The following is a 57,671-nucleotide window of genomic DNA, read 5'->3' as shown; positions in this document are numbered from 1 at the left end:
ACCCAGCTCGCCCTGGAACGGAACGGCTTCGCGGTCACCGCCATGCCGGACGGGCTGTCGGGCCTGGAGGCGTTCCGGGCCGACCGGCCGGACATCGCGCTCCTGGACGTGATGGTGCCCGGCCTGGACGGCGTCAGCCTGTGCCGCCGGATCCGCGACGAGTCGACGGTCCCCGTGATCATGCTGTCGGCCCGCGCGGACTCCATCGATGTCGTCCTGGGGCTGGAGGCGGGCGCCGACGACTACGTCACCAAGCCGTTCGACGGGGCCGTCCTGGTCGCCCGGATCCGCGCGGTGCTGCGCCGGTTCGGACACGCGGGCGGCGGGCGTGCCGCGGAGACCGCGCCGCAGGAGGGCGGCACCCTCGTCTTCGGCGAGCTGGAGGTCGACACGGAGGGCATGGAGGTACGGCGGGCCGGACGGCCGGTGGCGCTCACCCCCACCGAGATGCGGCTGCTGCTGGAGTTCTCCGCCGCGCCCGGCACGGTACTGTCCCGCGACAAGCTGCTGGAACGGGTGTGGGACTACGGCTGGGGCGGTGACACCCGGGTCGTCGACGTCCATGTGCAGCGGCTGCGTACGAAGATCGGCCAGGACCGGATCGAGACGGTCCGGGGCTTCGGCTACAAGCTGAAGGCGTGAGCGGGACGGAAGGGGGCGGGCGGGCGATGGGACACACGACGGAACGTACGGCAGGACGGACAGCGGCACAGGTCGCGAGACGTACGGTCAGACGTGTGATCCGGCTGCTCCCGGACCGGCTGGAGCGCCATCTGGTGCGGCAGCTGCGGCGGCACCCGGGGGACGGCGGGATACGCACCGGTCTGCGCTGGAAGCTCAGCGCGGCGATCGCGCTGGTCGGCGCGCTGGTGGCGGTCGCGCTCAGTCTCGTCGTGCACAACGCGGCCCGGGTCTCGATGCTCGACAACGCCCGCGACCTGGCCGTCGAACGTCTCCAGATCGGCCAGCGCAACTACGAGCAGACCAAGCGGCCCAACTTCCCCAAGACCGAGCTCGACGACCCGCTGCTGCCGGTCGCGCTGCACGAGAAGGTCGAGGAGGGGCGGGTGGCGACCTACGTCACCGACCACGGCGGTGACGTGCCGGACATCTGGGCGGCCGTCCCGCTCAAGGACGGGCATGTGCTGTCCCTGCACACCCATCTCACCGACCGCACCACGGACGTGATGAAGGACCTCGACCAGGCCCTGGTCATCGGCTCCATCGCGGTCGTCCTCGGCGGCAGCGCACTCGGCGTGCTCATAGGCGGCCAGCTGTCCCGGCGGCTGCGCAAGGCGGCCAGCGCGGCGAACCAGGTCGCCCGGGGCGAGACCGACGTACGGGTGCGGGACGCCATCGGCGGCGTCGTACGGGACGAGACCGACGACCTCGCGCGTGCGGTGGACGCCATGGCGGACGCGCTCCAGCAGCGACTCGAGGCCGAACGCCGGGTCACCGCGGACATCGCGCACGAGCTGCGCACCCCGGTGACCGGGCTGCTGACGGCCGCCGAACTGCTGCCGCCCGGCCGCCCCACGGAACTGGTCCTCGACCGCGCCAAGGCGATGCGCAAACTCGTCGAGGACGTTCTCGAAGTGGCCCGGCTCGACAGCGCCTCGGAGCGGGCCGAGCTCCAGGACATCATGCTGGGCGAGTTCGTGGCCCGGCGGGTGGCGGCCCGGGACCCCGAGGTGGAGGTACGGGTGGTGCACGAGTCGGAGGTCACCACCGACCCCCGGCGGCTGGAACGGGTCCTGTTCAACCTGCTGGCCAACGCCGCACGGCACGGCAGGCCGCCCATCGAGGTGACCGTCGAGGGCCGCGTGATCCGGGTGCGCGACCACGGTCCCGGGTTCCCGGAGGACCTGCTCGCCGAGGGGCCGAGCCGGTTCCGCACCGGCAGCAAGGACCGCGCCGGGCACGGCCACGGGCTGGGGCTGACCATCGCGGCGGGGCAGGCCCGGGTTCTGGGCGCCCGCCTCACCTTCCGCAACGTCCGCCCGGCGGGAGCCCCGGACCACATCCCGGGGGAGGGCGCGGTGGCGGTCCTGTGGCTCCCGGAGCACGCCCCGACCAGCACCGGCAGCTATCCGCTGCTCCCCAGCACCGCGGGGACGTAGTGCCTCACCAGCCCAGGAGGGGCTGGCTTTCAGCCTGTCCGGCGTTTGAGGACGAGGCCCGAAGGGCCGACAGGGGGGTCTGGGGGCGCAGCCCCCAGGGACGGGACGGGAAGGGGCGGCGGGGGCGAGGCAGGCCATGCCGAAGGCCCCCGGGGCGGACACCGCCGGGGGCCTTCGGTCGGATCGGGCTCGGCCGAGCCTCAGACGGCTTCGGTGACCGGCGCCGCCACCCGGCCCCCGTCCTCGGCGCCCGCCACAGGCCCACCCTCGGCGTCCGGCTTCGAGGTCGCGCCCTTCAGCGGGACCTCCTTGACGAACAGGGCCGCCACCAGCACGACCACCGCGATCACGGAGCCGAGCAGGAAGGCCGAGTGGGTGCCGGCGGACACCGCGTGCTGGTAGGCCTCACGGGCCGCGGCGGGCAGCTTGGCCAGGCTGGCGGCGTCCAGCTGCGCGGACTGCTCGGTGAGTTTCGAGCCCAGCGACCCGGCCCGCTGGGCCATGACGTCCTGGACCCGGTGGTTGAACAGCGCGCCCATGATGGCCACGCCGAAGGACGAACCGAGCGTACGGAACAGGGTGGTGGAGGAGGACGCGACGCCCATGTCCTTCATCTGCACGCTGTTCTGCGCGACCAGCATGGTGATCTGCATCAGGCAGCCCATGCCCAGGCCGAGGACGGCCATGTACACGCCGGAGGTGAACCGGCTGGTCCCGGTGTCCATCAGGGACAGCAGATACAGCCCGGTGATCATCAGGACGCCGCCCGCGATCGGGAAGATCTTGTAGCGGCCGGTGCTGGTGGTGACCCGGCCGGCGATCATCGAGGTCACCAGCATCGCGCCGAGCATCGGCAGGAGCAGCAGACCGGAGTTGGTCGCGGAGGCACCCTGCACGGACTGCTGGTAGAGCGGCAGGAAGAGCGTCGCGCCGAACATCACGAAGCCGGTGATGAAGCCGATCACGGACATCAGGGTGAAGTTGCGGCTGCGGAAGATGTGCAGCGGTACGACCGGCTCGGCGGCCCTGGTCTGCCAGAACACGAAGCCGACCAGCGAGGCGACACCGATGGCGGTGAGTTCCATGATCCGCGCGGACGTCCAGGCGTACTCGCTGCCGCCCCAGGTGGTGACCAGCACGATGGAGGTGATGCCGAGGGTGAGCAGGACGACGCCGAGGTAGTCGATGCCCGCCTTGGACCGCTTCTTCGGCAGGTGCAGCACCACGCTGATCGCGGCCAGCGCTATCGCACCGAGGGGCAGGTTGATGTAGAAGGACCAGCGCCAGCCCCAGTTGTCGGTGATGGTGCCGCCGACCAGCGGGCCGCCGATCATCGCCAGCGCCATGACGCCGGCCATCATGCCCTGGTACTTGCCGCGCTCCCGCGGCGGGACGAGGTCACCGATGATCGCCATGACACCGACCATCAGTCCGCCGGCGCCGAGGCCCTGCACGGCGCGGAAGCCGATCAGCTGGCCCATGTCCTGGGCCATGCCGCTGAGCGCCGACCCGATCAGGAAGATCACGATCGAGGTCATGAAGGTGGCCTTGCGGCCGTACATGTCGCCGAGCTTGCCCCAGACCGGGGTGGCCGCGGCCGTCGCCAGGGTGTAACCCGTCACCACCCACGAGAGGTGTTCCAGGCCGCCCAGCTCACCGACGATCGTCGGCATCGCGGTGCCCACGATCATGTTGTCCAGCATCGCGAGCATCATCGCGATCATGAGCGCGAGGATGACCACCCGCACGCTCCGCTGCGGTTTGCCGGATTCGGTCAGTTCCGCCCCGGCTGTCTGTGTGTCCGCCATTTCTTTCCTTCTCCCCCTGCGGCTGGTACTTACTTGCCGCCCGGCTAGTGACTACACTCGGAAGGTAGACCGGGAACTAGCCGGGCGTCAAGTAAGTTTATCTAGTCGGGCGGCAAGTAAGTTTCCGCGGGAGCAGGAGGAGTACGAGGATGGGCGTCACGATGGACGGCACCAGGCACCAGCGCCGCGGGAACACCCGCCAGCGCATCCAGGACGTGGCACTCGACCTCTTCGCGGAGCACGGGTACGAGAAGACCTCCCTGCGGGAGATCGCCGAGCACCTCGACATCACCAAGGCCGCGCTGTACTACCACTTCAAGACCAAGGAACAGATCATCGTCAGCCTCTTCGAGGACCTGACGCAGCCGATCGAGGACCTGATCGAGTGGGGCAAGGTCCAGCCGCACACCCTGGACACCAAGCTGGAGCTGCTGCGCCGCTACGGCCAGGCGCTCACCGACGCGGCACCGCTCTTCCGGTTCATGCACGAGAACCAGGCGACCATCCGCGACCTGCGGATCGGTGAGGCGTTCAAGGACCGGATGAAGGGGATGCGGGACATCCTCATCGACCCCGACGCCGAGCTGGTGGACCAGATCCGCTGCGTCAGTGCCTTGTTCACCCTGCACGCGGGGATGTTCGTGATGCAGGACATCGAGGCCGATCCCGAGGAGCGCCAGAAGGCGGTCATGGAGGTCGCCGTGGGCCTGGTCACCCAGGCCCACGGCAGCCGTACCGCCGCCCGCTGACGTCCGGTTCCCGCCGGTCCCGGGGCCCCGTCGGACCGCTCCCGCCGGCGACCGACCGCCCCGGGGCAGCCGCCACCGGGAAGCACCGCCGCCGGCGCGCGCGCCGTTGCCGTGAAGCACCGCCGCCGGCCCTGAACGAAGAAGGGGGCTGCCCCGGGACCGAAGTCCCGGGGCAGCCCCCTTCTCACCGCTGGGCGGATCCCCGGAGGGTCACGCCTCCTTGCTCAGGTTGGGCCCGGCGCCGCCGGCCGCCTGCTCGATCGGCGGGACGTCCGGCAGAGCCGACTTCTCCTCACCGCGGAAGGTGAAGGTCTTGGTCTCGCCCTCGCCCTCCGTGCCGACGACCACGATGTGACCGGGGCGCAGCTCGCCGAAGAGGATCTTCTCCGACAGCGTGTCCTCGATCTCGCGCTGGATGGTGCGGCGCAGCGGCCGGGCGCCCAGCACGGGGTCGTAGCCCTTCTGGGAGAGCAGTTCCTTGGCGGACTGGGAGAGCTCGATGCCCATGTCCCGGTCCCTGAGGCGCTCGTCCACCTTGCCGATCATCAGGTCGACGATCCGCAGGATGTCGGCCTGGGTCAGCTGCGGGAAGACGACCACGTCGTCGACGCGGTTGAGGAACTCGGGCCGGAAGTGCTGCTTGAGCTCGTCCTGGACCTTGTTCTTCATGCGCTCGTAGTTGGTCTTCGTGTCGCCCGAGGCCGCGAAGCCCAGGTTGAAGCCCTTGGAGATGTCCCGGGTGCCGAGGTTGGTCGTCATGATGATGACCGTGTTCTTGAAGTCCACGACCCGGCCCTGGGAGTCGGTCAGGCGACCGTCCTCCAGGATCTGCAGCAGCGAGTTGAAGATGTCCGGGTGGGCCTTCTCCACCTCGTCGAACAGGACAACGGAGAACGGCTTGCGGCGCACCTTCTCGGTCAGCTGGCCGCCCTCCTCGTAGCCCACGTAGCCGGGGGGCGAACCGAAGAGACGCGAGACCGTGTGCTTCTCGCTGAACTCCGACATGTCGAGGGAGATCAGCGCGTCCTCGTCACCGAAGAGGAACTCGGCGAGCGCCTTGGACAGCTCGGTCTTACCGACACCGGACGGACCGGCGAAGATGAACGAACCACCCGGACGCTTCGGGTCCTTCAGGCCCGCGCGCGTACGGCGGATCGCCTTCGACAGCGCCTTGACGGCGTCGACCTGGCCGATGACCCGCTTGTGGAGCTCGTCCTCCATGCGGAGCAGGCGGCTGGACTCCTCCTCGGTCAGCTTGAAGACCGGGATGCCGGTGGCCGTGGCGAGGACCTCGGCGATCAGCTCGCCGTCGACCTCCGCGACGACGTCCATGTCGCCGGCCTTCCACTCCTTCTCCCGCTTGGCCTTGCCGGCCAGGAGCTGCTTCTCCTTGTCGCGGAGGGAGGCGGCCTTCTCGAAGTCCTGCGAGTCGATCGCGGACTCCTTGTCCCGGCGGACACCGGCGATCTTCTCGTCGAACTCGCGCAGGTCCGGCGGCGCGGTCATCCGGCGGATACGCATCCGGGAACCGGCCTCGTCGATCAGGTCGATCGCCTTGTCCGGCAGGAAGCGGTCCGAGATGTACCGGTCGGCCAGGGTGGCGGCCTGGACCAGCGCCTCGTCCGTGATGGAGACCCGGTGGTGGGCCTCGTAGCGGTCACGCAGACCCTTGAGGATCTCGATGGTGTGCTGCAGCGACGGCTCGGCGACCTGGATGGGCTGGAAGCGGCGCTCGAGGGCCGCGTCCTTCTCCAGGTGCTTGCGGTACTCGTCCAGCGTGGTGGCGCCGATGGTCTGCAGTTCACCGCGGGCCAGCATCGGCTTGAGGATGCTCGCCGCGTCGATGGCGCCCTCGGCGGCGCCCGCACCGACCAGCGTGTGCAGCTCGTCGATGAACAGGATGATGTCGCCGCGGGTGCGGATCTCCTTGAGGACCTTCTTCAGGCGCTCCTCGAAGTCACCGCGGTAGCGGGAGCCGGCGACCAGCGCGCCGAGGTCCAGGGTGTAGAGGTGCTTGTCCTTGAGGGTCTCGGGCACCTCGCCCTTGACGATGGCCTGCGCGAGGCCCTCGACGACGGCGGTCTTGCCGACGCCGGGCTCACCGATCAGCACCGGGTTGTTCTTGGTGCGGCGGGACAGCACCTGCATGACCCGCTCGATCTCCTTCTCGCGCCCGATGACCGGGTCGAGCTTGGACTCACGGGCGGCCTGGGTGAGGTTCCGGCCGAACTGGTCGAGCACCAGGGACGTGGAGGGGGTGCCCTCGGCAGGACCGCCACTGGCGCCGGCGGTCTCCTTGCCCTGGTAACCGGAGAGCAGCTGGATCACCTGCTGCCGCACCCGGTTGAGGTCGGCGCCCAGCTTGACCAGGACCTGGGCGGCGACGCCCTCGCCCTCACGGATCAGGCCGAGCAGGATGTGCTCCGTGCCGATGTAGTTGTGGCCCAGCTGAAGGGCCTCGCGGAGCGACAGCTCCAGGACCTTCTTGGCACGGGGGGTGAAGGGGATGTGCCCGGACGGGGCCTGCTGGCCCTGGCCGATGATCTCCTCCACCTGCTGGCGGACCGCCTCGAGCGAAATCCCGAGGCTCTCAAGGGCCTTGGCGGCGACACCCTCACCCTCGTGGATCAGGCCCAGGAGGATGTGCTCGGTGCCGATGTAGTTGTGGTTGAGCATCCGGGCTTCTTCCTGAGCCAGGACGACAACCCGCCGCGCGCGGTCGGTGAACCTCTCGAACATCGTTAATCGCTCCTCAGAGCGGTCAGGCAGTAAGGGGAACTTCCCCTCCCTGTCCTTCCGCAGCTTAGTCCCGCAAGCGGGGACCGCTCATTCCAACTGCCGACACCGTCCTTGGCCCTCCTGACCCCGAACGCCGACATCTGTCCCAACCCGATGGTGCGAGACGATGTTCCCGCAGGCCAGGCAGTTACCTCCACCATCGCTACGCCGATGGCGAACGTGACACCCCCCTGCCCTGCGTGTCGCCCCCTCCCACTAGGGATGTCTTACCCGTACGGACTGACACTCCATGCCGCGCGTACCGATCCGCTCCGCTATGGGCGAACAACCTTGCGCCGGACCCGGTGACCGCGGGGCTCCGTTTTCAGGACTCTGCGCAGCTGTGCGAATACCCAGCGTAACGCCCGGGGTGCCGAGACGGAAGGTGCGGCTTGAACGGAGAGCGCAGGGAGTGGCGGGGCCGGGGGCGGGGCCCCGGGGCGGCGGCGGTGGTGGGAGTGAGGGGCCGGACCCACAGGGCCGGGCTTGCGGGGCCGGGCTGCGGGGCCGGGCCTGCGGGGAACGGTCCGGAGGGCCGCTGCGCGGAGGAGAGCCGCGGAACCCCTTGCGGGAGGCGACGGCCGCAAGTGCCGCCTGCAGGGGGCCGCCGTGTGGACACGGCCCCCTGGGCACGGGTGCCCGGGCGTGAGGCGGATCCCTCGGACGCCCGCCGGTGCTGCCGGTGCTGCCGGTTCAGGGGGCGAGGAGAGTCCCCCTGATCTCGTACGACCCGGTCCGGATCCGGAGTCAGCCGTTCTTCTGCTCGTAGGCCTCGCGGATCTGTGCCGGGACACGGCCGCGGTCGTTGACCTCCAGGCCCTGTTCCTTCGCCCAGGCGCGGATCTTCGCGGTGTCCTCGCTGCCGCCCGAGACCGCCCGCGTCTTTCCGCGTGCGCCCGCCGTCCGGCCTCCGGTGCGGCGGCCGCCCTTCACATAGGGCTCGAGAAGGCTGCGCAGCTTGTCCGCATTGCCAGTGGTGAGATCGATCTCGTAGGTCTTGCCGTCCAACGCGAACGTGACGGTCTCGTCCGCCTCGCCGCCGTCGATGTCATCGACAAGAAGGACCTGAACCTTCTGTGCCACCGGATTTCCTTTCATTCATGACTCGAGGGCCGGGGGTCCGCGGCGTCCGCCGTTTCGCCGCCCCCTGTTATATGCAGTACTGCAGTACGTCGGAAAGCAAACCGCTTTTGCCGGAAAAACACAAACCCCCGGGAGAGACTCAGGCCCGACCCCCGTCCGGAAACATGGCGTTTCGGACATAGGGCACCCGGTCATGCCCGTCCGGCCCTAATACCGGGCTCCGGATGATCACAGATGCAGAAGCATCCGGCTGTTGCCCAGGGTGTTCGGTTTCACTCGTTCGAGTCCCAGGAACTCGGCGACGCCCTCGTCATAGGAACGCATCAGCTCCGTGTACACATCCGTGTCGACGGGTGTCTCGCCGATCTCCACGAAGCCGTGACTGCCGAAGAAGTCGACTTCGAAGGTCAGGCAGAAAACCCGGCGAACGCCGAGCCAGCGCGCGGTGTGCAGCAACTTCTCCAGCAGGCGGTGACCGACTCCGGCGCCCTTCAGCCCGGGCTTGACCGCCAGCGTGCGGACTTCGGCGAGGTCTTCCCACATCACATGCAGTGCGCCGCACCCCACGACGTCCGCGTTGTCGTCCCGTTCGGCGACCCAGAACTCCTGGATGTCCTCGTAAAGCGTCACCGTGGCTTTGTCGAGCAGGATGCGTCGGCGGACGTAGGTGTCGAGGAGGCTGCGCACGGCCGGGACATCGGACGTCCTGGCCCGCCGGACGGTGATGGCTTTCGCGGTGACTTCGGGGCTCTCTGCTGACATGAGCGGACGCTATCGCCCGCTGTCGCCCCGCGCCGAGCCGGGGTTCTCCGCCTCCGGCGTTTCCGGTCCCTGGACCATGCGCACGGCGTCCGAGAGCGCCTGCCGCTGTTCGTCGCTCATCATGCCGAAGAAGGCGACGAGTGCGGCGGCGGGGTTGTCGCTCTGCGCCCAGGCCTCGTTCATCAGGGCCGCGGCGTAGGCGGCGCGGGTGGAGACCGCCTCATATCGATAGGCGCGGCCTTCCGCCTCGCGGCGCACCCAGCCCTTCTGATGGAGATTGTCCAAAACGGTCATCACCGTGGTGTAGGCGATGGACCGTTCCAGCTGAAGGTCTTCCAGGACTTCCCGAACGGTCACCGGACGGTTCCACTTCCACACCCGCGTCATGACCGCGTCTTCGAGTTCTCCCAATGGGCGAGGCACAGCTCAGAACAATAGTGGGAGATCCTGCCAATGGCGTGGCGGACGTGCGCTTCACCGGCGAACGGCACAAAAAGGGCGTACGCCATGGTGGCGCGGACTACCGCTCCGCACCACGTCGGCGTACGCCGGGAGCCCGTCGGGCGGGGATGCCGCCCGACGGGTCAGACGTCGCTGCCGCCGCGCTCGGCGCGCGCGAGGGCGGCGTCGACGGCCGCGTCCTCCTTGGCCTTGGCGGCGCCGCCCTGGGTCTTCACGATCACCCGGACCACACCGATGAAGAAGACGGCCATGACGACCGGGGGAACGAGCGCGGAGACATAGTCCATGCGCCCAGAGTAGCCACGCCCCTGCGACACCCGGCCGCCGGGGCCGCGCAGGGACCGGCCCGGGATCGCGCAGGGGTCGGGGCATTCCACCGCCTCGGGCTCGGGCGGGTGCGCCTCCGGGCGGACACGAACGCCGGCGCACCCCTGCCGCCGCCCGCCTCCTCAGCCCGCGGCCAGCCGCCGGAGGCCGCCCTGGGACGGCGGGGCGGGCTTGCGGCGCGGGAAGACCTCACCGGGGGTCGGGACCGGGCGCGAGGGCTGCGGAGCGGGCGCGGGGGCGGGGCGGGAGGGCCGCTCGGCGGGCTTCTCGGGGGGCGTGTTCCCCGGGGTGCGTCCGGGCCCGGGGGCGGGCTTGCGCTCCGGGGTCCGGCCGGGCGAATGAGCGGGCGCCCGCTCGGGAGACCGCCCGGGCGGGTGCTCCGGCGAGAGTCCCGGAACGGCTCCCGGCACTGCTCCGGGCACCGCTCCGGGCGCTGTCCCCGGAGCGCGTCCCGGTGCCTGTCGCGGGGCGCGCCCCGACGCTGTCCCCGGCGTGTGCGCGGGCGTCGCGCCCGGCATCGCCCCGGCGGCCCTCTCCGGCCGTTCTCCCGGCTGCGGTCCGCCGCGGGCCACGACGGGCTCACGGCCGCCGGGGAGGGCCAGCAGACGGGTGCGGGAGGCGGGAACGACCGGGGTGACCGTGCCGACGGCCGCGGGCACGTCGGCGTGACGGCGCCGGCCGCCGGCGAGCCGGGCCCGTACGTCCTGCTCCGCGAGGACCCGGCAGCGGTCCAGGAGCAGGGCCGCGACCGGGTTGCCGCGCAGGGCGCGGAGGGCGGCGAGGTCGTCGGGGCCCGGACGGTACCCGGCGCCGAGCGCCTCCTCCAGGAGCGTGAAGTACCCCGTGGCGGTCCCGGGCAGGGCGGCTCGGTATCTGACGAGGTCGGCCACCAGGAAGGCGCGCAGCCGGGCACCCTCGCGCATCGCCTCGTCGAGGGACTCGGCGAGCCGGAGACAGTCCTGGACGTCCTCGGCCGAGGCGGGGTCGGGATGGAGGGCGAGGGCGAGAGCGCGGCGGAGCACACGCAGCTCCGACACGCCGAACGCCATGCCGCCGCGGGATCCGTATGGCGTGGGCATGCGGCGACCATACGCGCTAATCAGACAAGATCGACATAACGGACGGGTGTGGCGCACCGGCACCACCCGCCCGGCCGGGGGCCGCGGCAGCCCGGGGGCCGGGGGTCGAGGGGGGAGTGGCTCGGCGCGGGTGAGTGAGGGGGTGGGGGGTGGGGGGTCGCCCCGCCGCCCCTTCCCGTTCCCGTCCCTGGGGCTGCGCCCCCAGACCCCCCTTGTCGCCGCCCCTGTCGCCCCCCTTGTCGGGCCCCCTTGTCGGTCAGAGCCGGGAGACGTTGCGTTCGTAGACCAGACGGAGACCGATCAGCGTCAGCCAGGGTTCGTGCTCGTCGATGACGGTGGCCTCGCCGAGGACCATGGGGGCCAGGCCGCCCGTCGCGATCACGCGCACCTCGTCCGGGTCGTCGGCCAGCTCGCGCGCCATGCGGCCGACCACGCCGTCGACCTGTCCGGCGAAGCCGAACACGATGCCGGACTGCATCGCCTCGACCGTGTTCTTGCCGATGACGCTGCGCGGCCGGGCCACCTCGATCTTGCGCAGCTGGGCGCCCTTGACGCCGAGGGCCTCGACGGAGATCTCGATGCCGGGCGCGATGACCCCGCCGACGTACTCCCCGCGCGCGCTGACCGCGTCGAACGTCGTCGCCGTGCCGAAGTCGACGACGATCGCCGGGCCGCCGTAGAGCTCGACGGCGGCGACCGCGTTGATGATGCGGTCGGCGCCGACCTCCTTGGGGTTGTCGGTGAGGATCGGCACGCCGGTCTTGACGCCCGGTTCGACCAGGACCGCGGGTACGTCGCCGTAGTAGCGCCGGGTCACCTCGCGCAGTTCGTGCAGCACCGACGGCACGGTGGCGCAGATCGCGATGCCGTCGATGCCGTCGCCCAGTTCGTCGCCGAGCAGCGGGTGCATGCCCATCAGGCCCTGCAACAGCACCGCGAGCTCGTCGGCCGTGCGGCGCGGGTCCGTGGAGATCCGCCAGTGCTCGACGATGTCCTCGCCGTCGAAGAGGCCGAGGACCGTCTGTGTGTTGCCCACGTCGATCGTCAGGAGCATGATCACTCCGCCCCGCGCAGGTCGAGCCCGATGTCCAGGATCGGCGAGGAGTGGGTGAGCGCGCCCACGGCGAGGAAGTCGACGCCGGTGGCGGCGTAGGCGGCGGCGTTGTCGAGGGTGAGCCTGCCGGACGCCTCCAGGAACGCACGGCCGCCGACGAGGGCGACGGCCTCCTCGCACTCGCCGGGGGTGAAGTTGTCCAGGAGGATCAGGTCGGCACCCGCGTCCACGACCTCGCGCAGCTGGTGCAGCGTGTCGACCTCGACCTCGATCGGCACGTCGGGGAAGGCGTCCCGGACGGCCTTGAACGCCTGGGAGACGCCGCCCGCGGCGACCACGTGGTTGTCCTTGACGAGCGCGGCGTCCGAGAGCGACATCCGGTGGTTGACGCCGCCGCCGCACCGCACCGCGTACTTCTCCAGGGCACGCAGCCCCGGCGTGGTCTTCCGCGTGTCGCGGACCTTCGCCCGGGTGCCCTCCAGGACGTCCGCCCACGCGCGCGTGGCGGTCGCGATGCCGGACAGCCGGCACAGGATGTTGAGGGCGCTGCGCTCGGCGGTGAGCAGGTCGCGGGTGCGGGTGGTGACCGACAGGAGCGTCTGCCCGGCGGCCACCCGGTCGCCGTCCTCGACGTGCCGTTCGACCTCGAACTCGTCCGCGCACACCACGGACAGCACGGCCTCGGCCACCCGCAGGCCGGCCACGACGCCCGCCTCCCGCGCGGTGAAGTCGCCGGTGGCGACGGCGTCCTCGGGGATCGTCGCGACGGTGGTCACGTCGACGCCGCCGGCCAGGTCCTCCTGGAGGGCGACATGGGCGACGTCCTCGACCTCGACCGGGTCGAGCCCGGCGTCGGCCAGGAGCTGGGCGAGCGCGGGGTCGAGCCCGCACTCCAGGTATTCCTCGTCTGTGTCCGCCCCGCAGGCACAGCCGTCGCCGCAGCCGCCGGTCGGGGCGAGGGGAAGGTCGTGGGTGCTCACTTGTGTCACTGCTCCTGGGGACGGGACGGGAGGGCCGGGGAAACGGTCTCGGGAAGGGTTGTTCCGGGAAGAGTCGGGGGGAAGTCTGCGGTGTCCGTGGTGTGCGCGGCCAGCGTCCGGTCCGGATTGAGCCGTACGACGATGTGGCGCCGCCAGTTCGTGTCGTCGCGGTCGGCGTGGTCCTCGCGCCAGTGGCAGCCGCGGGTCTCCTCACGGCGCTGCGCGGCGGCCACCAGGACGCGGGCCACGCACAGGAGGTTGGTGGCCTCCCAGGTGTCGGTGCCGGGCTCGGCGGTCTTGCCGTTCTCGGCGAGCGTGTCGCGCGCCTCCTTGTGGAGCCGCTCCAGCTGGTCGGCGGCCCGGGCGAGCGAGTCCGCCGAGCGGAGCACGCCCGCGCCCTCGGACATGATCCGCTGGATCGCGAAGCGCGCCTCGGGCGGCAGGAGGGGGTGCGCGGGGGTCTCGGACCGCTCCACCGGCGCGGGCACGCGCGCGTGCAGGCCGTTCCCGGCCCGGCCCGCGGCGATGTCGGCGGCGATGCTCTCGGCGTAGACGAGCCCTTCGAGCAGGGAGTTGGAGGCCAGCCGGTTGGCGCCGTGGACACCGGTGCAGGCGACCTCCCCGCACGCGTACAGGCCCGGCACGGTCGTCCGGCCCCGCGAGTCGGTGCGCACGCCGCCGGACGCGTAGTGGGCGGCCGGGGCGACCGGGACCGGGTCGTGGACCGGGTCGATGCCGTGGGCGCGGCAGGCGGCCAGGATGGTCGGGAAGCGGTGCTCCCACATGTCCGCGCCGAAGTGCCGGGCGTCGAGGAACATGTGCTCGGTGTCCTGCTCCTGCATGCGCCGCATGATGGCCTTGGCGACGATGTCGCGGGGCGCCAGCTCGGCCAGTTCGTGCTGCCCGGTCATGAAGCGGACGCCGTCGGCGTCGACCAGGTGGGCGCCCTCGCCGCGGACCGCCTCGGACACCAGCGGCTGCTGGCCCTCCGCGTCGGGGCCGAGGAACAGCACGGTCGGGTGGAACTGCACGAACTCCAGGTCGGAGACCTCGGCGCCCGCGCGCAGCGCCAGTGCCACGCCGTCGCCGGTGGACACCGACGGGTTGGTCGTCGCGGAGAAGACCTGCCCCATCCCGCCGGTCGCGAGGACCACGGCGGGCGCGTGCACGGCTCCCACGCCGTCGTGCTGGCCCTCGCCCATGACGTGCAGGCTGACGCCCGCCGTACGGCCGTCCGCGTCCGTCAGCAGATCGAGCACGAGGGCGTTCTCGACGGTGCGGAGCCCGCGCGCGCGGACCGCCTCCACGAGCGCCCGGGAGATCTCCGCGCCGGTGGCGTCGCCGCCCGCGTGCGCTATGCGGCGGCGGTGGTGGCCGCCCTCGCGGGTGAGCTGGATGCCGCCCTCGTCGTCGGTGTCGAAGTGGGCGCCCGTGGAGATCAGGCGCCGTACGGCGTCGGGGCCCTCGGTGACGAGGATGCGTACGGCCTCCTCGTCGCACAGGCCGGCGCCCGCGACCAGCGTGTCGTCCAGGTGCTGTCCGGGCGTGTCGCCCTCGCCGAGGGCGGCGGCGATACCGCCCTGCGCCCAGCGCGTGGAGCCGTCGTCGAGGCGTGCCTTGGTGACGACGACGGTGTCGAGGCCGGCGGCCTCGCAGCGCAGGGCCGCGGTGAGGCCGGCGACGCCGGAGCCGACGACCACGACGTCCGCGGTGAGGGACCAGCCGGGCGCGGGCGCGTGCAGTCGTATGCCTGTGGTGGTCACGAGGCGGCTCCGAGGGTTCCGAAGGTGAGGGGGAGGTTGTCGATCAGCCGGGTCGTACCGACCCGGGCGGCGACGGCGAGGACGGCCTCTCCGGTGAAGTCGTCGGTGATCTCGGTGAAGTCGGCCGGGTCGACCAGGGCCAGGTAGTCCAGGACGAGCGGCGGGTCGAGGCGGGCGGCCTCGTCGAGGACGAGACGGGCGGCGGCGCGCACGCCCGCCGGGCCGGCGGGCACCCCCCGGGCCACGGCGTTGGCGTCGGCGGCCAGTCGGGACTCGCCGAGGGCGCTGAGCGCCTCGGCACGCGCGCGCGTGGAGGGCACTTCGCGGGCCCGCGCGCGCAGCGCCTCCTGCGCGGCGTGGCGGTCGCTGCCCGCGAACAGGGCCTGTGACAGGGCGAGCGCGGTGCGCCGCTCGACGGCGGAGAGGTAGCGGTTGCGGCTGGACAGCGCCAGGCCGTCCTCCTCGCGGACGGTCGGCACGGCGACGATCTCGATGCCGAAGTTCAGGTCGCGCACCATACGGCGGATCAGGGCCAGCTGCTGGGCGTCCTTCTGGCCGAACAGGGCGACGTCGGGGCGGGTGAGGTGGAGCAGCTTGGCGACGACGGTGAGCACGCCGTCGAAGTGCCCCGGCCGGGAGGCGCCCTCCAGGCGCTCGCCCATGGCACCCGCGCTGACCCGCACCTGGGGCGGGCCACCGGGGTAGACCTCGTCGGCGGACGGCGCGAACACGGCGTCGGCACCGGCCTGTCCGGCGATCTCGAGGTCGGCCTCCAGGGCGCGCGGATAGCGGTCGAGGTCCTCGCCCTGCCCGAACTGGAGCGGGTTGACGAAGACGCTGACGACGACCTCGCCGTCAGCGCCGGCGAGGTCACGCGCGGCGCGGATCAGGGTGGCGTGGCCCTCGTGCAGGGCGCCCATGGTCATCACGACGGCACGGCGCCCGGTACGCGCGCGGGTGTACAGCTCGGCCGCGGTCCTCAACAGCACGGCAGTCACCGGCCACCTCCATCGGTCCCGTCGGCGGCACCGGCCGCATCCGTGCCGCCGGCCAATACACCGAACAGACCCCCGGCAAGCTCAGACATGAACACCCCACGAGCGGACACGCCGCCCGCATCGGTCCTCAACAGCACGGCAGTCACCGGCCACCTCCATCGGTCCCGTCGGCGGCACCGGCCGCATCCGTGCCGCCGGCGAGGACACCGAGCAGGTCCTCGGCGAGTTCCGGCTTGAGCAGCCCGTGCGCGAGCGCGCGGTCCGCCGTCGCGCGGGCCATCGCCAGGTAACCGGCGACGGTCTGCGGGGCGTGTCTGCGCAGCTCGGCGACGTGCGCGGCGACGGTGCCCGCGTCCCCCCGTGCCACCGGGCCCGTGAGGGCGGAGTCACCGGAGCGCAGGGCGTTGTCGAGGGCGGCGCCGAGCAGGGGGCCGAGCATCCGGTCGGGCGCCGTGACACCGGCCTCGCGCAGCAGCTCCATGGACTGGGCGACCAGGGTCACCAGGTGGTTGGCGCCCAGGGCGAGCGCCGCGTGGTAGAGCGGGCGGCGCTCCTCGGCGATCCACTCCGGTTCGCCGCCCATCTCGATGACCAGCGCCTCGGCGACCAGCCTCAGCTCGTCGGGCGCGGTGACCCCGAAGGAGCAGCCGGCGAGCCGCTGCACGTCCACCGCGGTGCCGGTGAAGGTCATCGCGGGGTGCAGGGCCAGTGGCAGCGCGCCCGCGCGCAGGGCGGGGTCCAGGACCCGGGTGCCGTAGCGCCCGGAGGTGTGCACGAGCAGCTGCCCGGGCCGTACGGCGCCGGTCCCGGCCAGCCCCTCGACCAGACCGGGCAGGGTGTCGTCGGGGACGGTCAGCAGCACCAGGTCGGCGCGCTGGAGGACCTCGGCGGGCGGCACGACGGGCACATCGGGCAGCAGCTCGGCGGCCCGCCGGACCGAGGTGTCGGAGACCGCGGACACGGCCACCGGGCGATGCCCGGCGAGCCGCAGCGACGCGGCGAGCGCGGGCCCCACCCGCCCGGCGCCGACGACGCCTACGGTGAGCCGCGCCGGGCGGTCCTTGGGATCTGACTCGTGGACTGTACTCACGCGAGGGTGGCCTTCCCGTTCCAGTCCGCTCTGGGTACCGGACGATTTCTCGTCATGTTAACGCGATCGCCCGGCCCTCCGACCCTCACCGTCCACAGCCTGTGGACATCTCGCCCGCGACTCCCCCGCCCGGCCCCGGTGACCGGCCCCGGCCGGCCGGCGGAACGGGGTCCGGGAGTCCGGGGGCCGGGGGTCCGGGGGCACAGCCCCCGGGGACGGGAACGGGAAGGGGCGGCGGGGGCGGAAAACCCGCGTGCCGCCCCGCCGCCGCCCGGGCATGATCCCGCACATGACTGATGCGACGGCGCAGCACCCGCAGCCGGCGGAGCGGGCACAGGACGAGCGGCACCCCGACGGCGAGGAGCACCGCAGGGCTCTCCTCCAGCGACGCGCGACCGCGCTGCACAAGGCGAGCCGCGCCCTGGAACGCCCGCCCTTCCTGAGCCCCCTCAGAGACCGCCTCGCCCTGTTCACCGACACGGAGGCCCTGTCCGCCCTGTACGACCTCGACGAACGGGGCGACCTCTACGGCGACGGCATCGTCACGGCCCTGGAGGAAAAGGTCGCCGCCCTCCTCGGCAAGGAGTCCGCCGCCTTCTTCCCCACGGGAACGATGGCCCAGCAGATCGCCCTGCGCTGCTGGGCGGCCCGTACCGGCAACCCCACGGTGGCCCTGCACGCCCTGGCCCACCCCGAGGTGCACGAGCGGCAGGCGCTCAGCCAGGTCGCCGGCCTCCGCCCGGTACGCATCGCGGGCAGGCCCCGGCAGCCCACCGCCGACGAGGTACGCGGCTTCGAGGAGCCCTTCGGCACGCTGATGCTCGAGCTTCCCCTCCGGGACGCCGGTTTCGTGCTGCCGACGTGGGACGAACTGTCGGCGGTGGTGGACGCGGCCCGGGAGCGCGACGCGGTGGTGCACTTCGACGGCGCGCGCCTGTGGGAGACCACCGTCCACTTCGGCCGCCCGCTCGACGAGATCGCCGACCTGGCCGACAGCGTGTACGTGTCGTTCTACAAGTCCCTCGAGGGACTCGGCGGCGCGGCACTGGCCGGTCCGGCGTCGCTGGTGGAGGAGGCGAAGACCTGGCGGCACCGCTACGGCGGCCTCGTCTTCCAGCAGTTCCCGACGGCGCTGTCGGCGCTCGCGGGCCTGGAGCGCGAGCTGCCGAGGCTGCCCGGTTACGTCCGCCACGCGCGCGTGGTGGCCACGGCACTGCGGGAGGCCTTCGACGGGTCACGCGTCCCGTGGGCCCGGGTGAACCCGGCCGAGCCGCACACCCAGGAGTTCCAGCTCTGGCTCCCCTACGAGGCCGAGGTGGCCGCGGAGGCCGCACTCCGCGCCGCCGAGGAGACGGGGTCGGCCCTGTTCACCAACGCCTGGGACGACGCGGGCCCCGGCGTGTCGTTCACGGAGCTCCGGGTACGGGCGGCGGGCCTGGAGTGGACGGCGGCGGACGTGCGGCAGGCGGTCACGGACTTCGTCACCAGGCTGCCGCGGTAGCCCCTTCCGGCCCGGCCGCAGCACCTCCGCCCGGTCCGTCCGGCCCGGCCGGAGGTCACCCGTGGCCGCCGCCCGCACGGACGAGCCCCGTCTCGTAGGCCAGGACCACCACCTGCACCCGGTCGCGCAGACCGAGCTTGGTCAGAATGCGGCCCACATGGGTCTTGACCGTCGCCTCCGACAGCACCAGACGGGCGGCGATCTCCCCGTTGGACAGCCCCTGGGCGACCAGCACCATGACCTCGCGCTCCCGTTCGGTCAGCCGCTCCAGTTCCTTGCGCTGGGGCGGCTTCCCGGCCGACGGCAGCATGGGCGCGAACCGGTCGAGGAGCCGGCGTGTCGTGGAGGGGGCGACCACGGCGTCTCCGCTGTGCACGGAGCGGATGGCGGCCAGGAGCTCCCCGGGCGGCACGTCCTTCAGCATGAAGCCGGAGGCACCCGCCTTGAGGCCGGAGAAGGCGTACTCGTCGAGGTCGAAGGTGGTGAGGATCAGCACCTTCGGCGCGTCGGGCTCGGCGCAGATACGGCGCGTGGCCTCGACGCCGTCCAGCTTCGGCATGCGGACGTCCATCAGGACGACGTCGACGGCCGCCCCGCGCAGCACCTGGAGGGCTTCGACGCCGTCCCCCGCCTCCGCGACGACCTCCATGTCCGGCTGGGCGGCCAGCACCATCCGGAACCCGGTGCGCAGCAGCACCTGGTCGTCGACGAGCATCACGCGGATCGTCATCGGGGCTCTCTTTCCGTATCGCGTCGGCGGGGCAGGGCCGGGGTCAGGTCGGGGCGGTCCGCTTCGGGAACAACGAGCGGTGGTGCGGAGGGTGGTACGTGTCAACAGAGGGCGTGCGCCGGTGTCAGTGCGCCGGTTTGAGCGGGAGCAGCGCGCTGATGCGGAATCCTCCGCCCGGGCGCGGCCCGGCGTCCAGCGTGCCGCCGACCATGCCGATCCGCTCCCGCATGCCGATCAGGCCGTGTCCGCGGCCGTCGACGCCGCCGTCCTCGTACAGCTCGTGCGGCGCGCCCTTGCCGTCGTCCTCGACGAGCAGCCCGAGACCGTCGTCGAAGTAGACCAGGCGGACGCTGGCGCCCGCGTTCGGGCCGCCGTGCTTGCGGGTGTTGGTGAGGGCCTCCTGCACGATGCGGTACGCCGTCAGCTCCACGCCGCTCGGCAGCGGGCGGGGCGTGCCCTCGACCTTGAAGTCGACGGGCAGGCCGGAACCGCGGCACTGCTCGACCAGGTCCTCGATCTGCTCGACGTCGGGCTGCGGCACGTACTCGCCGGCCTCCACGTGCTCGCCGGTACGCAGCACGCCCAGCAGGCGGCGCATCTCGGCGAGGGCCTGGCGGCCGGTGGAGGAGATCGTCTCCAGGGCCTGCTTGGCCTGGTCGGGCGCCGCGTCCAGGACGTAGGCGGCGCCGTCGGCCTGGACCACCATCACGGACACGTTGTGCGCGACCACGTCGTGCAGCTCGCGCGCGATGCGCGCGCGTTCGGCGGCGACGGCGACCTTGGACTGCGCCTCGCGCTCCTTCTCCAGCCGGGAGGCACGCTCCTCCAGCTGTTCGAAGTAGGCGCGCCGGGTGCGCATGGAGTCGCCGAGCACCCAGGCGAGGGCGAACGGCACGGTCTGGAAGACCACGATCGCCACCCGCCCCAGCAGGCTGGTCTCCAGGACCGGCCACCGTACCTGGGCGATCGCCGCGGCACCGAGCCCGCCGAACAGGGCGAGCCGGGACGACCAGCGGGCGCCGGTCGCCGCGACGGTGTAGATGATCACCAGCATCGAGAAGTTGGCCGCCGTCAGCTCGACGTCCAGAACCAGCTGCGCCACGCCGCCCGCGATCGTGAGCAGCAGCATCTTCTCGGGCATGAGCCTACGCAGCGCGACGACCAGGCTCATGGCGGCGCACAGCACCAGCGCGACGGCGAGCGACCCGTGGGTGTCACTCACCCCGTTCACCCGCGTGATGCTCACGCAGGCGATCCCGAACAGGATGAGGGCCCAGAAGCCGTCGACCCCGATGGGATGTCTGCGGAGGAAGTCGTAGAGGCGCTGCACGTAACCCAGAGTATTGAAGCGTGACGTGTGCACGGGTCACCCGGAGGGCCGATCCGTAGCGGGGGCGCGTACTCCGCAAGGTGGATGCCGTGATCACCTGTGCCCCTAATCTGGCCACGTGACGGAAGAGACCGGCCAGCACGGCGACACGGACGGCGGCACAGGCGGCAGCGCGGGCGGCGACCGGGACGGGGCGCACCGGTGGCGCGGGTGGCGGGAGGCCGCCGGGGCGGCGCTGTACGGGCCCGGCGGGTTCTACCGGCGGCCCGAGGGGCCCGCCGGGCACTTCCGTACGTCGGTGCACGCCTCGCCGCTGTTCGCGCGCGCGGTGGCCGGGCTGCTGTGCCGGGTCGACGACGCGCTCGGGCACCCCGCGCGACTGGACTTCGTGGACATGGCGGCCGGGCGGGGCGAGCTGGTCACGGCGGTGCTGGCCGCGCTGCCCGCCGACGTGGCCGCCCGCGCGCGCGGCTGCGCCGTGGAGATCGCCGGCCGTCCCGCCGGACTCGACCCGGGCGTGGCGTGGCTGCGCGAACCGCCGGCGGGGATCACCGGGCTGCTGTTCGCCAACGAGTGGCTGGACAACGTGCCCGTGGACGTCGCCGAGACGGATGCCGCGGGCGTGCCCCGGCTGGTGCTCGTCGGGGACGACGGGACCGAGCGGCTCGGGGCGCCGGTCGCGGGCGACGACGCGCGCTGGCTGGCGCGGTGGTGGCCGCTGCCCGCCGAGGAGGGCTTCCGGGCGGAGATCGGGCTGCCCCGGGACCTCGCCTGGGCGTCCGCCGTCTCCCGCGTGTCGCGCGGGCTCGCCGTGGCCGTGGACTACGCGCACGCCCTCGACGCCCGTCCGCCGTTCGGAACGCTCACCGGGTTCCGCGAGGGACGCGAGACGGTACCCGTGCCGGACGGCTCGTGCGACATCACGGCGCACGTCGCCCTGGACGCGTGCGCGGACACGGACACGGTCGCGAGCGATACGGGCGGCACAGGCGGCGGCACGCGTCTGCTGACGCAGCGCGCCGCTCTGCGCGCCCTGGGGATCGCGGGCACGCGCCCCCCGGTGGCACTGGCCACCGCCCGTCCCGCGGAGTACGTGCGGGCGCTCGCGAGCGCCGGGGAGGCCGCCGAACTCACCGCGCCGGGCGGGCTCGGCGACTTCGGCTGGCTGGTCCGGTCCGTCGGCGTCCCGGACGTGCTCGGTGACGCCTGAGCGGACCGGCCCCGCGGACCGCCCTGCCTGTCGCCCCGCTTGTCACCCCGTGTGCCGCCCTACTTGTCGATGTCCCCGACCACGAAGAACATCGACCCCAGGATCGACACCATGTCGGCGACCAGGGCACCCGGCAGCAGCTCGGTGAGCGCCTGGATGTTGTTGTAGGACGCCGAGCGGAGTTTGAGCCGGTACGGGGTCTTCTCGCCCTTGCTGACGAGGTAGTAGCCGTTGATGCCGAGCGGATTCTCGGTCCAGGCGTAGGTGTGCCCCTCGGGCGCCTTGAGGACCTTGGGCAGCCGCTGGTTGATCGGCCCCTGCGGCAGCTCCACGAGCCGGTCGAGACAAGCGTCGGCGAGGTCGAGGGCGTTGTAGGTCTGCTCCAGCAGGCACTCGAACCGGGCGAGACAGTCGCCCTCCTGACGGGTCACCACCTTCAGGGTGTCCTGGAGTTCGCCGTACGCCAGATACGGCTCGTCGCGCCGCAGGTCGAAGTCGACGCCCGAGGCGCGCGCGATGGGCCCGCTCACGCCGTACGCGTGCACGGCCGTGGCCGGGAGGACGCCGACACCCCGGGTGCGGCCGCGGAAGATCTCGTTGCCGAGGACCAGGTCGCCGAAGACGTCCGTGCGGGAGCGGACGGCGGCGACGGCGGCACGCGCGCGCGTGGTCCACCCGGCCGGGATGTCCTCCTTGAGGCCGCCGACCCGGTTGAACATGTAGTGCATCCGGCCGCCGGAGACCTCCTCCATGACGTGCTGGAGCACCTCGCGTTCCGTGAAGGCGTAGAACACGGGCGTGATGCCGCCGAGTTCCAGGGGGTACGAGCCGAGGAACATCAGGTGGTTGAGAACCCGGTTCAGCTCGGCGAGCAGGGTGCGCGTCCACACCGCGCGCACCGGCACCTCCATGCCGAGCATGCGCTCCACGGCGAGCACGACGCCGAGTTCGTTGGAGAACGCGGAGAGCCAGTCGTGGCGATTGGCCAGCATGACGATCTGACGGTAGTCACGCGCCTCGAACAGTTTCTCCGCGCCGCGGTGCATGTAGCCGATCACCGGCTCCGCGTGCGTGATGCGCTCACCGTCCAGCAGGAGGCGCAGCCGCAGCACGCCATGGGTGGACGGGTGCTGTGGTCCGATGTTGAGCACCATGTCGGTGCTCTCGGCTGCCCCGCCGATCCCGACCGTGGTCTCCGTCGTAGGAGTCATGGACACAGTCTCTCCTACGCACGCGGGCCCCGGGGAGACCGGCCGCCCGGCGGACGGCCCCGAAACGGCGGCGGACGGCCCCGGGACGACCGGTGCCCGGCCGCCTCCGAGGGCTGCCGGGCACCGGTCGTGACGTACTGCCCCGCTCAGGACGCCGCGGTCCTGAGGCCCTGGAGGTCTATGTGTTCCGTCTCGTCGTGGGCCGTCAGGTCGATGACCTGGCCGACGGCCCGGGTGCCCTCCTGGGCCGGCTTGTAGGACGCCTCGGACTCCGGCTTGTGGACGGCGAGCGCGTCCCGGCCCCCGCCGGGCGCCGGGTGCGCGTTCTGCGCGGACTCCATGGCGGGCGACTGCGCCGCCGCCTCCTTCTGCGTACCGAAGAAGTCGAAGCCGCCCTCGACGGTCGGGCGCCGGACGGGCGCGGCCGGTACGACCGCCACGGCGGTCGGCACGGTGAAGTGACCCGACGGCTGCCGGACCGGCAGGGCCGACTGGGCGGGCAGCAGTGACGGCAGGGCCGGGGCCGTCGCGAAGGCCGCCGAAGTGCCGGGCGCGGCCGCATGCCGGTGCTCGTCGGCCACCGCCTGCCGCGCCCCGGAAGCAGCCCCGGCGTCGGACCCGGCGTCGGACCCACCGTCGGCCTCGGCCTCCGTGCCGGACGAGGCGTCCGGCTGCGCGCCGGTCTCGGGCCCGGCTTCCGTAGCGGCGTCGCGGACAGCCGCCGCCTCGGGTTCGCCGCCGTCGGCCGGTTCGTCGATCAGTTCATCGGCCGGTTCGGTGTCCCGTTCCGTGGCCTGCCCGGCGTCCGGCCCGGTGCCGGACTCCTGGGAGGAGTCCTCGGCCGGTTCCCCCGCCGACGGCTCCTCGTCCGAGGCGTCCGGCGCCGTGTCCGCCTCCACGGTCCCGTCCGGCACCTCGGAGTTCCCGGCCCCGTCGTCTCCGACGCCCTGCTCGTCCCGGTCGTCCTGCCCGTCGAGCCTGGACAGGGCCACCGCGGCCCTCAGGAACAGCCGCGAGCCCTCGGCGGAGAACACCGCGACCGTGGTGAGCTCCCCGTCCCCGGCCCCGTCCCCGCCTTCGGCCTCGTCCGTCTCCGTCTTCGGGGCGGCCGGCCCGGACTCGGCCGGGGCAGCCACAGCCCCGGCCCGGTCCAGCGGCGCCTCGGCCTCGTCGTCCTCCTCGGAGTCGGGCACCGTGGCCTCGATCTCCAGCAGCCGCCGGCCCTCCAGCGCGGTCGCGCGCTCCGTCTCCGCCGTGGCGTACCGGCGCAGCAGGGCGGCGTGCTCGTTCCGCAGGGCCGCCAGTTCGGCACGCTTGGCACGCAGCCGCTGCTCCAGCTTGGCGCGCAGCTCGCGGGCCTCATCGAGGTCGGTCTCGAGCTCGGCCGCCTTCTCCTCGTGCCGCCACTCGTCGCTCACGCGCGCGCGGGAGATGTCGGCGACCTGTTTGCCGGCCTGCGAGTCCCAGCGGCGCATGACCGCCGCGCCGACGAGCGCGGTCGCCGCGGCGGTGGCGGCGAAGATCCGGAGCAAGGCCGGTTCCGAGAACACCCAGGGACCGAAAGCGCAGATGAGAGAGACGCCTGCGATTACCGACGGAGGCAGCAGCCTGTGCAGAGGCGGGGAATGGCGGTGACGTCCACGTGGCATGGCCAGAAACTTACCGCGCGTAGGGGAATGATGACGCCCCACCCCGTAAAAACAAAGCTATAACAACGCTTTCACAACGCGTCAGGAATCACCGCCCCGATCCTGCCCGGCCGCCTCCCGGACGGCCCGGCCTCCGCCCGCCCGTCCCCCCCGGCCGCCCGGTCCGTCTCACCGATCGCTCAGCTTGCCGCTCATCCACTGCAGTGCCGCCGGGATCTCACGGCGCCAGGTGTTGAAGTTGTGCCCTCCGCTGCCGAGGACGATCGACGCGATCCGGGTGAGTCCCTTGGCCCGCACCCGGTTCACGAATTCCAGTGTGGCCCTGTAGTCGGTCTCGCCGAGCCTGCTGGTGGTCACGAGCAGCGCGGTGTCGGGCGCGGGCAGGTGGGTGAGGCACCACCGCAGGTCGGCCCGCTCGCGCAGCCTCCTGTCACCGCGGAAGAGGTCGCCGGTGGTCGGGTCGGTCGCCGCCTTGTAGTACGGCGAGAGCCCGACGGCCGCCGCGTAGACACCGGGATGGTGCATGGCCAGCTTCAGCGCGCAGTAGCCGCCCGTGGAGTCGCCGATGACGCCCCAGCTGCCCGGTGTGCGGCCCACCCGGTAATGGGCCGTGACGGCCTCGGGCAGGTCCTTCGCGAAGAACGACTCGGCCTGCGGGCCGCCCGGGACGTCCACGCACTCGGTGTCGCGCGGCGGCGCCACGGTCGGCCGCAGCATCACCAGGATCATCGGCTGCATACGGCCGTCCTTGGCCTGCTCGAACGCCGTACGCGGGTAGCGCAGTTTGTCGACCAGGGCCCGCGCGGTGCCGGGGTAGCCGGTGAGGACCACGGCCGCGGGGAAGGTACGCGCGCGGTAGCGCGCCTGGAAGTACTCCGGCGGCAGATAGACGTACGCGGGCATGACGGTGCGGGAGGTGCGGCCGGTGATGCCGACCGTCTGGATCTGCCCGGCCGTCTGCGGCCGGGATCCGCCGGAGCCCGGCGGCAGCGCCGTGCCGAGCACCTCCAGCGGGCCGCCGGGGGCGCCGTGCGCGGTGTGGTCCACGACCACGCCCTGCGCGGTCTCCTGGCCGAGGAGGTCGGCCCAGCCGGCGTAGAACCCGAACGCCTGGTTGACGGCGACCCCCGCCGACGCGAAGAGCGCCAGCTGGGTGGCCAGCAGCAGACCGATCCGTCCGCTGACGGTCCGCCAGCCGGGACGCGCGAGGCGGGGCCACAGCCACACCGTCCCCGCGAAGAGCGATCCGGCGAGCAGAACCACGCCTACCAGCACATTGTTGCTCGTGAGTCCCATCAACGGTCCCCTGCCCGCGCTTTCCGCCGGGGGCGCCGCCACGTTTCGTCGCACGCGCTTGCCCCAGGCTTTCCTTGACCTTTGAACCGGCTTTTCGCGGGGGAAGGAACCTCTTTCCCCGAGACACCGTCCTAGAGGGCGCAATGTCGCCGGATGCCCGAATCGGCGCCGGATTCAAGGTCTCTCGCGGAACTACGGGATGCGATGTCTGTCAGGATAGATGGGGAATTGTCGAGTGGGGTTCCAGACCGATCGGGCCGAGCACCGCGGATGATCCGCGGCCCGCGCGCCGAGGCCGTCCCCACGCTGGTCGGCAGGGCGGCCATGGTCGTCGGCCTGCTGGACATCGCCGCGGGTACGTTCCCGCGCTTCCGTCACAGCCGTATGCACGCGATGGCCGAGGTGCTGCCGGGCTCGTTCGGCCCGTTCGCCGCGGCCCTCTCGCTCTGCTCCGGCGTGCTGCTCCTCCTCCTCGCCCACGGGCTGAAACGGCGCAAGCGGCGGGCGTGGCGGGCCGCGGTGGCCCTGCTGCCCGCCGGGGCCGTCGCGCAGTTCGTGTACCGGCACTCGCTCATCGGCGTACTGATCTCGCTGGCGCTGGTGGTGCCCCTGCTGCGGCACCGCGACGAGTTCGCGGCGCTGCCGGACCCGCGCAGCAGGTGGCGGGCGCTCGCCAACTTCGTCCTCATGGGGGCCGGTTCGCTGGCGCTCGGGCTGGTCATCGTCAGCGTCCACCCGCACCGCATGGTCGGCGACCCGAGCCTGGCGGACCGGCTGACGCACGTCTTCTACGGCCTGTTCGGCTTCGAGGGACCGGTCGACTACCAGGGCAACACGTCCTGGACGGTGGCCTTCTCGCTGGGCGCCCTCGGCTGGCTCACGGCGGTCACCACCATCTACTTCGCCTTCCGTCCCGAACACCCCGCCGCGCGCCTCACGCAGGAGGACGAGGCCCGGCTGCGCACCCTGCTGGCCAAGCACGGCGGCCGCGACTCCCTCGGTCACTTCGCGCTGCGCCGCGACAAGGCCGTCGTCTTCTCGCCCAGCGGCAAGGCGGCCGTGACGTACCGGGTGGTGTCCGGCGTGATGCTCGCCAGCGGTGACCCGATCGGCGACGTCGAGGCGTGGCCCGGCGCCATCGAACGGTTCATGGACGAGGCGAAGGCCCACTCCTGGACGCCCGCCGTGATGGGCTGCTCCGAGACCGGCGGCGAGGTGTGGACCCGTGAGACCGGCCTGGACGCCCTGGAACTCGGTGACGAGGCGGTGGTGGACGTCGCGGATTTCTCCCTCACCGGCCGCGCGATGCGCAACGTGCGGCAGATGGTCAAGCGCATCGAGCGGGCCGGCTACGAAACCCGCGTACGGCGCATCCGTGACGTCGGACCGGCCGAACTGGACCGGATCCGGCTCGCCGCGGAGGACTGGCGCGGCACCGACACCGAGCGCGGCTTCTCCATGGCCCTGGGCCGCATCGGCGACCCCGCCGACGGGGACTGCCTGATCGCCACCGCGCACAAGGCGGACGACACGCCGGGCGAGTACGGCGACCTGAAGGCCGTCCTGCACTTCGTCCCCTGGGGTACGGACGGCGTGTCGCTCGACCTGATGCGGCGCGACCGCGCCGCCGACCCCGGCATGAACGAGCTGCTCATCGTCGCCGCCCTCCAGGCCGCGCCGAAGCTCGGCATCACGCGCGTGTCGCTGAACTTCGCGATGTTCCGCTCGGCCCTGGCACGCGGCGAGAAGATCGGCGCGGGCCCGGTGCTGCGCGCCTGGCGCGGACTGCTGGTGTTCCTGTCACGGTGGTTCCAGATCGAGTCGCTCTACAAGTTCAACGCGAAGTTCCAGCCCCGCTGGGAGCCGCGCTTCGTGGTCTACCGCCACTCCGGCGACCTGCCCCGCATCGGCTTCGCCGCGATGCAGGCCGAGGGCTTCGTCAACCTCGCGCTCCCCCTCCCCCGCGCCCTGCGCCGCCGCAGGACCCCGTCGGTCCCCTGCCCCCACGCCGTCCCGGAGCAGAACATCCGCGCGGCCTGACCGCCCTCCCCCGGCCCGGGCGACCGCTCGCCCGGGCTTCCGTCCGTCCGGCGCGGCCACGACGGGCCCCACGGGCAGCGGCGGGCCCCCGCGTAGAGCGGCGGACAGCGGCGGACAGCCGTGGGCAGACGTGGGCAGCGCCTACGCTGGAGCCATGAGTACGGTGCACGGGCGCGGGCGCGTCACAGGTCTTCCCGAGTGGGACCGCTGCGCGGTCATGGGCGTGGTCAATGTGACCCCCGACTCCTTCTCCGACGGAGGCCGCTTCTTCGACACGACCGCCGCCGTCAAGCACGGGCTCAGCCTGGTCGCCGAGGGAGCGGACCTGGTCGACGTCGGCGGCGAGTCCACCCGGCCCGGTGCCACCCGCGTGGACGAGGCCGAGGAGCTCCGGCGGGTCGTCCCGGTGGTGCGCGGCCTGGCGGCCGAGGGCGTCCCCGTCTCCGTCGACACCATGCGCGCGTCCGTCGCCGAGCGGGCCGTGTCCGCGGGCGCCGCGCTCGTCAACGACGTCAGCGGCGGCCTCGCCGACCCCGCGATGATCCCTGTCGTGGCCGCCGCGGGCGTGCCCTTCGTCGTCATGCACTGGCGCGGCTTCCTGCGGGGCGACACCGTCCACGGGGTCTACGACGACGTCGTCACCGAGGTCGTCGACGAGCTCCGCGCGCGCGTGGAGGCCGTACTCGAGGGCGGCATCGCCCCCGACCGCGTCGTCGTCGACCCCGGCCTCGGCTTCTCGAAGGAGGCCGGGCACGACCTGGCCCTCCTCGCCCGCCTCGACCGGCTGCTGGACCTCGGCCATCCGGTGCTGGTCGCCGCCTCGCGCAAACGGTTCCTCGGCCGGATCCTGGCCGGTCCGCAGGGTGCGCCGCCGCCCGCGCGGGAGCGCGACGCCGCGACGGCCGCCGTCTCCGCGCTCGCCGCGCACGCCGGCGCGTGGGCCGTGCGCGTACACGAGGTACGCGCCACGGCGGACGCCGTCAGGGTCGCGCACGCCATCGAGAGGGCGCGCGGCACGGACAGCGCGTACGCCCCCGCCCCCGGGCCCACCGAGGCGCACGCGCCGGGCACCGGCCCCCGCGAGGGAGCCCGGTGAGCACCGCGCACACCGATGTCGAACAGGTCGAGGCCGCGAACACCGCCTACTACGAGGCCGTGGAGCGGGGCGACTTCGAGGAGCTGTCCGGGCTCTGGCTGGTGCCGGCTGACCTCGGCGTCGACGAGGAGTACCACGACCCGGCCGACACGGGCGTCATCTCCTGTGTGCACCCCGGCTGGCCGGTGCTCAGCGGACGCGGCGAGGTGCTGCGGTCGTACGCCCTGATCATGGCGAACACCGACTACATCCAGTTCTTCCTCACCGACGTGCGCGTCTCCGTCAACGGCGACACCGCCCGGGTCACCTGCACGGAGAACATCCTCAGCGGGGGCCCCGCCCCCGAGGGCGAGGAGGAGCTGGGCCCGCTGGTCGGACAGCTCGTGGTCGCCACGAACCTGTTCCAGCGCACGCCGTCCGGCTGGAAGCTGTGGTCGCACCACGCGTCGCCGGTGCTGGCCGAGAACGACGAGGAACAGGACGACGACACCCCCGCGTGACCGGGCCGCCGGGCCGCACCCTGCCGCGCCCGCGTACAGGGACCGAGGCGTGGTGGGCGAGGCGTGGTGGGCGAGGCGTGGTTGGAACGACGGGTCCCGGGGTAAGTGCGGCTACCGACCCGTGAGCCGCCGGGACTCACGGGGAGACGTACGGCGAACCCTCCCGGTCGGGTGCCGACCCGCGCCCCCGTGGCACGGGTCCGCCGGTGCCCGCGGGTAGATTCGGTCGAGGCCGGAGCTCCGCCGCACGCACCGGGGGCGGCCGGCCTCCACCGACGACTTCAGGAGTGATGCGCGTGGACCGTGTCGCGCTGCGCGGCCTCAGGGCCCGCGGGCACCACGGGGTGTTCCCCGAGGAGCGTGAGAAGGGCCAGACGTTCGTCGTGGACCTCGTCCTGGGCCTCGACACCCGTCCGGCGGCGGCGGGCGACGACCTGGCGAAGACCGTCCACTACGGCATCGTGGCCGAGGAGGTCGCCGCCGTCGTCGAGGGCGAACCCGTCAACCTGATCGAGACCCTCGCCGACCGCATCGCCCGCACCTGCCTCGCCCACGAAGGGGTCCAGGAGGTCGAGGTGTGCGTCCACAAACCGGACGCGCCGATCACCGTCCCCTTCGACGACGTGACCGTCACCATCACCAGGAGCCGAGCATGACCGCCTCCTTCACACCGGGGCCCGGCGACCCGACCGTCCAGCCGGTACCCGCGTCCGTCACCGAGCGGGTCGACGCCGCCGACACCACCCTCAGCAACCCGCGGCGGGCCGTCATCGCGCTCGGCTCCAACCTCGGCAACCGTCTGGAGACCCTCCAGGGCGCCGTGGACGCGCTGGAGGACACCCCCGGCGTGCGGATCAAGGCCGTGTCCCCGGTCTACGAGACACAGCCGTGGGGCGTGGCGCCCGGCAGCCAGCCGACGTACTTCAACGCGGTGGTCGTCCTCAGGACCACCCTGCCCCCGACCTCCCTGCTGGAACGGGCCCACGCGGTGGAGGAGGCGTTCCACCGCGTCCGCAGCGAGCGATGGGGTCCGCGCACCCTCGACGTGGACATCGTCGCCTACGCGGACGTCGTCTCCGACGATCCGGACCTCACCCTCCCCCATCCCCGCGCCCACGAGCGGGCCTTCGTCCTCGCCCCCTGGCTCGACGTGGACCCCGCCGCCCGGCTGCCCGGCCGCGGCGCCGTAGCCGATCTCCTGGGCGGTGTGACCCGTGCGGGTGTGGAGCCCCGGCAGGACCTGGAACTCCAGCTGCCCGAGTAGTCGTTAAGGTCAGAGGCCGGGACGGCGGGTGAACGTCGTCGGACCGCACACGTCCGGGGGAGCTGAAGGAACACTGTGAGAGAGCTGCGCATCAGGCTGCTGGTCGGCGTGTTCGTCGTGGCGGGCGTCCTGTCCTGGGCGGGCGCCCGGCTGTGGAACTCGGTGGGGACCCTCCCCAGCGTGCCGCTGGCCGCCCCCATCGTCCTCGCCCTGATCGCCGCCGTGCTGCTGTCCACGGCGCTCTCGCTGCGCGCCCGCTTCAAGGCACAGCGCGAGCGCCGCCCGGGCGCGAAGGGCGTCGACCCGCTGATGGCCGCCCGCGCGGTGGTCTTCGGGCAGGCCAGCGCCCTGGTCGCCGCCCTGGTCGCCGGGATGTACGGGGGCACGGGGGTGTTCCTGCTGGAGCTGCTGGACATCCCTGTCCGGCGCGACCAGGCGCTCTACGCGGGCTTCTCCGTGCTGGCCGGCATCGCGGTGATAGCGGCGGCCCTGTTCCTGGAGCGGGTCTGCAAGCTCCCGGAGGACGACGACCACAACACGACGGGCGCCGAACCGGTGGCCTGACGGGCACCGGCAGGCCGGGCGGCAACGAACCGCTCCCCGCCGGCCGCCCGGCGGCACACCGTCAGGCAGCCGCCCGGCGGCACACCGTCAGCGGGCCAATATCAGGCTCATCGCCTCCGCGCGGGTCGTGGCGTCCCGCAGCTGGCCGCGCACCGCCGACGTGGTCGTCTTGGCGCCGGGCTTGCGGATGCCGCGCACCGACATGCACATGTGCTCCGCCTCCACCACCACGATCGCGCCCCGCGCCTCCAGGATCCGCATGAGGGAGTCCGCGATCTGCGTGGTGAGCCGTTCCTGCACCTGCGGCCGCCGCGCGAACACCTCGACGAGCCTGGCCAGCTTCGACAGGCCGGTGATCTTGCCGCTCTCCGCCGGGATGTACCCGACGTGCGCCACACCGTGGAACGGCAGCAGATGATGCTCGCAGAGGCTGACGATCTCGATGTCCTTCACCAGGACCATCTCGTCGTGCCCCAGGTCGAAGGTCGTGGTCAGAACGTCCTCGGGGCGCTGCCGGAGGCCCGCCAGGAGTTCCCGGTACGCCCGCGCCACCCGCGCCGGGGTCTCCCGCAGGCCCTCGCGCTCCGGGTCCTCCCCGACCGCGATGAGAAGTTCGCGCACCGCGTTCTCGGCGCGCTTCTCGTCGAACTCCCGGGCGGGGCCCTCGCCGTCCAGCGTCACGGGGTCGATCATCTGTGCCTCGTTCCTGTACGTCCGGCCGCGGGCATTTCCGTACGTCTCAGCCGCGGGCAGCGGAAAAGCCGCGTCCCCCAGGCTATAGAACCTGGGGGACGCGGCTTCCATTCCGGTACCGGTGGGGCCTCGGGGCGGGGCCCCGGGGTCCGTACCGGGGCCGTCAGCTCTCCGGCCGCTCCTCGGGCTCCGCCACCGGGGCGGACTCGACGGCGGTGGAGGTCACGGTGGTGGACTTCACGGTGCTGATCGCCGGCGTGGCGCCGTTCGCCCCGTTGGTCAGTGCCAGCTCCTTCGGAGAGAGCACCGGCGGGCGGGTCGAGGGCGTACGGCGGGAGGAACCGGTCCACGCGGGCCGCGGCGGACGCTTGACGATCGAGGCGAAGACCTCGGCGATCTCCTCCTTGCCGAGCGTCTCCTTCTCCAGCAGGGCCAGGACGAGGTTGTCGAGGACGTCGCGGTTCTCCACCAGGATCTCCCAGGCTTCGTTGTGCGCGTTCTCGATGAGCTTCTTGACCTCCTCGTCCACCAGGGCGGCGACCTCTTCCGAGTAGTCGCGCTGGTGGGCCATCTCACGGCCCAGGAACGGCTCGGTGTTGTCGCCGCCGAACTTGATGGCGCCGAGCCGCTCGGTCATGCCGTACTGGGTGACCATCGCGCGGGCCGTCGCGGTGGCCTTCTCGATGTCGTTCGCCGCGCCCGTGGTCGGGTCGTGGAAGACCAGTTCCTCGGCCGCGCGACCGCCCAGCATGTAGGCCAGCTGGTCCAGCATCTCGTTGCGGGTCGTGGAGTACTTGTCCTCGTCCGGCAGGACCATCGTGTAGCCGAGGGCACGGCCACGGGACAGAATCGTGATCTTGTGGACCGGGTCGGAGTTCGGGGAAGCCGCCGCGACCAGGGCGTGTCCGCCCTCGTGGTACGCGGTGATCTTCTTCTCCTTGTCCGACATGATCCGGGTCCGCTTCTGCGGGCCCGCCACGACGCGGTCGATGGCCTCGTCGAGCATGCTGTTGTCGATCAGCTTCTTGTCGCTGCGGGCGGTGAGCAGAGCGGCCTCGTTGAGGACGTTGCTCAGGTCCGCGCCGGTGAAGCCGGGGGTGCGGCGGGCGACCGCCGCGAGATCGACGTCGGGCGCGACCGGCTTGCCCTTCTGGTGGACCTTGAGGATCTCCAGACGGCCCTGGAGGTCCGGCGGGTCGACCGCGATCTGCCGGTCGAAACGGCCGGGACGCAGCAGCGCCGGGTCGAGGATGTCGGGCCGGTTGGTGGCGGCGATGAGGATCACGCCGCCCTTCACGTCGAAGCCGTCCATCTCGACGAGCAGCTGGTTGAGGGTCTGCTCACGCTCGTCGTGACCGCCGCCGAGGCCGGCACCGCGATGACGGCCGACCGCGTCGATCTCGTCGACGAAGACGATCGCCGGGGCGTTCGCCTTGGCCTGCTCGAACAGGTCACGGACCCGGGAGGCACCGACACCGACGAACATCTCGACGAAGTCGGAACCGGAGATCGAGTAGAAGGGCACCCCGGCCTCGCCGGCGACGGCCCGCGCGAGGAGCGTCTTGCCGGTGCCGGGACGGCCGTAGAGGAGAACGCCCTTGGGGATCTTGGCGCCGACGGCCTGGAACTTCGCCGGCTCCTGGAGGAATTCCTTGATCTCCTGGAGTTCCTCGACGGCCTCGTCGCAGCCCGCGACGTCCGAGAACGTCGTCTTCGGGGTGTCCTTGGTGATGAGCTTGGCCTTCGACTTGCCGAAGTTCATCACCCGGGAGCCGCCGCCCTGCATCTGATTCATCAGGAACAGGAAGACGACGACGATGAGGACGAAGGGGAGCAGGGACAGCAGCACTCCGACGAAGGCGTTCTGCTTCGTCGGGGAGACGGTGTACCCCTTGGGGATCTGCTTGTCCTGGTACTTGGTCTGCAGGCTGCCGGCGATGGTCACACCCTGGTCGCCGATGTAGCTCGCCTGGATCTTCGAGCTGCCGGAGACCTTCACGCCGTCCTTCAGCGTGACCTTGATGCTTTGCTCGTCACCGGTCGTCAGCTTGGCCGACTCGACCTTGTTGTCGTTGATCGCTGCCACGACCTGGCCGGTGTCCACCGTCTTGTAGCCGCCGGACGAGCCGACGACCTGCATCAACACGACCACGGCAAGGACGGCCAGCACGATCCACATGACCGGCCCACGGAAGTATCGCTTCACGTCCATCCATACGGAGCGATCTCGCCCCGTCCCTCCTGCCATAGTGAGTTTGATAAGACAGTTCTTCTGACGGTACCCCAGCCATATTGCCCGAAGCGGGCCGGAGTGCTGTGGTTCCCGTCTCTGCATGCTCCAACGGCGTGGAACCCTTCGGGGTTCCCGACCGTCCTACGAAGCTGTGCGCAAGTGTTTCAGCCACCGTAGACGTGGGGCGCGAGCGTACCGACGAACGGGAGATTGCGGTACTTCTCCGCGTAGTCCAGGCCGTAGCCGATCACGAATTCGTTGGGAATGTCGAAGCCGACCCATTCCACGTCGATGGCGACCTTCGCGGCTTCCGGCTTGCGCAGCAGGGTGCACACCTTGAGGGAGCCGGGCTCCCGGGAGCCCAGGTTCGACAGCAGCCAGGACAGGGTGAGGCCGGAGTCGATGATGTCCTCGACGATCAGCACGTGCCGGCCCTTGATGTCGGTGTCGAGATCCTTGAGGATCCGCACCACACCGGAGGACTGGGTGCCCGCGCCGTAGGAGGACACGGCCATCCAGTCCATGGTGACGGGGGTGGACAGCGCCCGGGCGAGGTCGGCCATGACCATCACGGCGCCCTTGAGCACGCCGACGAGCAGCAGATCCTTGCCCGCGTACTCCGCGTCGATCTTCGCGGCCAGCTCGGCCAGCTTCGCGTCGATCTGATCTTTGGTGATGAGCACCTGCTTGAGGTCGGCACCCATGTCTTTCGCGTCCACCCGCATCACTTTCGGTCGGCCCTCGATGACGGCCCGGGCGGTCCGGCCCCCCTGCGGAGGAACGGGACTCAGCCGCGCCGAATCACCAGTCTGCCACCCTGGCGCTGGGCGACGACTTTCCCCGGGAGATTGATGACCCCCTGGCCGCGCCAGCCGGTGATCAGCCGGTCGACCTCCTCGATGTGGCGGGCGAAGAGGGAACCGGCCGGGGAACCGGCCTCGATCGCCGCGCGGCGCAGGACGCGGCGGCGCACGGCGGGCGGCAGCGCGTACAGCTTGGCGCACTCCAGGAGGCCGGTGGCGTCGCGGACGGCAGCGTCCGCCTGGCCGGCCCAGGCGTCGAGGGCGTCGGCGTCGTCGCGGGAGAGCTGGGCCGTCCGGGCGAGTGCCTCCACGACGCCCTTGCCGAGCGCCTTCTCCAGGGCGGGCAGGCCCTCGTGGCGCAGCCGGGAGCGGGTGTACGCCGGGTCCGCGTTGTGCGGGTCGTCCCAGACGGGCAGCGACTGGACCATGCACGCCTTGCGGGCGGTCTGCCGGTCCAGGCCGAGGAAGGGACGGCGGTAACGGCGGCCGGCACCGGAGACGGCGGCCATCCCGGACAGCGAGCGGATGCCGGAACCGCGGGCGAGGCCGAGCAGGACGGTCTCGGCCTGGTCGTCGCGGGTGTGGCCGAGCAGGACGGCGGCCGCGCCGTGCCGGTCCGCCGCGGCGTCCAGGGCGGCGTAGCGCGCGTCGCGGGCGGCGGCCTCCGGGCCGCCTTCCCGGCCGACGGTCACGGGGACGGACTCGACGGGGTCGAGGCCGAGCCCGCGCAGCCGCAGCGCCACCTCCTCGGCGCGGGTGTCGGAACCGGTCTGCAGACCGTGGTCGACGGTGACGCCGCCGGCGCGCACGCCGAGCCTGGGCGCCTCGAAGGCGAGGGCGGAGGCGAGCGCCATGGAGTCGGCGCCGCCGGAGCACGCCACGAGCACCAGGGGCGACGGCGTGCGCACCGGCGCGTCGGGCCGGCCGGTGCGACCAGGCGTGCCGGTACGGTCGGGCGTGCCGGTGGTGTGTTCGTCGAGGATGTCGTGGAGGACGCGGCGGACCGCCAGGCGTATCGCCGCGACCGCAGGATGGGGACCCATTGTCCGGTTCCCTTCATGAAATTGTCGGGGGTTGAGCCCGAGACCGGTCACTCAGAGTGTGTAGATGGTGACAGAAACGGGCGGTTCCCTGAGCATTGCACGCCTATGCATGGCTGACGGTCCCTCGGAAGGGTGATTGAGGGGGCGTTCGTCTGCCGTGGGCCGTTCCGGTTTCACGCCCCTCATCCGGCTGTCGCGCCCCTCACCCGGTTGTCACGACTCGGTCCTGCGGTGCATCCGCGCGACCCAGTCCGCCGGTTTGGCGATCTCCGCCTTGGTGGGCAGGGTGTTCGGGGAGGTCCAGACACGGTTGAACCCGTCCATGCCGGCCTGCTCGACGGCCGCGCGCACGAACCGCTCGCCGTCCCGGTACTGCCTCAGCTTGGCGTCCAGGCCCAGCAGCTTGCGCAGTGCCATGTCGAGCCGGGAGGCACCCTTGGCGCGGCGCTGCTGGAACTTCTCGCGGATCTCCGCGACGCTCGGCACCACCTCGGGCCCGACCCCGTCCATCACGAAGTCGGCGTGGCCCTCCAGCAGGGACATGACGGCCGTGAGGCGGCCGAGGATCTCGCGCTGCGACGGGGTCTGCACCAGTTCCATGAAGGAGCGGCCGCCGTCCTCCTCCTCGCCCTCGGGACGGCCCCCGGCGAGCGACTGAGCGGCCTCCCTCACCCGTTCGAGGACGGTCATGGGGTCGACGTCGGTCTCCGCCAGGAAGGCCTGGATCTCGCCCTCCAGGTGGTCCCGCAGCCAGGGCACCGCCGAGAACTGGGTGCGGTGGGTCTCCTCGTGGAGACACACCCAGAGCCGGAAGTCGTGCGGTTCGACGTCGAGTTCGCGCTCCACGTGCACGATGTTCGGCGCGACGAGCAGCAGTCTGCCGCCGCCGTTCGCGCCCGCGGGCAGATCCCGGGTGGCCGGGGCGAACGTCTCGTACTGGCCGAGCACACGGGACGCCAGGAACGACAGCAGCATGCCCAGTTCGACCCCGGTCACCTTGCCGCCGACGGCGCCGAGCACCGCGCCGCCCGGGGAGTCGCCGCGCCGCTCCTGCATCTTGTCCAGCAGGGGTTTCAGCAGTTCCCGGAACCCGGCGACGTTCGCCCGGACCCAGCCGGGGCGGTCGACCACGAGCACCGGGGTGTCATGGGCTTCTTCTCCACCCATCCGGGTGAATCCGCGGACGTGTTCCTCCGCGGCCCTGGCATGCCGGCGCAGCTCCGCGACGACGGCCCGGGCCTCGTCACGGCTCACCTCGGGCCCCGGCCGCACGAGCCGCGTCGCGGTCGCCACCGCGAGATTCCAGTCGACCATCTCCGCACCACCGATGCTCGTCATGGCTCAACGGTACGTGAGCGTTCCCTGCAAGGGCAGGCCACGCGGGCTCCCTCCGGGACGGACGGCGGGCGACAACGGCACCCCTCGCCCGCCCGTCACCTCACCGAGCCCTCACCTGCCGCACCGGCCGCGCCCACCCCTCCGGCACGTCCTGCGCACCCAGCACGTCCAGCACGTCCACGCCTTCAGGTCCTTCAGGCCCGATGGGCGCGCCCGGCGCGAGGACGAGGGCCCGGGGCCTGCCGCTCCATCGCCCATTTCCCGTCCCCCGTCTCCCACACCCACTCACCCGCGAAGCCCGGAGGGCCGACGAGCAGGGGTCTGGGGGCGCAGCCCCAGGGACGGGAACGGGAAGGGGCGGCGGGGGCGAACACCCGCACCCGCGTCAGCGGCAGCCGCACCCCGCCAGGGCCGTCGCCGTACGGTCGAGGGCCGACTGCGCCGCCGTGGGACTGGAGGTGCCGGAGGCCATGAAGGCGAACGCCAGGAGGCGGCCGTCCTGGTCGACGACGGTCCCGGCCAGCGTGTTCACGCCCGTCAGCGTGCCGGTCTTGGCGCGTACGACACCCGCCGCCCCGTCGCCGCCGGACCCGCCGGTGTAACGGGCGGCCAGGGTGCCGGTGAACCCGGCGACCGGCAGACCGGTGAGGACGGGCCGCAGCTCGGGGTGGCCGGTGGCGCCGGCCTTGACGAGGAGGGCCGTGAGCAGGTCGGCCGTGAGCCGGTCGGCGCGGTTCAGACCGCTGCCGTCGTTGAACCGGGCCCCTGTGAGCGGCAGCCCGATCCTGCGCAGCTGGGACTCGATCGCGGCCGCGCCACCGCTGAAGGAGCCCGGCCGGCCGGTCGCCAGGGCGGTCTGGCGGGCCAGGGCCTCGGCGATGTCGTTGTCGCTGTGGGTGAGCATGCGTTCGACCAGCGCGGACAGCGGCGGTGAGGTGACGGTGGCGACGGCGGTGGCCTTGCCGGTGGCGTCGCCGGACACCGGGGACGTCGTTCTGACGCCGTCCGCCTCCAGGAAGCCGGCGAACCGGGCGGCGGCGTCGGCCGCCGGGTCGGCCACGCGCGCGGCGGGCCCGCTGGACGAGTCGTCCGTGCGGCCCTCGTCGGCCGTCAGGGCGCTGACCGGGGCGAGGTTGTCGTTGACGCCGATGGGGTGCAGCGCGGGCCCGGTGTACAGGCCGGTGTCGTAGGAGAGGGTGACCCGCGTGACACCGCGCTTCTTCAGGGTGGCGGCGGTGCGCTCGGCGAGGGTGCGCAGGCTCGCCCAGCCGCCGGCGTCCCGGTGGGCGGTGAGGGTGGGGTCGCCGCCGCCGACCAGGACGAGGTCCTTGCCGCCGGGTTCGAGGACGGTGCCGGTGGTGAGACGGTGGTCGGCGCCCATCGCGGAGAGCGCGGCGACAGCGGTGGCGATCTTCGTGGTGGAGGCCGGGGTCAGCGCGTCGTCCGCACCGGCGCCGTACAGCCGTCTGCCGGTGGCCACGTCGACGACGACGGCCCCGCGGGCGGTGCCGAGCGCGCCGTCGGCGAGCAGCGGGCCGAGCACACCGCCGAAGGTCTTCCCGTCGGCCCCGCTCGTCACATCGTCCGTGGTGCCGCCGGTCTCGCCGGTACCGGCGAGACCGGTGAGGACCGAGGCCGCGCTGGGCGCGGGGCGCGGGCCCGCGATCGTCGTACCGGAACCGCTGCCGTGATCTGTGCCACCCGTCCGCTCCCGCGCGGCCGCCCAGTCCCGCTCGGCCGTACGCTGACCGGTGGCGTCCCAGGGACCGGAGGCGAGCACCGCACCGGTGGCCAGCACCAGACCGGCGGCCGTGGCACCGGCGGTGTACTGCCAGGTCCCTACGGACTTCGGCCATGTGATCCGTGCGAGCCGCGGTGTCACGGCCCCGCTCAGCCGCGCGATCCGCGGCCGCAGGGCCGCCCCCGCGCGCACGGCATGCGGCCGTACGGCGTCCGCGGCACGTGTCAGCCGTGGTCGTACGGCGTTCGCGGCCCGCACCAGGTGCGGTCCCGCGGCCCGCCAAGGCCTCAGCTCCGGCACGACCACCAACCCCTTTCGCGATCACACACCTGCGTGAGGGACACTTAACCACCAGAACTATGTGCTGATCATGGAGGAGCCACCGGTGGAGTTCGACGTCACGATCGAGATTCCGAAGGGTTCGCGCAACAAGTACGAGGTGGACCACGAGACCGGTCGTATTCGCCTGGACCGTCGGCTGTTCACCTCGACCGCCTACCCGACCGACTACGGCTTCGTCGAGAACACCCTCGGCGAGGACGGCGACCCGCTGGACGCGCTGGTCATCCTGGACGAGCCGACCTTTCCCGGCTGCCTGATCCGCTGCCGTGCGATCGGCATGTTCCGCATGACCGACGAAGCAGGCGGCGACGACAAGCTGCTGTGCGTGCCGTCGACCGACCCCCGGGTGGAGCACCTGCGCGACATCCACCACGTGTCGGAGTTCGACCGTCTGGAGATCCAGCACTTCTTCGAGGTCTACAAGGACCTCGAGCCCGGCAAGTCCGTCGAGGGCGCCAACTGGGTGGGCCGCGTCGACGCCGAGGCGGAGATCGAGCGGTCGTACAAGCGCCTGAAGGAGCAGGGCGGCCACTGAGGACCGTCCGGGTGACGGCCTCGTCCATGTGAGGGCCCCGTTCTGCCTGCGGGCCGCACGCGCGCGTGCGGCCCGTTTGCGTCGCCCGCGCGGCCCGTTTGCGTCGCCCGCCCGCGTGCATGCGCATACTGGGGCGTACGGAAGCGTGAGCAGGGAGCGTTGCAGGAGTGACGGAGGCGGAGGACCGCAAGCCTCGGTCGGACGAGGCGCGAAGCGCGTACGGCCCCGGGATCGCGTCGGAGTTCGTCCTACCGGCCGGACTCGTGCCCCCGCCCGGCGGCGGCGACTCGGAGACGACCTCCGAGTTCACCGTGCCGGAGGGCCTGGACGTACCGCAGCCGCAGGCCGGCGGCACCGGAAGATCGGCCTTCAGCCCGCCCGGCGCCCACCGCGCCCGGCAGCCCCCGCCCGCGTTCACACCCGCGATCGGCATCCCGCTGGTCAGCCTCACCAAGGACGCGCCCTGGCAGGACCGGATGCGCACCATGCTGCGCATGCCGGTGTCGGAGCGGCCCGCGCCGGAGCCCGCGCAGAAACCGGAGGAGGACGGTCCGGCCGTCCCGCGCGTCCTCGACCTGACCCTCCGCATCGGCGAGCTGCTCCTGGCGGGCGGTGAGGGGGCCGAGGACGTGGAAGCGGCGATGCTGTCGGTGTGCCGCTCCTACGGCCTCGACCGCAGCGAGCCCATCGTCACCTTCACCCTGCTGACGGTCTCCCACCAGCCGTCCCTGGTCGACTCCCCCGTGACGGCGTCCCGCACGGTGCGCCGCCGCGCCACCGACTACACCCGGCTCGCGGCGGTCTACCGGCTGGTGGCCGATCTGAGCGACCCCGGCACGGCGATCTCGCTGGAGGAGGCGTACCGGCGGCTCGCCGAGATGCGCCGCAACCGGCACCCGTATCCCAGCTGGGTACTGACCTCGGCGGCGGGGCTGCTCGCCGGGGCGGCGGCCGTGCTGGTCGGCGGCGATCTGCTGGTGTTCGTCGCGGCGGTGCTCGGCGCGATGCTCGGGGACCGGCTGGCGTGGCTGTGCGCGGGACGCGGGCTGCCGGAGTTCTACCAGTTCATGGTCGCCGCGATGCCTCCCGCGGCGATCGCCGTCGCCCTCACCCTCGCCGGTGTCCACGTGAACGCGTCCGCCGTCATCACCGGCGGACTGTTCGCACTGCTGCCCGGGCGGGCCCTGGTGGCGGGCGTGCAGGACGGCCTGACCGGCTTCTACATCACCGCGTCCGCGCGCCTGCTGGAGGTCATGTACCTCATCGTGGGGATCGTCGTGGGCGTCCTGGTGGTCCTGTACTTCGGGGTGAAACTGGGCGCCCCGCTCAACCCGGACGCGGCGCAGAGCACGGCGGGGCGGCCGGTGTGGCAGATCGGCGCGTCGATGCTGCTGTCGCTGACCTTCGCGGTGCTGCTCCAGCAGGAACGGTCCACCGTCCTCGCGGTGACCCTCAACGGGGGCGTCGCGTGGTCGGTCTACGGTGCGATGCACTACCCGGGCGGTTTCTCCCCGGTGGCCTCCACGGCCGTCGCGGCGGGGCTCGTGGGGCTGTTCGGGCAGCTGCTGGCGCGTTACCGGTTCGCCTCCGCGCTGCCGTACACGACGGCCGCGATCGGGCCGCTGCTGCCCGGTTCCGCGACCTACTTCGGGCTGCTGGCGATGGCGCAGAACGAGATCGACAAGGGGCTGGTGTCGCTGTCGAAGGCCGCGGCGCTCGCCATGGCCATCGCGATCGGCGTCAACCTCGGGTCGGAGATCTCCCGGCTGTTCCTGCGGGTGCCCGTCGCGGAGGCGGCGGGACGACTGGCCGCGGGGCGTCTGGCCGCGAAGCGGACACGCGGGTTCTGAGCCACCGGGGCGGCGGGGAGCCGGGGGCAAGGTGCGGGTCCCCGGCGCGTACCCTGGGCCGGCTCAGTACCCCTGGTCGTACGGGTACTGGCTGCCGCCCTGGCCGCCCTGCCGAGGGTCCCGCGGGTCCTGCGGGGCGGAGGGGGCGCCGTAGGGCCGTCCCTGCTGCTGGGGGTAGCCCTGCTGCGACTGGGCCTGCTGGGGGTACTGCTGCTGCGGATACTGCTGGGCGCCGTAGGGCTGCGGGCTGCCGCTGTAGGGCTGCTCACCGTAGTTCTGGTCGGCGTAGCCCTGGTCGGCGTAGTTCTGGTCGGCGTAGTTCTGGTCGCCGTAGCCCTGGTCGTAACCCTGCCGCCCGTAGCCCTGGTCGTAGCCGCCCTGCTGCCGGCCGTAGCCGCCGTACTGAGGCTGGGGCTGGGGCTCCGGCTCGGACGCGGCGATGGGGCGCAGCCGGGTCGTCGCGTCGTCCATGACCGGCTGCTGGTACCCCTGCTGGGGCTGGGGCTGGGAGTGCTGCTGGCGCTGGAAAGCCTGGAACTGCGGCTCCGGCTCCGGCGCGAGCCCGGCGGGCTCCTCGGCGGTCCCGGCCTCGGCCCTGCTCTTGGAGCGGGCCCGCAGGAACTCGATGCCGATCGGGACCACCGACACCAGGACGATCAGGATGAGGATCGCCTCGATGTTGTTCTTGACGAGGGCGATGTTGCCCAGCCAGGAGCCGAGCAGCGTCACACCGGCGCCCCACAGGGTGCCGCCTATGACGTTGAACACCAGGAACGAGCGGTAACGCATACCGCTGACACCGGCGATGATCGGCGTGAACGTCCGCACGACGGGCACGAAGCGCGCCAGGATCAGCGACTTGGGGCCGTACTTCTCGAAGAAGTCGTGCGCCTTGGTGATGTTCTCCTGCTTGAACAGGCGGGAGTCGGGGCGGTTGAAGAGCGAGGGGCCGACCTTCTTGCCGAACATGTAGCCCGCCTGGTCGCCGAGGACGGCGGCCAGACAGATCAGCGCGATCGCACCCGCCAGCGGGAAGTCCAGGTCACCGGAGGTGATCAGCAGACCGCAGGTGAACAGCAGCGAGTCACCCGGCAGGAAGAAGCCGATGAGCAGGCCCGATTCCGCGAAGACGATGAGCAGCAGACCCCAGATGCTGTACGTGTTGAGCAGATAGTTGGGGTCCAGCCAGTTCGGTCCGAGGGCAAGCGTCATGACGTTCCGGACTCCTGACGGATGGGTGGTGCGGCTCCTGGTACGGCCGCACAACGCTATCAACGCTTTGTGTCCGCCCCAGGTTCCACCGATGTCTCCAGCATGCACTGTGCGTCGTCAGGCACGAAGCTGTGAGCCGTATGGGGCATTTAACGCATTGCACCCGTTTCGCCACTTATCGTGTTCTCGTGCCCACGGACCCCGCGCAGCCGTCACCCACCGCCCCGGCGACCCCGGCGCGCGTCCTGCTGCCGCTGATCCCTCCCGCGCTGATCGTCGGTGTCGCGTCGAGCCTGGTGTTCATCCTGGTGAGCGGCGTGGCGGACCGGCTCCAGGGTGTCCTGTGGCGGACCCTGCCGGACGCCCTGGGTGTCGGCCGTTACTCCGCCGGGTGGATGGTCACCGTCCTGACCGCGACCGGTGTCCTGGTGGGTCTGGTGGTGTGGCTGGTGCCGGGCCACGCGGGTCCCGACCCCGCGACCACCGGTCTGGAGGCGGCACCGCAGCAGCCCTCGGTGCTGCCGAGCGTGGCGCTCGCGGGCGTCCTGGTGCTGGCCGGCGGGGTGAGCCTCGGCCCCGAGAACCCGATCATCGCCGTCAACGTCGGGCTGACCGTCTGGCTGGGCCGACGGCTGGCCGCACGGGCGCCGGACGCCCTGTGGGTGGTGCTGGCGGAGGCGGCGACGATCGGCGCGCTGTTCGGCACGCCGGTGGGGGCGGCGCTCGTCGTCTCGGAGGCGCTGGCGGGACGGCAGGTGAAGGGACTGCTGTGGGACAACGTGTTCGCGCCGCTGATCGCCGCCACCACGGGCGCCCTGACCGTCACCATGGTCTCCGATCCGTCCTTCGATCTGGATCTTCCCCCGTTCGGCCGCCCCGGCTGGACCGACGTGCTCACGGTCCTGGTGGTCGCGTCGGTGTCGGCGGTGCTGGGCATGGCCGCGGTGTACGCGTTCCCCCGCGTGCACGGCGTGTTCGCACGCCTCGGCCATCCGATGGCGGCGCTCACGCTCGGCGGTCTGCTCCTCGGTCTGCTGGGTGTGCTGGGCGGCCGTCTGACGCTGTTCAAGGGCGCACAGGAACTGGCTGAGCTGGCGCACGATCCCGAGGGGTGGTCGGCTGGGCAGTACGCGACGATGACGGTGGTGAAACTGATCGCGCTGGTGGTCGCCGGAACCTGCGGCTTCCGCGGGGGCCGGATCTTTCCCGCCGTCTTCGCCGGCGGTGCCCTCGGGCTGTGCGCGCACGCGCTGGTCTCCGCGGTGCACCCGGCGGTGGGGGTGGCGGCGGGTGTGCTGGGCATGCTCCTCGCGATCACCCGGCAGGCGTGGCTCAGCCTGTTCACGGCGGCGGTCCTGGTCGCCTCGCCGATGATCCTCGCCCTCCTGTGCATCGCCTCGCTGCCCGCCTGGCTGCTGGTGACGGGACGGCCCCAGATGCAGGTACGGGAGGACGGGAGCGCGGTTCGCTGAACCCGGGGAAGCCTGGGAACCCGAAGGACCGGAACAAAGACACAGTCAGGAGAAACCTCGATGCCCCTCCACAAGGGTCCTGGTAAGCACCAGAAGCACCATATGTCGTACAACCCGTTCTTCGGAGAGGCGAACCCGGTCAGCGGCATGACCGAGGCACCGCCCACGCACCGGCTCCCGGACGCGCCCCTGCCTCCGAACACCGCGGCACAGCTGGTGCACGACGAACTGATGCTGGACGGCAACTCCCGGCTGAACCTGGCCACCTTCGTGACCACGTGGATGGAGCCGCAGGCCGCGGTCCTGATGGCGGAGTGCCGTGACAAGAACATGATCGACAAGGACGAGTACCCGCGCACCGCCGAACTGGAGCGGCGCTGTGTGGCGATGCTCGCCGACCTGTGGAACGCCCCGGACCCGTCGACGGCGGTGGGCTGTTCCACGACCGGGTCGAGCGAGGCGTGCATGCTCGCCGGGATGGCGCTCAAGCGCCGGTGGGCGAAGCGCAACGGCGACCGCTATCCCGGGGCGCGGCCCAACCTGGTGATGGGCGTCAACGTGCAGGTCTGCTGGGAGAAGTTCTGCGCCTTCTGGGAGGTGGAAGCCCGCACGGTGCCCATGGAGGGCGACCGCTTCCATCTCGATCCGCAGGCCGCGGCGGAACTGTGCGACGAGAACACCATCGGCGTGGTCGGCATCCTCGGCTCGACCTTCGACGGCTCCTACGAGCCGATCACCGACCTGTGCACGGCCCTGGACGACCTGCGGGACCGGACCGGGCTCGACATCCCGGTGCATGTGGACGCGGCGTCCGGCGGGATGATCGCACCGTTCCTGGACGAGGACCTGGTGTGGGACTTCCGGCTCCCTCGCGTCGCCTCGATCAACACCTCGGGCCACAAGTACGGCCTGGTGTACCCGGGAGTGGGCTGGGCCCTGTGGCGGGACAAGGAGGCGCTGCCCGAGGAGCTCGTGTTCCGCGTCAACTACCTGGGCGGCGACATGCCGACCTTCGCCCTCAACTTCTCCCGCCCCGGCGCCCAGGTGGTCGCGCAGTACTACACGTTCCTGCGGCTGGGGCGGGAGGGCTTCCGTGCGGTACAGCAGTCCACGCGTGACGTGGCACGCTCACTCGCCGAGCGGATCGACGCGATGGGTGACTTCCGGCTGCTGACCCGGGGCGACGAGCTGCCGGTCTTCGCCTTCACCACCACGCCCGAGGTGACGGCGTACGACGTGTTCGACGTCTCGCGGCGGCTGCGGGAGAACGGCTGGCTGGTGCCCGCGTACACCTTCCCGGCCAACCGCGAGGACCTGTCCGTGCTGCGGATCGTGTGCCGCAACGGTTTCACGGCGGACCTCGCGGAACTGCTCGCGGAGGATCTGCAGCGGCTGCTGCCGGACCTGCGCCGCCAGCCGCATCCGATGGTCCGGGACAAGGAGGCCGCGACGGGCTTCCACCACTGACGGCCTCCGCCTCGCACGCCCTCCACCACTGACGGCCTCCGCCGCACACGGCTTACGCCGTTCACGGGTGCCGGCCGTGCGGTGGCGTCACCTGTACGGGGGTGTGTCACCCGGTCGAGGGAGCGGCACGGGTTGCGGGAACCCGGCCGCTCCGGCGGCCGTTGGGCCCTGTGACTGGCCGGATCCGGCTGTACCGGCCGCACAGCCGTACCGGTAGGCACCCGCTGTACCGGCGGCACCGACAAGATCGGCCGTCCCGGCCTCCCGGCTGGTCCCGGCCGGCCGGGACCGCCTCCGGACTACTCCGCCTGTTCCAGGGCCACAAGCTCGAAGGCGGTCTTCCCGTCCACGGACTCCCGGATGATGTCGGCGTGACCCGCGTGCCTGGCCGTCTCGCGGATCAGGTTCAGCATCATCCAGCGCAGCGAGACGTGCTCGCGCGGGAACCAGGGCGCCTCGGGGAGTTCGAAGGTGTCGTCGAGGCTGGGCGCGGAGGTGATGAAGGCCTCCGTCTCGGCGGCGATCTTGTCCCAGCCGGCGAGCAGGGACTCGACCGTCTCGTCCCCGACGAGCCGGAAGGACTCCGACCAGTTCGACTCGTCGCGCCGCACGGCCGGCTGCTCGCCCCTGGCACGGGCGGTCCAGCTCTGCTCGACCTCGGCGGTGTGCTTGACCAGCCCGGCGAGACACAGCTCGCTGACGGTGGACCGGGACGACGCCTGCTCGTCGGTGAGCCCGAGCACGGCCCGCCGGATACCGCCGCGTTCCGCCGCGAGGTAGGAGAGCAGCGCGCCGCGCTCGTCGCCCGGAGCCTCGGCGTGAACGTGAGTGACCATGACCGTCGCCTTTCTTCGGTTCGGCAGAGGGGTCCGGGGAGAACCGGCGGAACCGGCGGAGTCCGGAACCGTCCGGGAGACACCCGGAGGGTTCGCGGAGGGATTCCCGGAGCGGTTCCCTCTGGCTGACACCGACGACGCTACGGGCCCATGAGGTCAGATCCTGTCCTCATGGGCCCGGGCAAGCGGCTGAAAAGAAGGGAGAAACCGAGGGGAGGAACCGAACGGACCGAAGACCCGGAACGAAAGATCCCTGGAACGAAAGACCCCCGGAACGGGAAGCCGCCTAGAACGGGAAGCCGCTGCGGCCGTGCTGGACGGAGACCCACTTCAGGGTGGTGAAGGCGTCCAGGGTGGTCTCGCCGTTGAGGCGGCCCACGCCGGAGCTCTTCTCGCCGCCGAAGGGCACCAGGGGCTCGTCGTGGACGGTGCCGTCGTTGACGTGGAACATCCCGGTGTCGATCCGGCGGGCGAAGGCCACGCCGCGCTCGACGTCACCGGTGTGGACGGCTCCGCTCAGCCCGTACGGGGTGTCGTTGACGATGCGTACGGCCTCCTCCTCGCCATCGAAGGGGATGAGGAAGGCGACCGGGCCGAAGACCTCCTGGTGCAGGAGGGCCGAGTCGGCGGGCACGCCGGTGAGGACGGACGGCTCGACCAGGTTCTCGGTGGTCGTGCCGCGCACCAGGGCGGTGGCGCCCTCGGCGAGGGCCTGTTCGACGACGGCCGAGAGGGAGTCCGCCTGCTGGGAGTTGATCACCGGGCCGATGATCGTCTGCGGGTCGCGCGGGTCACCGACCTTGAGCGTCTTCACCTTGGCGACGAACTTCCCGGTGAACTCGTCGGCGACGGAGCGGTCGACCAGGACCCGGTTGGCGGCCATGCAGACCTGGCCCTGGTGGACGTAGCGGCTGAAGACGGCGGCGTCGACGGCGTAGTCGATGTCGGCGTCGTCGAGGACCACGATCGCGCTGTTGCCGCCGAGTTCCAGCACCGTGCGCTTGAAGTGCGAGGCGCAGACGGTGGCGACGTGACGGCCGACCTTGTCGGAGCCGGTGAAGGAGATGACCTTGGGAAGGGGGTGCTCCAGGAAGGAGTCACCGATCTCGGCGATGTCCGTGATGACGACATTGAGCAGGCCGCCGGGCAGGCCCGCGTCCTCGAAGATCTTCGCGACCAGGGAGCCGCCGACGATCGGGGTGTTCTGGTGCGGCTTGAGGACCACGCCGTTGCCGAGCGCCAGGGCCGGGGCGACCGACTTGATCGACAGCAGGAAGGGGAAGTTGAACGGGCTGATCACTCCGACGACCCCGACGGGCTCGCGGTAGAGACGGTTCTCCTTGCCGTCGACGGGCGACGGCAGGATCTTGCCCTCGGGGCGCAGCGCCAGGTGGACCGACTCGCGCAGGAACTCCTTGGCGAGGTGCAGTTCGAACGCGGCCTTCAGCCGGGTGCCGCCGAGCTCGGCGATGATCACCTCGGTGATCTCCTGCTCGCGCTCCTCGACCAGGCGCAGCGCCTTCTCGAACACGGCACGGCGGGCGTAGGCATTGGTCGCGGCCCACTGCTTCTGGGCACGGGCGGCCGCCTGGTAGGCGGCGTCCACCTCTTCGACGGTGGCTATGGCGATCGAGGCCAGCTTCTCGCCGTCGAACGGGTTGAAGTCGATGATGTCCCAGGAGCCGGAGCCCTGGCGCCATTGACCGTCGATGTACTGCTGAGCCAGGTCGGTGAAGTAGGACGACGACATGTGATCCCTCAATCCCCTGCTGCAGAGGCGGTCGGAGCAGCCGCGACGGACAGCCGATCACCTACATGCGATCATCTGCTGATCAGTTTTCGCCTGATCATTTTTATGGGCTGATCGCACGTCATCGTACTTGCGTGTCCACGGAGTTGAGGGCGCACTTCGGCCAACCGGACACGATCCACAGGAAAAACCGGGGGCAGTCCCTACGACAGTTGCAGCAGCCCGCGCAGCAGGTCGCGGCTCTCGGACGGTCCGGGGCTGTCCTTCTGGAGCTCACCGAGCGCCTTCTCGTACTGGGCGACGTCCTCGCGCTTGTCCAGATAGAGGGCGCTGGTGAGCTGCTCCAGGTAGACGACGTCCGAGAGGTCGGACTCGGGGAAGCTGAGGATCGTGAAGGCGCCGCTCTCCCCGGAGTGTCCGCCGAAGCCGAACGGCATGATCTGCAGCCGTACGTTGGGGCGTTCGGAGATCTCGATGAGGTGCTGGAGCTGGCCCCGCATCACCTCGCGGTCGCCGTAGGGACGGCGCAGGGCGGCCTCGTCGAGGACGACGTGGAGTTCGGGGGCGTTCTCGGCCACGAGGTACTTCTGCCGCTCGAGGCGGAGCGCGACACGCCGGTCGACGTCGGCCTCGCTCGCGCCCTGCATCCCACGCCGCACGACGGCCTGCGCGTACGCCTCGGTCTGGAGCAGGCCGTGCACGAACTGCACCTCGTAGGCACGGATCAGCGACGCGGCACCCTCGAGACCCACGTAGGTGGGGAACCAGCTCGGGAGAACGTCCGAATAGCTGTGCCACCATCCCGCCACATTGGCCTCCCGGGCGAGGGAGAGCAGCGAGGTACGCTCCGTCTCGTCCGAGATGCCGTAGAGCGTCAGCAGGTCTTCCACGTCTCTGGTCTTGAAGCTCACCCGGCCCAGTTCCATCCGGCTGATCTTCGATTCCGAGGCGCGGATCGAGTAACCCGCCGCCTCACGCGTGATCCCCCGTGCCTCTCGCAGTCTCCTGAGTTGCGAGCCGAGCAGCATGCGCCGCACCACCGATCCGGGCTCTCCCGCGCTCACGTTCGCCAGCCTCCCCAACGGTTCTCAGGGGCCGCAGTCTGCCACTAAAACACTTCGAGCTGTACTCGTCCGGTTACGGAAACGAGCACGCTCCGGACGTTTCGCACGCGACGAGGTGAGCAGGGAGCAAGAAGTACGAGGGAAGTTGGCGGAAAAAATGGCCAACAAGCGGTACGTCAGGGTCCAATTCGGTCAGCTGCACGTGCATCTGCCCTTGCATCTGCTGTTCGCTTCGGAAACCATGGTCTCGCGCAACCGCTGCATCGCAACGACCGCGAATTCCCGGGAGTGCCTCGCATGGGGACGAATGGATCGACCATGCTCGAGCCGTTAAGGCAGGGCCTTCCTCCGCTGGATCCCGCGGCCGTGTCGAACGCCGCCTCCTGCGCCCTGCCCGCCCGTTACGAAGCGGTGCGCGAGGCCCGCGCGTTCACGCGCGGCACCCTCCAGCAGTGGCACACGGACGAACGCTTCGACGACATCTGCCTGGTCGTCTCGGAACTCGTCACCAACGCCCTGCGGCACGCCCTGCCGTCCGGCTCGCCCCGGCTGCCCGACCAGTCCCCCGCCGTACGGCTGCACCTGATGCAGTGGACGGAGCGGCTGGTGTGCGCGGTGCGGGACCCCAGCCAGGAGAGCCCGGTCGCGGGAGAACCGGAGGACTGCGCGGCCGAGTCGGGGCGCGGGCTGTTCCTGGTCGACTCCTTCAGCGACAGCTGGGGCTGGCACCCGATGACAGGCGCGCTCGGCGGCAAGGTCGTCTGGGCACTGTTCCGGCTGCCTGCCGTCAGATGACGGACGGACCGCGACGCGCTTCGGGACGTCACGGTTCTACGCGCGTCGCGGCAGCGGGCCAACAGCGGCGGCCGGTGAACAGGGTCACGTCGGCCACGGGCAGGGTCAGCCGGCGATCAGATGGTCGAACTCGCCGTCCTTGATGCCGAGCAGCATCGCCTCGATCTCGGCGCGCGTGTAGACGAGCGCGGGGCCGTCGGGGAAGCGCGAGTTGCGCACCGCGACGTCCCCGCCGGGCAGGCGTGCGAACTCCACGCAGGAGCCCTGGGAGTTGCTGTGCCGGCTCTTCTGCCAGGCCACCCCGTCCAGCTCCGCGGCCGCCATACCGTTGTAAGGGTGCAGGCCGGACACACCGGCCAGGCCGGACACGCCGGGCACGCCGGACGCGTCGGCAACGTCGTACAACACGTCGTACACGTCGTGGTCCACAGGTCGCTCCCCGGTGATGCACTGGCTGGTGAGGCCATTGATGCAATGGTCAACTGACCCGGATCATAGCTCTGTTCACGTGCAGATGCGTGAGCATATGCACGTGCACGCGGAGTGCTTCTCCGGTTACAGCTTTGACGCGCGCTTTACCAAGGGCTTACCGAGGGCGGCGGCGATCGCCTTACGGGAGGGACATGACTGCCGCCGGTACCGCAGAGGGCCGGCTCCTCGAACTGTTCCGGCGTCTGCCCCGAAGCCCGCAGGGCATGCCCCTGCGGGACATGGACATAGGCATGGACATGACCCTTGTCGGCTGTCCCCCGGTAAAGGAAGAGACGCCCGCCACGGCATTCCTGTTCCCGGGTTCCGGGTATTGGTTCGAGAGCCGTTCAAAGGGGCCCGCGGGGGTGCTGGTAGCTTGCCGCTGTCCCTCCGGCCGACCGGGCCGGCCGGCTAGAGCTTGGGAGTCTCCAGTGACTTCGGTGACCAGGAACCGTCCGGCGGTACGGCTCGCGGCCGTGGTGGCGGGAGTGACGGGCGCGCTCGCGCTGACCGCGTGCGGTGGCGGCGGCGGGGACACCTCCTCGGCGGCGCCGAGCACCCGGTCGTCCTCGGCGGCGGCCTCCTCCGGCGGCGGCACGGGCGGTTCGAGCAGTCCGAGCGGCTCGGCCGGCTCGGGTGGTTCGGCGTCGAAGGCGTCCGGTCTGCAGGGCAGCTGGCTCGCCACGACCGGCGGCAAGGCGGTGGCGCTGGTGGTCACCGGCACCAAGGCCGGACTGTTCGCGACCGGCGGAACGGTGTGCAGCGGCACCGCGGGCGAGGAGTCGGGCATGCAGATGATCCACCTCGTCTGCACCGACGGCGACAAGCAGCGGACGACCGGCATGGTCGACTCGCTCGGCAAGAGCACGATGACGGTGACCTGGTCGGGCGCGCTGGGCAAGGAGACGTACACCAAGGCGGAGGGCGGCTCCCTGCCGACCGGGCTCCCCACGGCGGGCCTCGGCTCCTCCTGACAGGCGGAGGGCGCCAGACAGCCCGGCCAGGCAGCCCCGGCCAGGCCGGAATCCGGCCGGATCGTCACCCGTTGGTGGGGGCCGGGCGACCGGCACCCCCGCCGAGGCGTGATGATGCGGGTGCACCGGTACACCGTCACGGCCCGCACGGCCGTCACGGCCCTCACGACCCGACCAGGGGACCTGTTCATGCGCGCCATCACGCTCACCGTCACCGCCCTCACCGCCGCCCTCCTGCTCACCGGCTGCGACAGCGGCGGGGGCAAGAGCAGCAGCGGCTCCTCCGCCTGCTCGTTCGACCGGATCGGTCTGCAGGTCGGCCCGGCGAGCGCCGCGCCCGCGGCCGGTGACACGGGCGAGGTCACCGTCTCGATCACCAACAAGAGCGCCAAGTGCACCCTGGACGGCTTCGCGGGCATCAAGCTGATCGCGGCCTCCGGGTCGGCCGCGGTGCCCGCGCTGCCGGGTGCGAAGGCGCAGAAGCTGACGCTCGCCAAGGGCGACGCGGCCACCTTCACGATCTCCTACGTGCGCGGCGACGCGGGCGCGGCCACCAGCCTCGCGGCGAAGACCATGAAGATCTCCCTGCCGGGCAGCACGGACTCGCAGTCCTACGCCTGGACCTACGGCCCGGTCGCCGAAAAGGGCTCCGCCACCACCCCGGACGCCACGGTGAGCGCGTTCACGCAGGCGGGTGACTAGCCGGTGCGGTGACCGGAAGACGACGTCCGCCCCGTCGCGACGCCCGGCACTCCCCGGAGCCCTTCGAGCAGGGGGACCCCGGAGAGCACGCCCCGGACGCCGCTCCTGCGCGGGCGGACGCCGCCTGCCGTGGCGGCTGGTCCGGGTGTTCGGACACGAGCGGTGGCTCCGCACGTCTGCCGCCGGTCCGCCTCCGCACGTCTGCCGCCGATCCGCCCCGGGGGTGCCGGTCGTCACGGGGGCAGCGGCCGGCCCGGCAGACGGGCGCGGGTCGCCGCCGCCGCGCCCTCCGTCCAGCCCGCCTCGTCCGTGACGCCGCGCAGGCGGGTGGTGACCGTCTTCGGGAACAGCTGGTCCAGCCGCTGGGCGACGGCGGCCTCGCGGCTCGCCAGGACGGGCAGCAGATCCGCCGAGCCGGGAGCCTCCGCCGTCGCTGTCGCCGCCGCGGCCGTGAGCCGGTCGCCGATGCGGTGGGCGTAGGCGGCCAGGAAGGACTGCCGGAAGGTCTTCGTCCGCTTCCTTCCGCCCGCCCGCTGTGCCGCCTCCGCCCTGGTCATCGCGGTCGTGGCCTGGACCAGGAGGGAGGTGTGGAGCAGTTCCACCGCCTCCAGGTCCGCCTCGAAACCGACGACCGTGGAGAAGCAGTACGCCTCGTGCCACACGGCGCGGCAGTGGTTGGCCCCGGCCACCGCGTCCAGCAGCACCGCCTTGGCCTGCTCGTACGGCGGTTCGACCCCGATCCGGCAGGCTCCGGGCACGTCCTTGCCGGGGGTGCCGGCGGCGAGCAGGGCCTCGTCGATGCTGTGCCGCGCCATCAGCTCCTGCGCCTTGGCGCTGAGCGCCTCCGCCTCCTCGGGGAACCCGGTCGCCTCGGCCTTGGCGAGCAGTGCGCGGATGCGGGTGAGCATCCGGGAGGCCGGCTGCGGGTGCGGATGCCGCCCGGGCCCCGCCGTCCCGGGCCGCCCGGAGGCGGGCCGGTCCCGTGACTCCAGGGGGTCCAGCGCGGGCAGGCGCAGCAGCAGGCGGTAGAGCTCCAGGACGGCGGTGGCGTGCGAGAAGCGGTCGGTGCGGGGCGGCGCGGGTACGGCGGCCAGTTCCTCCAGCTGCGCCGTCCAGCGTGGCCCGCGTGGGCCGTCGTCCGGTGCCTGCGCGCGGATCAGCGCGGCGGCGTGGCGTACGTGGGGGTCGTCCAGGTCGCGCCGTACGAGCCGTACGACGTCGGCGGGCTGCCAGCCGCGCCGCCAGGCCGCCGCGACGAACTCCCGGCCGCGCCGCTCCAGTTCGGTGTCCGCGCCGGGGTCGGCGGCGAGGAACGAGGCGCCGGTGTCGAGGCCGGGGTCGGTGTCGTCGTAGAGGGCGGCCCGGAAGGCGCGGTCCACGGTGCTGGGCGGCGTACTCACCCGTCGATCCTGACACGGGGCACCCGGCATCCGACTGTCAACCAGAGGTTGACAGCATCCGGGTGTCAACCTACGGTTGACACATGACCACCAACCCCTCTCCCACCCCCTCCGTCCGCCTCGACGACCTCATCGCGGCGATCAAGAAGGTTCACACCGAACCCCTCGACCAGCTCCAGGACGCGGTGATCGCCGCCGACCACCTGGACGACGTGGCCGACCACCTGATCGGACACTTCGTCGACCAGGCCCGCCGCTCGGGCGCGTCCTGGACCGACATCGGCAGGAGCATGGGCGTCACCCGGCAGGCCGCCCAGAAGCGCTTCGTGCCGAAGGAGTCGGAACTCGACCCGCAGGACTTCAGCCGGTTCACCCCGCGCGCCCGGCAGGCGGTCATGGCCGCGCACGACAGGGCGAAGACGGCGCACCACACCGAGGGCCTGCCCGCACACCTGGTGCTCGGTCTCCTCGCCGACCCCGACGGCCTCGCCGCCCAGGCGGTCATCGCCCAGGGCGTCACCCTCCGGCAGGTCGCCGAGGCCGCGACGGCCGCCCTGCCGCCCGCCGCCGAGAACGCCCCCGAGCTGGTGCCGTACGGCCCGGACGCCAAGAAGGTCCTGGAACTGACCTTCCGTGAGGCGCTGCGGCTCGGCCACAACTACATCGGCACCGAACACATGCTGCTCGCCCTGCTGGAGCACGAGAACGGCAGCGGCGTCCTCAGCGGTCTCGGCATCGGCAAGGAGAGGACCGAGCAGTACGTCGCCCAGGTGCTCGCCCTCCTCCTCGAACAGCGTGAGCAGGACGCCCGGCCGGCAGCCGGGGACGAGGCGGCGGCCGGAGACACCCCGGGCGACTGAAGCCGCGGGCCGGAACGGCTTCCGAGGACGGGGGCCGGGGTGTTGTCAGTGGGGGCTGCGACACTGTCCGGCATGGCCGACCGCTGGGCGCTCGCTCCGGCCGAGGACGGTGGCGCGGACCTCGCCCCCCTCGGCCCGGACGGGCTGCCCGCCGGACCGGTGCGGCGGGAGCGGGACCTCGTCACGGCCGTCCGGGACCGGCCCGAGGTGACACGGTGGGTGTGGCGCTCCACCGCCGAGGTCTATCCGCGTCTGCTGGACGCGGAGGTGCGCGTCGAGCGGTGCTACGACATCGAGGACGCCGAGACCCTGCTGCTCGGCCACGAGGGCCGCCACGGCAGACCGCACTCCGCGGCCGCCGCCCTGGCCAGACTGCGCGGCGGCGCCGAACCGCCCGACCCGCCGCAGCGCGCCGCCGAACCCGGCGCGCAGTCACCGCTGTTCGAACCGCGGGACAGTGTCCGTCTGCCGCTCGAGGACCTCCTCGCGGTCTACGCCGACCAGCAGCGCCGCCACGAGGCGACCGCCCACCCGGGCCGCATGCGGCTGCTCACCGCGGCCGAGTCGGCGGGGATGCTGGTGGCCGCCGAGATGAACCGCGCGGGGCTGCCCTGGAGCGCCCCCGTGCACCGCGAGGTGCTGCGCGAGCTGCTCGGCGAGCGGTACGCGGGCGGCGGCGAGCCCCGCCGCCTCGCCGAACTCGCGGACGAGGTGTCCGCGGCCTTCGGCCGGCGGGTCAGACCCGACCTGCCGGCCGATGTGATCAAGGCCTTCGCCCAGGCCGGGATCAAGGTGCGTTCGACACGCCGCTGGGAGCTGGCGTCCGTCGACCACCCGGCCGTGAAACCCCTGATCGAGTACAAGAAGCTGTACCGCATCTGGGTCGCCCACGGCTGGACCTGGCTGCAGGACTGGGTGCGCGACGGACGGTTCCGCCCCGAGTTCCTCGCGGGCGGCACGGTCACCGGACGCTGGGTCACCAACGGCGGGGGCGCGTTGCAGATACCCAAGGTCATCCGGCGCGCCGTCGTCGCCGACCCCGGCTGGCGGCTCGTCGTGGCCGACGCCGACCAGATGGAGCCGCGCGTCCTCGCGGCGATCTCCCGCGACCCCGGCCTGATGGAGGTGGCCGGACGGGAGACCGACCTGTACCAGTCGGTGTCCGACCACGCCTTCTCCGGCGACCGGGCGCAGGCGAAGATCGCCGTGCTCGGCGCCGTCTACGGCCAGACGTCCGGGGACGGCCTCAAGAACCTCGCCGCGCTCAGACGCCGCTTCCCGGCCGCCGTGGCCTACGTCGACGATGCGGCCCGGGCCGGGGAGGAGGGCCGGCTGGTACGCACCTGGCTCGGCCGGACCTGCCCTCCGGCGGCCGGCGCGGGCACGGCCGAGGACGCGGCGGAGGAGGCGGGCATCCCCCAGGCTCCCGGTGGCCCGGGTGGAGACGACGCCACCGGTGACCCCGACGGGGCGGGCGGCTCCGGCGGCCCCGGTGGCGGCTGGCTGCCGGGCCACGCCTCGTCCGACGCCCGCGCCCGGGGCCGTTTCGCCCGCAACTTCGTCGTCCAGGGCAGCGCCGCCGACTGGGCCCTGCTGCTGCTCGCCGCGCTGCGCCGGGCCTGTGTGCCGCTGGCGGCGGAGCTGGTCTTCTTCCAGCACGACGAGGTGATCGTGCACTGTCCCGAGGAGGAGGCCGAGACGGTGGTGGCGGCGATCCGGGAGGCGGCGGAGCTGGCCGGCCGGCTGACGTTCGGGGCCACGCCGGTGCGGTTCCCGTTCACCACGGCGGTGGTGGAGTGCTACGCCGACGCGAAGTGAGGGGACGTCACCTCCGTACAGCGGTGGGCGTCACGTCCGTGCAGCGGTGGGCGTCACGTCCGTACAGCGGCTGGCGGAGCCGCGTCAGACGACGGGCGGCCGTCCCAGCCGGGTGAGGCGCCACACCGTGGACCAGCGCATCGGCCGCCGCTCCCCGGCCGGCTGGCGCACGCCTTCCAGGAACCCGCCCCACCACGCCCGCAGCCCCGCGGCCGACCTGGTCCGTACGAGGGTGAGGAGGGCCCACACCCCGAGGTGCACCGGGATCAGCGGCAGCGGGAGCCGCCGCCGGACCAGCCAGACCCGGTTGCGGGCGGTGACCCGGTGGTAGATGGCGTGCCGGGCGGGCGAGGTACGGGGGTGCCGCAGGAGCAGCTCGGGTGCGTAGAGGATCTTCCAGCCGGCGTCGGCCGCACGCCAGGCCAGGTCGGTCTCCTCGTGCGCGAAGAAGAACTCGGCGGGCCAGTCCCCGGTCTGCGCGAGCATCTCCATCCGCAGCGCGTGCCCGCCCCCGAGGAACCCGGTGACGTAACCGCCGCGCAGCGGATCGGAGTTGCCGATCCGCGGGACGTGCCGCTGCTGGGTGTGCCCCTCCTCGTCGGCGATCCGGAACCCGACGATGCCGAGCCGCGGATCGGCGGCGTACAGGTCCCGCAGCCGGCGCAGCACATCGGCGTCGACGAGCAGCCCGTCGTCGTCCAGGTCGACGACGACGTCGATGTCGCCGAACTCCCGCAGGCGCCGCAGCGCGACGTTGCGTCCGCCGGGACAGCCGAGGTTCTCCTCGACGTCGACGGTGGTGACCTCACCGGGCAGGTGCAGCCGTTC

General features: G+C 72.0%; 50 protein-coding genes (2 of these 50 only partly in view). 20 read left to right on the top strand and 30 right to left on the bottom strand.

All coding sequences use genetic code 11. From position 1 onward, the window contains the following. Positions 1-642, top strand: partial view of a two-component system response regulator CseB gene (gene cseB / locus ABZ862_RS08660; RefSeq protein ID WP_360954419.1) — the 3' portion only. 57 nt of this gene lie to the left of the window's left edge; only the last 642 of its 699 coding nucleotides appear in the window; its start codon lies off the left edge, out of view; it ends in the stop codon at positions 640-642. Positions 643-776: 134 nt separating this feature from the next. Next, positions 777-2,120 carry a two-component system sensor histidine kinase CseC gene (gene cseC / locus ABZ862_RS08655; protein WP_360954553.1) on the top strand — a complete coding sequence of 448 codons (1,344 nt, stop codon included), beginning with the start codon at positions 777-779 and terminating at the stop codon, positions 2,118-2,120. Positions 2,121-2,320: 200 nt separating this feature from the next. Here the strand turns inward: cseC and ABZ862_RS08650 are convergent, their stop codons facing one another. Continuing rightward, positions 2,321-3,928, bottom strand: coding sequence for an MDR family MFS transporter (locus ABZ862_RS08650; protein WP_360954416.1), 1,608 nt, complete (start codon positions 3,926-3,928; stop codon positions 2,321-2,323). A 149-nt stretch (positions 3,929-4,077) separates the two neighbouring features. Between ABZ862_RS08650 and ABZ862_RS08645 the strand changes: the two genes are divergently transcribed. After that, on the top strand, positions 4,078-4,677 hold the full coding sequence (locus ABZ862_RS08645; RefSeq protein ID WP_360954413.1) for a TetR/AcrR family transcriptional regulator: 600 nt from the start codon (positions 4,078-4,080) through the stop codon (positions 4,675-4,677). 210 nt (positions 4,678-4,887) lie between these two features. On the opposite strand, the gene ABZ862_RS08640 is transcribed toward ABZ862_RS08645, so the two are convergent. The 11 genes from ABZ862_RS08640 to ABZ862_RS08590 form a co-directional block, all read right to left on the bottom strand. Next, positions 4,888-7,416, bottom strand: coding sequence for an ATP-dependent Clp protease ATP-binding subunit (locus ABZ862_RS08640; RefSeq protein ID WP_360954410.1), 2,529 nt, complete (start codon positions 7,414-7,416; stop codon positions 4,888-4,890). A 786-nt stretch (positions 7,417-8,202) separates the two neighbouring features. Then, positions 8,203-8,538, bottom strand: a complete 336-nt coding sequence (locus ABZ862_RS08635; RefSeq protein WP_360954407.1) for an Lsr2 family protein — start codon at positions 8,536-8,538, stop codon at positions 8,203-8,205. Positions 8,539-8,766: 228 nt separating this feature from the next. Next, positions 8,767-9,300, bottom strand: a complete 534-nt coding sequence (locus tag ABZ862_RS08630; protein ID WP_360954404.1) for an amino-acid N-acetyltransferase — start codon at positions 9,298-9,300, stop codon at positions 8,767-8,769. A gap of 9 nt (positions 9,301-9,309) precedes the next feature. Then, a complete protein-coding gene (locus ABZ862_RS08625; RefSeq protein WP_360954401.1) occupies positions 9,310-9,723 on the bottom strand; it encodes a BlaI/MecI/CopY family transcriptional regulator in 414 nt (137 codons plus the stop codon). A gap of 161 nt (positions 9,724-9,884) precedes the next feature. Then, positions 9,885-10,049: a hypothetical protein gene (locus ABZ862_RS08620; RefSeq protein WP_360954398.1), complete on the bottom strand. Its 165-nt coding sequence runs from the start codon at positions 10,047-10,049 to the stop codon at positions 9,885-9,887. A gap of 162 nt (positions 10,050-10,211) precedes the next feature. Further along, a complete protein-coding gene (locus ABZ862_RS08615; protein ID WP_360954395.1) occupies positions 10,212-11,168 on the bottom strand; it encodes a hypothetical protein in 957 nt (318 codons plus the stop codon). A 256-nt stretch (positions 11,169-11,424) separates the two neighbouring features. Further along, positions 11,425-12,222 (bottom strand): type III pantothenate kinase, encoded by a 798-nt coding sequence (locus ABZ862_RS08610; RefSeq protein WP_360954392.1) that lies wholly within the window; start codon positions 12,220-12,222, stop codon positions 11,425-11,427. 2 nt (positions 12,223-12,224) lie between these two features. Continuing rightward, the gene (gene nadC, locus ABZ862_RS08605; protein WP_360954389.1) at positions 12,225-13,202 is read right to left on the bottom strand and encodes a carboxylating nicotinate-nucleotide diphosphorylase; all 978 of its coding nucleotides are present in this window, start codon (positions 13,200-13,202) and stop codon (positions 12,225-12,227) included. 5 nt (positions 13,203-13,207) lie between these two features. Beyond that, entirely contained in the window at positions 13,208-14,965 is a 1,758-nt protein-coding gene (locus tag ABZ862_RS08600; RefSeq protein WP_360954386.1) for an L-aspartate oxidase, read from the bottom strand. After that, positions 14,962-15,963 carry a pantoate--beta-alanine ligase gene (gene panC / locus ABZ862_RS08595; RefSeq protein ID WP_360954383.1) on the bottom strand — a complete coding sequence of 334 codons (1,002 nt, stop codon included), beginning with the start codon at positions 15,961-15,963 and terminating at the stop codon, positions 14,962-14,964. Before panC ends, ABZ862_RS08600 begins: the two co-directional genes overlap by 4 nt. A 142-nt stretch (positions 15,964-16,105) precedes the next feature. Next, positions 16,106-17,053 carry a DUF2520 domain-containing protein gene (locus ABZ862_RS08590; RefSeq protein WP_360954380.1) on the bottom strand — a complete coding sequence of 316 codons (948 nt, stop codon included), beginning with the start codon at positions 17,051-17,053 and terminating at the stop codon, positions 16,106-16,108. Between the two features lie 289 nt (positions 17,054-17,342). Between ABZ862_RS08590 and ABZ862_RS08585 the strand changes: the two genes are divergently transcribed. Continuing rightward, a complete protein-coding gene (locus tag ABZ862_RS08585; RefSeq protein ID WP_360954377.1) occupies positions 17,343-18,554 on the top strand; it encodes a beta-eliminating lyase-related protein in 1,212 nt (403 codons plus the stop codon). Between the two features lie 55 nt (positions 18,555-18,609). Here ABZ862_RS08585 and ABZ862_RS08580 read toward each other — a convergent pair whose 3' ends face one another. Further along, positions 18,610-19,284, bottom strand: coding sequence for a response regulator transcription factor (locus tag ABZ862_RS08580; RefSeq protein WP_360954374.1), 675 nt, complete (start codon positions 19,282-19,284; stop codon positions 18,610-18,612). A gap of 124 nt (positions 19,285-19,408) precedes the next feature. Next, the gene (locus ABZ862_RS08575) at positions 19,409-20,614 is read right to left on the bottom strand and encodes a sensor histidine kinase (RefSeq protein ID WP_360954371.1); all 1,206 of its coding nucleotides are present in this window, start codon (positions 20,612-20,614) and stop codon (positions 19,409-19,411) included. 235 nt (positions 20,615-20,849) lie between these two features. Here ABZ862_RS08575 and ABZ862_RS08570 point away from each other — a divergent pair, with 235 nt between their 5' ends. After that, complete coding sequence (locus tag ABZ862_RS08570) at positions 20,850-21,824, top strand: SAM-dependent methyltransferase (RefSeq protein WP_360954550.1); 975 nt, start codon at positions 20,850-20,852, stop codon at positions 21,822-21,824. A gap of 59 nt (positions 21,825-21,883) precedes the next feature. Here the strand turns inward: ABZ862_RS08570 and ABZ862_RS08565 are convergent, their stop codons facing one another. The 3 genes from ABZ862_RS08565 to ABZ862_RS08555 all read right to left on the bottom strand — a co-directional run bounded on the left by ABZ862_RS08565 (position 21,884) and on the right by ABZ862_RS08555 (position 25,980). After that, positions 21,884-23,035 (bottom strand): NADH-quinone oxidoreductase subunit D, encoded by a 1,152-nt coding sequence (locus ABZ862_RS08565; RefSeq protein ID WP_360954368.1) that lies wholly within the window; start codon positions 23,033-23,035, stop codon positions 21,884-21,886. A gap of 146 nt (positions 23,036-23,181) precedes the next feature. Further along, positions 23,182-24,585: a hypothetical protein gene (locus tag ABZ862_RS08560; RefSeq protein WP_360954365.1), complete on the bottom strand. Its 1,404-nt coding sequence runs from the start codon at positions 24,583-24,585 to the stop codon at positions 23,182-23,184. A gap of 267 nt (positions 24,586-24,852) precedes the next feature. Next, positions 24,853-25,980: an alpha/beta hydrolase-fold protein gene (locus tag ABZ862_RS08555; protein ID WP_360954362.1), complete on the bottom strand. Its 1,128-nt coding sequence runs from the start codon at positions 25,978-25,980 to the stop codon at positions 24,853-24,855. Between the two features lie 270 nt (positions 25,981-26,250). On the opposite strand from ABZ862_RS08555, the gene ABZ862_RS08550 reads away from it, so the two are divergent. The 6 genes from ABZ862_RS08550 to ABZ862_RS08525 all read left to right on the top strand — a co-directional run bounded on the left by ABZ862_RS08550 (position 26,251) and on the right by ABZ862_RS08525 (position 31,444). Then, positions 26,251-28,020, top strand: coding sequence for a phosphatidylglycerol lysyltransferase domain-containing protein (locus tag ABZ862_RS08550; RefSeq protein WP_360954359.1), 1,770 nt, complete (start codon positions 26,251-26,253; stop codon positions 28,018-28,020). A 154-nt stretch (positions 28,021-28,174) separates the two neighbouring features. Continuing rightward, a complete protein-coding gene (gene folP, locus ABZ862_RS08545) occupies positions 28,175-29,116 on the top strand; it encodes a dihydropteroate synthase (protein ID WP_360954356.1) in 942 nt (313 codons plus the stop codon). After that, positions 29,113-29,616: a nuclear transport factor 2 family protein gene (locus ABZ862_RS08540; RefSeq protein WP_360954353.1), complete on the top strand. Its 504-nt coding sequence runs from the start codon at positions 29,113-29,115 to the stop codon at positions 29,614-29,616. Before folP ends, ABZ862_RS08540 begins: the two co-directional genes overlap by 4 nt. Positions 29,617-29,912: 296 nt before the next feature. Beyond that, on the top strand, positions 29,913-30,272 hold the full coding sequence (folB, locus tag ABZ862_RS08535; RefSeq protein ID WP_360954350.1) for a dihydroneopterin aldolase: 360 nt from the start codon (positions 29,913-29,915) through the stop codon (positions 30,270-30,272). After that, positions 30,269-30,880 (top strand): 2-amino-4-hydroxy-6-hydroxymethyldihydropteridine diphosphokinase, encoded by a 612-nt coding sequence (gene folK / locus ABZ862_RS08530; protein WP_360954347.1) that lies wholly within the window; start codon positions 30,269-30,271, stop codon positions 30,878-30,880. The genes folB and folK overlap by 4 nt, the downstream gene beginning before the upstream one ends. Positions 30,881-30,955: 75 nt before the next feature. Then, complete coding sequence (locus ABZ862_RS08525; RefSeq protein ID WP_360954344.1) at positions 30,956-31,444, top strand: DUF3180 domain-containing protein; 489 nt, start codon at positions 30,956-30,958, stop codon at positions 31,442-31,444. Positions 31,445-31,531: 87 nt separating this feature from the next. On the opposite strand, the gene folE is transcribed toward ABZ862_RS08525, so the two are convergent. From folE to dacB, 6 genes are all read right to left on the bottom strand, one after another. Next, positions 31,532-32,137, bottom strand: a complete 606-nt coding sequence (gene folE, locus ABZ862_RS08520) for a GTP cyclohydrolase I FolE (protein ID WP_360954341.1) — start codon at positions 32,135-32,137, stop codon at positions 31,532-31,534. Positions 32,138-32,300: 163 nt separating this feature from the next. Further along, complete coding sequence (gene ftsH / locus ABZ862_RS08515; protein ID WP_360954338.1) at positions 32,301-34,349, bottom strand: ATP-dependent zinc metalloprotease FtsH; 2,049 nt, start codon at positions 34,347-34,349, stop codon at positions 32,301-32,303. 185 nt (positions 34,350-34,534) lie between these two features. Next, positions 34,535-35,095, bottom strand: coding sequence for a hypoxanthine phosphoribosyltransferase (gene hpt / locus ABZ862_RS08510; protein WP_360954547.1), 561 nt, complete (start codon positions 35,093-35,095; stop codon positions 34,535-34,537). A 62-nt stretch (positions 35,096-35,157) separates the two neighbouring features. Then, complete coding sequence (gene tilS, locus ABZ862_RS08505; RefSeq protein WP_360954335.1) at positions 35,158-36,216, bottom strand: tRNA lysidine(34) synthetase TilS; 1,059 nt, start codon at positions 36,214-36,216, stop codon at positions 35,158-35,160. Between the two features lie 213 nt (positions 36,217-36,429). Beyond that, on the bottom strand, positions 36,430-37,554 hold the full coding sequence (locus tag ABZ862_RS08500; protein WP_360954332.1) for a zinc-dependent metalloprotease: 1,125 nt from the start codon (positions 37,552-37,554) through the stop codon (positions 36,430-36,432). Positions 37,555-37,939: 385 nt separating this feature from the next. Beyond that, entirely contained in the window at positions 37,940-39,601 is a 1,662-nt protein-coding gene (gene dacB, locus ABZ862_RS08495) for a D-alanyl-D-alanine carboxypeptidase/D-alanyl-D-alanine-endopeptidase (protein ID WP_360954329.1), read from the bottom strand. A gap of 79 nt (positions 39,602-39,680) precedes the next feature. Here dacB and ABZ862_RS08490 point away from each other — a divergent pair, with 79 nt between their 5' ends. Together ABZ862_RS08490 and ABZ862_RS08485 are read left to right on the top strand one after the other, a co-directional pair. Then, positions 39,681-40,172, top strand: a complete 492-nt coding sequence (locus tag ABZ862_RS08490) for an inorganic diphosphatase (protein WP_360954545.1) — start codon at positions 39,681-39,683, stop codon at positions 40,170-40,172. A gap of 167 nt (positions 40,173-40,339) precedes the next feature. Then, a complete protein-coding gene (locus tag ABZ862_RS08485; RefSeq protein WP_360954326.1) occupies positions 40,340-42,022 on the top strand; it encodes a threonine/serine exporter family protein in 1,683 nt (560 codons plus the stop codon). A gap of 63 nt (positions 42,023-42,085) precedes the next feature. Here ABZ862_RS08485 and ABZ862_RS08480 read toward each other — a convergent pair whose 3' ends face one another. Further along, positions 42,086-43,234: a VTT domain-containing protein gene (locus tag ABZ862_RS08480; RefSeq protein WP_360954323.1), complete on the bottom strand. Its 1,149-nt coding sequence runs from the start codon at positions 43,232-43,234 to the stop codon at positions 42,086-42,088. Positions 43,235-43,422: 188 nt separating this feature from the next. Between ABZ862_RS08480 and ABZ862_RS08475 the strand changes: the two genes are divergently transcribed. Together ABZ862_RS08475 and ABZ862_RS08470 are read left to right on the top strand one after the other, a co-directional pair. Then, positions 43,423-44,706 (top strand): ion channel protein, encoded by a 1,284-nt coding sequence (locus ABZ862_RS08475; protein WP_360954320.1) that lies wholly within the window; start codon positions 43,423-43,425, stop codon positions 44,704-44,706. 60 nt (positions 44,707-44,766) lie between these two features. Continuing rightward, entirely contained in the window at positions 44,767-46,173 is a 1,407-nt protein-coding gene (locus tag ABZ862_RS08470; protein WP_360954317.1) for a glutamate decarboxylase, read from the top strand. Positions 46,174-46,472: 299 nt separating this feature from the next. On the opposite strand, the gene ABZ862_RS08465 is transcribed toward ABZ862_RS08470, so the two are convergent. The 3 genes from ABZ862_RS08465 to ABZ862_RS08455 form a co-directional block, all read right to left on the bottom strand. Next, complete coding sequence (locus ABZ862_RS08465) at positions 46,473-47,009, bottom strand: DinB family protein (protein ID WP_360954314.1); 537 nt, start codon at positions 47,007-47,009, stop codon at positions 46,473-46,475. Between the two features lie 286 nt (positions 47,010-47,295). Further along, positions 47,296-48,759 (bottom strand): aldehyde dehydrogenase family protein, encoded by a 1,464-nt coding sequence (locus ABZ862_RS08460; protein ID WP_360954311.1) that lies wholly within the window; start codon positions 48,757-48,759, stop codon positions 47,296-47,298. Between the two features lie 203 nt (positions 48,760-48,962). Continuing rightward, positions 48,963-49,787, bottom strand: a complete 825-nt coding sequence (locus tag ABZ862_RS08455; protein ID WP_360954542.1) for a helix-turn-helix transcriptional regulator — start codon at positions 49,785-49,787, stop codon at positions 48,963-48,965. Between the two features lie 354 nt (positions 49,788-50,141). On the opposite strand from ABZ862_RS08455, the gene ABZ862_RS08450 reads away from it, so the two are divergent. Then, the gene (locus ABZ862_RS08450) at positions 50,142-50,618 is read left to right on the top strand and encodes an ATP-binding protein (RefSeq protein WP_360954308.1); all 477 of its coding nucleotides are present in this window, start codon (positions 50,142-50,144) and stop codon (positions 50,616-50,618) included. Positions 50,619-50,723: 105 nt separating this feature from the next. On the opposite strand, the gene ABZ862_RS08445 is transcribed toward ABZ862_RS08450, so the two are convergent. Continuing rightward, complete coding sequence (locus ABZ862_RS08445) at positions 50,724-50,942, bottom strand: DUF397 domain-containing protein (protein ID WP_360954539.1); 219 nt, start codon at positions 50,940-50,942, stop codon at positions 50,724-50,726. Between the two features lie 587 nt (positions 50,943-51,529). Here ABZ862_RS08445 and ABZ862_RS08440 point away from each other — a divergent pair. Both ABZ862_RS08440 and ABZ862_RS08435 read left to right on the top strand, forming a co-directional pair. Next, on the top strand, positions 51,530-52,063 hold the full coding sequence (locus ABZ862_RS08440; protein WP_360954305.1) for a hypothetical protein: 534 nt from the start codon (positions 51,530-51,532) through the stop codon (positions 52,061-52,063). 189 nt (positions 52,064-52,252) lie between these two features. After that, positions 52,253-52,765 (top strand): DUF4232 domain-containing protein, encoded by a 513-nt coding sequence (locus tag ABZ862_RS08435; RefSeq protein ID WP_360954302.1) that lies wholly within the window; start codon positions 52,253-52,255, stop codon positions 52,763-52,765. Between the two features lie 233 nt (positions 52,766-52,998). On the opposite strand, the gene ABZ862_RS08430 is transcribed toward ABZ862_RS08435, so the two are convergent. Next, entirely contained in the window at positions 52,999-54,195 is a 1,197-nt protein-coding gene (locus ABZ862_RS08430; RefSeq protein ID WP_360954300.1) for a DUF2786 domain-containing protein, read from the bottom strand. Between the two features lie 53 nt (positions 54,196-54,248). Here ABZ862_RS08430 and ABZ862_RS08425 point away from each other — a divergent pair, with 53 nt between their 5' ends. Together ABZ862_RS08425 and ABZ862_RS08420 are read left to right on the top strand one after the other, a co-directional pair. Next, complete coding sequence (locus tag ABZ862_RS08425) at positions 54,249-55,025, top strand: Clp protease N-terminal domain-containing protein (RefSeq protein ID WP_360954297.1); 777 nt, start codon at positions 54,249-54,251, stop codon at positions 55,023-55,025. A 72-nt stretch (positions 55,026-55,097) separates the two neighbouring features. Next, positions 55,098-56,843 carry a bifunctional 3'-5' exonuclease/DNA polymerase gene (locus ABZ862_RS08420; RefSeq protein WP_360954294.1) on the top strand — a complete coding sequence of 582 codons (1,746 nt, stop codon included), beginning with the start codon at positions 55,098-55,100 and terminating at the stop codon, positions 56,841-56,843. A gap of 84 nt (positions 56,844-56,927) precedes the next feature. Here the strand turns inward: ABZ862_RS08420 and ABZ862_RS08415 are convergent, their stop codons facing one another. Beyond that, on the bottom strand, positions 56,928-57,671 hold the 3' portion of the coding sequence (locus ABZ862_RS08415; RefSeq protein WP_360954291.1) for a glycosyltransferase. The gene runs 150 nt beyond the window's last position; only the last 744 of its 894 coding nucleotides appear in the window; the start codon falls outside the window, past its right edge; the stop codon is at positions 56,928-56,930.

Origin of the sequence: Streptomyces sp. NPDC047000 (assembly GCF_040644295.1) — a bacterium.
Taxonomy (GTDB): Bacteria; Actinomycetota; Actinomycetes; order Streptomycetales; family Streptomycetaceae; genus Streptomyces.
The sequence above is the reverse complement of the archived record's forward strand: the minus strand, read 5'-3'. Positions and strand labels throughout refer to the sequence as shown.

Coding starts and splice junctions, on each gene's coding strand:
- ABZ862_RS08630 (WP_360954404.1), bottom strand. CDS start 9,300: ATGTCAGCAGAGAGCCCCGAAGTCACCGCGAAAGCCATCACCGTCCGG.
- tilS (WP_360954335.1), bottom strand. CDS start 36,216: ATGGGTCCCCATCCTGCGGTCGCGGCGATACGCCTGGCGGTCCGCCGC.
- ABZ862_RS08455 (WP_360954542.1), bottom strand. CDS start 49,787: ATGCTGCTCGGCTCGCAACTCAGGAGACTGCGAGAGGCACGGGGGATC.
- hpt (WP_360954547.1), bottom strand. CDS start 35,095: ATGCGGGTGGACGCGAAAGACATGGGTGCCGACCTCAAGCAGGTGCTC.
- ABZ862_RS08555 (WP_360954362.1), bottom strand. CDS start 25,980: ATGGGACTCACGAGCAACAATGTGCTGGTAGGCGTGGTTCTGCTCGCC.
- ABZ862_RS08430 (WP_360954300.1), bottom strand. CDS start 54,195: ATGCCGGGTGCCCCGTGTCAGGATCGACGGGTGAGTACGCCGCCCAGC.
- ABZ862_RS08445 (WP_360954539.1), bottom strand. CDS start 50,942: ATGGCGGCCGCGGAGCTGGACGGGGTGGCCTGGCAGAAGAGCCGGCAC.
- ABZ862_RS08435 (WP_360954302.1), top strand. CDS start 52,253: ATGCGCGCCATCACGCTCACCGTCACCGCCCTCACCGCCGCCCTCCTG.
- ABZ862_RS08650 (WP_360954416.1), bottom strand. CDS start 3,928: ATGGCGGACACACAGACAGCCGGGGCGGAACTGACCGAATCCGGCAAA.
- ABZ862_RS08500 (WP_360954332.1), bottom strand. CDS start 37,554: ATGACGAGCATCGGTGGTGCGGAGATGGTCGACTGGAATCTCGCGGTG.
- ABZ862_RS08580 (WP_360954374.1), bottom strand. CDS start 19,284: ATGACGATCCGCGTGATGCTCGTCGACGACCAGGTGCTGCTGCGCACC.
- ABZ862_RS08620 (WP_360954398.1), bottom strand. CDS start 10,049: ATGGACTATGTCTCCGCGCTCGTTCCCCCGGTCGTCATGGCCGTCTTC.
- ABZ862_RS08585 (WP_360954377.1), top strand. CDS start 17,343: ATGACTGATGCGACGGCGCAGCACCCGCAGCCGGCGGAGCGGGCACAG.
- ABZ862_RS08645 (WP_360954413.1), top strand. CDS start 4,078: ATGGGCGTCACGATGGACGGCACCAGGCACCAGCGCCGCGGGAACACC.
- ABZ862_RS08615 (WP_360954395.1), bottom strand. CDS start 11,168: ATGCCCACGCCATACGGATCCCGCGGCGGCATGGCGTTCGGCGTGTCG.
- ABZ862_RS08420 (WP_360954294.1), top strand. CDS start 55,098: ATGGCCGACCGCTGGGCGCTCGCTCCGGCCGAGGACGGTGGCGCGGAC.
- ABZ862_RS08465 (WP_360954314.1), bottom strand. CDS start 47,009: ATGGTCACTCACGTTCACGCCGAGGCTCCGGGCGACGAGCGCGGCGCG.
- ABZ862_RS08550 (WP_360954359.1), top strand. CDS start 26,251: ATGATCCGCGGCCCGCGCGCCGAGGCCGTCCCCACGCTGGTCGGCAGG.
- ftsH (WP_360954338.1), bottom strand. CDS start 34,349: ATGGACGTGAAGCGATACTTCCGTGGGCCGGTCATGTGGATCGTGCTG.
- ABZ862_RS08460 (WP_360954311.1), bottom strand. CDS start 48,759: ATGTCGTCGTCCTACTTCACCGACCTGGCTCAGCAGTACATCGACGGT.
- ABZ862_RS08565 (WP_360954368.1), bottom strand. CDS start 23,035: ATGACTCCTACGACGGAGACCACGGTCGGGATCGGCGGGGCAGCCGAG.
- ABZ862_RS08470 (WP_360954317.1), top strand. CDS start 44,767: ATGCCCCTCCACAAGGGTCCTGGTAAGCACCAGAAGCACCATATGTCG.
- ABZ862_RS08480 (WP_360954323.1), bottom strand. CDS start 43,234: ATGACGCTTGCCCTCGGACCGAACTGGCTGGACCCCAACTATCTGCTC.
- folK (WP_360954347.1), top strand. CDS start 30,269: ATGACCGCCTCCTTCACACCGGGGCCCGGCGACCCGACCGTCCAGCCG.
- ABZ862_RS08640 (WP_360954410.1), bottom strand. CDS start 7,416: ATGTTCGAGAGGTTCACCGACCGCGCGCGGCGGGTTGTCGTCCTGGCT.
- folE (WP_360954341.1), bottom strand. CDS start 32,137: ATGATCGACCCCGTGACGCTGGACGGCGAGGGCCCCGCCCGGGAGTTC.
- ABZ862_RS08450 (WP_360954308.1), top strand. CDS start 50,142: ATGCTCGAGCCGTTAAGGCAGGGCCTTCCTCCGCTGGATCCCGCGGCC.
- ABZ862_RS08610 (WP_360954392.1), bottom strand. CDS start 12,222: ATGCTCCTGACGATCGACGTGGGCAACACACAGACGGTCCTCGGCCTC.
- folP (WP_360954356.1), top strand. CDS start 28,175: ATGAGTACGGTGCACGGGCGCGGGCGCGTCACAGGTCTTCCCGAGTGG.
- ABZ862_RS08425 (WP_360954297.1), top strand. CDS start 54,249: ATGACCACCAACCCCTCTCCCACCCCCTCCGTCCGCCTCGACGACCTC.